52 protein-coding genes, 1 pseudogene and 2 riboswitches (1 of these 55 only partly in view) are annotated in these 56283 nt (G+C 61.4%); of the genes and pseudogenes, 24 read left to right on the forward strand and 29 right to left on the reverse strand.

Features of this window, described 5'->3' with window-relative positions; all coding sequences use genetic code 11:
• A pseudogene (locus HX803_RS32580) lies at positions 1-215 on the reverse strand (hypothetical protein); the annotation flags it as partial.
• Here HX803_RS32580 and nfuA point away from each other — a divergent pair.
• Positions 214-798: a Fe-S biogenesis protein NfuA gene (gene nfuA / locus HX803_RS05920; RefSeq protein WP_003190728.1), complete on the forward strand. Its 585-nt coding sequence runs from the start codon at positions 214-216 to the stop codon at positions 796-798. The pseudogene HX803_RS32580 and the gene nfuA sit on opposite strands and share 2 nt — an antisense overlap.
• Before the next feature lie 237 nt (positions 799-1035).
• Here the strand turns inward: nfuA and cobM are convergent, their stop codons facing one another.
• The 5 genes from cobM to HX803_RS05945 form a co-directional block, all read right to left on the reverse strand.
• The gene (gene cobM / locus HX803_RS05925) at positions 1036-1782 is read right to left on the reverse strand and encodes a precorrin-4 C(11)-methyltransferase (RefSeq protein ID WP_178919584.1); all 747 of its coding nucleotides are present in this window, start codon (positions 1780-1782) and stop codon (positions 1036-1038) included.
• Between the two features lie 70 nt (positions 1783-1852).
• The gene (locus tag HX803_RS05930) at positions 1853-2245 is read right to left on the reverse strand and encodes a cobalamin biosynthesis protein (RefSeq protein WP_178919585.1); all 393 of its coding nucleotides are present in this window, start codon (positions 2243-2245) and stop codon (positions 1853-1855) included.
• Positions 2242-2946, reverse strand: coding sequence for a CbtA family protein (locus HX803_RS05935; RefSeq protein WP_178919586.1), 705 nt, complete (start codon positions 2944-2946; stop codon positions 2242-2244). Before HX803_RS05935 ends, HX803_RS05930 begins: the two co-directional genes overlap by 4 nt.
• Before the next feature lie 11 nt (positions 2947-2957).
• Positions 2958-3146, reverse strand: a complete 189-nt coding sequence (locus tag HX803_RS05940) for a CbtB-domain containing protein (protein ID WP_176997787.1) — start codon at positions 3144-3146, stop codon at positions 2958-2960.
• Between the two features lie 95 nt (positions 3147-3241).
• Positions 3242-3450: riboswitch (cobalamin riboswitch) on the reverse strand.
• A gap of 133 nt (positions 3451-3583) precedes the next feature.
• Entirely contained in the window at positions 3584-4084 is a 501-nt protein-coding gene (locus HX803_RS05945) for a hypothetical protein (protein ID WP_178919587.1), read from the reverse strand.
• A 189-nt stretch (positions 4085-4273) separates the two neighbouring features.
• Positions 4274-4474: riboswitch (cobalamin riboswitch) on the forward strand.
• A 92-nt stretch (positions 4475-4566) separates the two neighbouring features.
• On the opposite strand from HX803_RS05945, the gene cobW reads away from it, so the two are divergent.
• Genes cobW through HX803_RS05965 form a run of 4 tightly spaced genes read left to right on the forward strand, consistent with a single transcriptional unit; the run spans position 4567 to position 11056 of the window.
• The gene (cobW, locus tag HX803_RS05950) at positions 4567-5631 is read left to right on the forward strand and encodes a cobalamin biosynthesis protein CobW (RefSeq protein ID WP_178919588.1); all 1065 of its coding nucleotides are present in this window, start codon (positions 4567-4569) and stop codon (positions 5629-5631) included.
• A gap of 3 nt (positions 5632-5634) precedes the next feature.
• On the forward strand, positions 5635-9396 hold the full coding sequence (gene cobN / locus HX803_RS05955) for a cobaltochelatase subunit CobN (protein WP_178919589.1): 3762 nt from the start codon (positions 5635-5637) through the stop codon (positions 9394-9396).
• The gene (locus tag HX803_RS05960) at positions 9396-10400 is read left to right on the forward strand and encodes an ATP-binding protein (protein WP_178919590.1); all 1005 of its coding nucleotides are present in this window, start codon (positions 9396-9398) and stop codon (positions 10398-10400) included. Before cobN ends, HX803_RS05960 begins: the two co-directional genes overlap by 1 nt.
• A 53-nt stretch (positions 10401-10453) precedes the next feature.
• Entirely contained in the window at positions 10454-11056 is a 603-nt protein-coding gene (locus HX803_RS05965) for a VWA domain-containing protein (protein ID WP_178919591.1), read from the forward strand.
• Between the two features lie 114 nt (positions 11057-11170).
• Here the strand turns inward: HX803_RS05965 and HX803_RS05970 are convergent, their stop codons facing one another.
• The gene (locus tag HX803_RS05970; protein WP_178919592.1) at positions 11171-12118 is read right to left on the reverse strand and encodes a DUF1853 family protein; all 948 of its coding nucleotides are present in this window, start codon (positions 12116-12118) and stop codon (positions 11171-11173) included.
• A gap of 145 nt (positions 12119-12263) precedes the next feature.
• On the opposite strand from HX803_RS05970, the gene HX803_RS05975 reads away from it, so the two are divergent.
• Genes HX803_RS05975 through pepN form a run of 6 tightly spaced genes read left to right on the forward strand, consistent with a single transcriptional unit; the run spans position 12264 to position 18770 of the window.
• Positions 12264-13154 carry an NAD(+) kinase gene (locus tag HX803_RS05975; RefSeq protein ID WP_003217892.1) on the forward strand — a complete coding sequence of 297 codons (891 nt, stop codon included), beginning with the start codon at positions 12264-12266 and terminating at the stop codon, positions 13152-13154.
• Positions 13151-14125, forward strand: a complete 975-nt coding sequence (locus HX803_RS05980; protein ID WP_371319376.1) for a metallophosphoesterase — start codon at positions 13151-13153, stop codon at positions 14123-14125. The genes HX803_RS05975 and HX803_RS05980 overlap by 4 nt, the downstream gene beginning before the upstream one ends.
• Entirely contained in the window at positions 14122-14997 is an 876-nt protein-coding gene (locus HX803_RS05985) for a rhomboid family intramembrane serine protease (RefSeq protein WP_178919593.1), read from the forward strand. Before HX803_RS05980 ends, HX803_RS05985 begins: the two co-directional genes overlap by 4 nt.
• Positions 14998-15011: 14 nt before the next feature.
• Positions 15012-15272, forward strand: coding sequence for a YeaC family protein (locus tag HX803_RS05990; RefSeq protein WP_016972751.1), 261 nt, complete (start codon positions 15012-15014; stop codon positions 15270-15272).
• Complete coding sequence (locus tag HX803_RS05995) at positions 15269-16099, forward strand: DUF2797 domain-containing protein (RefSeq protein WP_178919594.1); 831 nt, start codon at positions 15269-15271, stop codon at positions 16097-16099. Before HX803_RS05990 ends, HX803_RS05995 begins: the two co-directional genes overlap by 4 nt.
• 13 nt (positions 16100-16112) lie before the next feature.
• Positions 16113-18770: an aminopeptidase N gene (gene pepN / locus HX803_RS06000; RefSeq protein ID WP_178919595.1), complete on the forward strand. Its 2658-nt coding sequence runs from the start codon at positions 16113-16115 to the stop codon at positions 18768-18770.
• A gap of 46 nt (positions 18771-18816) precedes the next feature.
• Here the strand turns inward: pepN and HX803_RS06005 are convergent, their stop codons facing one another.
• The gene (locus HX803_RS06005) at positions 18817-19863 is read right to left on the reverse strand and encodes an aldo/keto reductase (protein ID WP_178919596.1); all 1047 of its coding nucleotides are present in this window, start codon (positions 19861-19863) and stop codon (positions 18817-18819) included.
• Between the two features lie 159 nt (positions 19864-20022).
• Between HX803_RS06005 and HX803_RS06010 the strand changes: the two genes are divergently transcribed.
• From HX803_RS06010 to HX803_RS06025, 4 genes are all read left to right on the forward strand, one after another.
• Entirely contained in the window at positions 20023-20739 is a 717-nt protein-coding gene (locus HX803_RS06010) for a YafY family protein (protein ID WP_178919597.1), read from the forward strand.
• Between the two features lie 51 nt (positions 20740-20790).
• Entirely contained in the window at positions 20791-21126 is a 336-nt protein-coding gene (locus tag HX803_RS06015; protein WP_178919598.1) for a nuclear transport factor 2 family protein, read from the forward strand.
• 15 nt (positions 21127-21141) lie between these two features.
• Positions 21142-22263 carry a cell division protein ZapE gene (gene zapE / locus HX803_RS06020; RefSeq protein WP_178919599.1) on the forward strand — a complete coding sequence of 374 codons (1122 nt, stop codon included), beginning with the start codon at positions 21142-21144 and terminating at the stop codon, positions 22261-22263.
• A 150-nt stretch (positions 22264-22413) separates the two neighbouring features.
• Complete coding sequence (locus HX803_RS06025; RefSeq protein ID WP_178919600.1) at positions 22414-22905, forward strand: GNAT family N-acetyltransferase; 492 nt, start codon at positions 22414-22416, stop codon at positions 22903-22905.
• Positions 22906-22994: 89 nt separating this feature from the next.
• On the opposite strand, the gene HX803_RS06030 is transcribed toward HX803_RS06025, so the two are convergent.
• The 4 genes from HX803_RS06030 to HX803_RS06045 form a co-directional block, all read right to left on the reverse strand.
• Entirely contained in the window at positions 22995-23216 is a 222-nt protein-coding gene (locus tag HX803_RS06030) for a hypothetical protein (protein ID WP_178919601.1), read from the reverse strand.
• A gap of 151 nt (positions 23217-23367) precedes the next feature.
• The gene (locus HX803_RS06035) at positions 23368-25605 is read right to left on the reverse strand and encodes a TonB-dependent siderophore receptor (protein ID WP_178919602.1); all 2238 of its coding nucleotides are present in this window, start codon (positions 25603-25605) and stop codon (positions 23368-23370) included.
• 128 nt (positions 25606-25733) lie between these two features.
• On the reverse strand, positions 25734-27476 hold the full coding sequence (locus tag HX803_RS06040) for a phosphoethanolamine transferase CptA (RefSeq protein ID WP_178919603.1): 1743 nt from the start codon (positions 27474-27476) through the stop codon (positions 25734-25736).
• 162 nt (positions 27477-27638) lie between these two features.
• The gene (locus HX803_RS06045; RefSeq protein ID WP_178919583.1) at positions 27639-27815 is read right to left on the reverse strand and encodes a DUF6026 family protein; all 177 of its coding nucleotides are present in this window, start codon (positions 27813-27815) and stop codon (positions 27639-27641) included.
• Between the two features lie 271 nt (positions 27816-28086).
• On the opposite strand from HX803_RS06045, the gene gnd reads away from it, so the two are divergent.
• From gnd to HX803_RS06060, 3 genes are read left to right on the forward strand one after another with little or no spacing between them, the layout of a single operon-like run.
• Positions 28087-29070, forward strand: a complete 984-nt coding sequence (gene gnd, locus HX803_RS06050; RefSeq protein WP_176997769.1) for a phosphogluconate dehydrogenase (NAD(+)-dependent, decarboxylating) — start codon at positions 28087-28089, stop codon at positions 29068-29070.
• A complete protein-coding gene (gene zwf, locus HX803_RS06055; protein WP_178919604.1) occupies positions 29067-30590 on the forward strand; it encodes a glucose-6-phosphate dehydrogenase in 1524 nt (507 codons plus the stop codon). The genes gnd and zwf overlap by 4 nt, the downstream gene beginning before the upstream one ends.
• Positions 30587-31411 carry an HAD family hydrolase gene (locus HX803_RS06060; protein WP_178919605.1) on the forward strand — a complete coding sequence of 275 codons (825 nt, stop codon included), beginning with the start codon at positions 30587-30589 and terminating at the stop codon, positions 31409-31411. The genes zwf and HX803_RS06060 overlap by 4 nt, the downstream gene beginning before the upstream one ends.
• A 65-nt stretch (positions 31412-31476) precedes the next feature.
• On the opposite strand, the gene HX803_RS06065 is transcribed toward HX803_RS06060, so the two are convergent.
• Positions 31477-31737 (reverse strand): hypothetical protein, encoded by a 261-nt coding sequence (locus HX803_RS06065; protein ID WP_178919606.1) that lies wholly within the window; start codon positions 31735-31737, stop codon positions 31477-31479.
• A 344-nt stretch (positions 31738-32081) separates the two neighbouring features.
• Here HX803_RS06065 and HX803_RS06070 point away from each other — a divergent pair, with 344 nt between their 5' ends.
• Positions 32082-33407, forward strand: coding sequence for a sigma-54 dependent transcriptional regulator (locus tag HX803_RS06070; protein ID WP_178919607.1), 1326 nt, complete (start codon positions 32082-32084; stop codon positions 33405-33407).
• 129 nt (positions 33408-33536) lie between these two features.
• On the opposite strand, the gene HX803_RS06075 is transcribed toward HX803_RS06070, so the two are convergent.
• The 7 genes from HX803_RS06075 to HX803_RS06105 all read right to left on the reverse strand — a co-directional run bounded on the left by HX803_RS06075 (position 33537) and on the right by HX803_RS06105 (position 39568).
• Positions 33537-34841 (reverse strand): hypothetical protein, encoded by a 1305-nt coding sequence (locus HX803_RS06075; RefSeq protein ID WP_178919608.1) that lies wholly within the window; start codon positions 34839-34841, stop codon positions 33537-33539.
• Between the two features lie 49 nt (positions 34842-34890).
• Positions 34891-35634: a hypothetical protein gene (locus tag HX803_RS06080; RefSeq protein WP_178919609.1), complete on the reverse strand. Its 744-nt coding sequence runs from the start codon at positions 35632-35634 to the stop codon at positions 34891-34893.
• Positions 35635-35675: 41 nt separating this feature from the next.
• Positions 35676-36356: a C39 family peptidase gene (locus HX803_RS06085; protein ID WP_178919610.1), complete on the reverse strand. Its 681-nt coding sequence runs from the start codon at positions 36354-36356 to the stop codon at positions 35676-35678.
• Between the two features lie 61 nt (positions 36357-36417).
• Positions 36418-37161 carry a hypothetical protein gene (locus HX803_RS06090; RefSeq protein ID WP_178919611.1) on the reverse strand — a complete coding sequence of 248 codons (744 nt, stop codon included), beginning with the start codon at positions 37159-37161 and terminating at the stop codon, positions 36418-36420.
• Positions 37162-37228: 67 nt separating this feature from the next.
• On the reverse strand, positions 37229-37789 hold the full coding sequence (locus HX803_RS06095; protein WP_178919612.1) for an adhesin: 561 nt from the start codon (positions 37787-37789) through the stop codon (positions 37229-37231).
• A complete protein-coding gene (locus HX803_RS06100; protein ID WP_178919613.1) occupies positions 37789-38244 on the reverse strand; it encodes a hypothetical protein in 456 nt (151 codons plus the stop codon). Before HX803_RS06100 ends, HX803_RS06095 begins: the two co-directional genes overlap by 1 nt.
• Before the next feature lie 328 nt (positions 38245-38572).
• Positions 38573-39568, reverse strand: coding sequence for a FecR family protein (locus tag HX803_RS06105; protein ID WP_178919614.1), 996 nt, complete (start codon positions 39566-39568; stop codon positions 38573-38575).
• Between the two features lie 142 nt (positions 39569-39710).
• Between HX803_RS06105 and HX803_RS06110 the strand changes: the two genes are divergently transcribed.
• A complete protein-coding gene (locus tag HX803_RS06110) occupies positions 39711-39980 on the forward strand; it encodes a PepSY domain-containing protein (protein ID WP_178919615.1) in 270 nt (89 codons plus the stop codon).
• 19 nt (positions 39981-39999) lie between these two features.
• Here the strand turns inward: HX803_RS06110 and HX803_RS06115 are convergent, their stop codons facing one another.
• Positions 40000-45135, reverse strand: a complete 5136-nt coding sequence (locus HX803_RS06115) for a dermonecrotic toxin domain-containing protein (protein ID WP_178919616.1) — start codon at positions 45133-45135, stop codon at positions 40000-40002.
• A 175-nt stretch (positions 45136-45310) separates the two neighbouring features.
• On the opposite strand from HX803_RS06115, the gene HX803_RS06120 reads away from it, so the two are divergent.
• Positions 45311-46348: an Ldh family oxidoreductase gene (locus HX803_RS06120; protein ID WP_178919617.1), complete on the forward strand. Its 1038-nt coding sequence runs from the start codon at positions 45311-45313 to the stop codon at positions 46346-46348.
• Positions 46349-46384: 36 nt separating this feature from the next.
• On the opposite strand, the gene HX803_RS06125 is transcribed toward HX803_RS06120, so the two are convergent.
• On the reverse strand, positions 46385-46705 hold the full coding sequence (locus HX803_RS06125; RefSeq protein WP_016979401.1) for a YqjD family protein: 321 nt from the start codon (positions 46703-46705) through the stop codon (positions 46385-46387).
• A 164-nt stretch (positions 46706-46869) separates the two neighbouring features.
• Here HX803_RS06125 and HX803_RS06130 point away from each other — a divergent pair, with 164 nt between their 5' ends.
• A complete protein-coding gene (locus tag HX803_RS06130) occupies positions 46870-47124 on the forward strand; it encodes a hypothetical protein (RefSeq protein ID WP_060757089.1) in 255 nt (84 codons plus the stop codon).
• Here HX803_RS06130 and HX803_RS06135 read toward each other — a convergent pair.
• Positions 47117-48010, reverse strand: coding sequence for a LysR family transcriptional regulator (locus tag HX803_RS06135; protein WP_178919618.1), 894 nt, complete (start codon positions 48008-48010; stop codon positions 47117-47119). The genes HX803_RS06130 and HX803_RS06135 overlap by 8 nt on opposite strands.
• Before the next feature lie 83 nt (positions 48011-48093).
• Between HX803_RS06135 and HX803_RS06140 the strand changes: the two genes are divergently transcribed.
• On the forward strand, positions 48094-49020 hold the full coding sequence (locus tag HX803_RS06140; RefSeq protein ID WP_178919619.1) for a carbon-nitrogen hydrolase family protein: 927 nt from the start codon (positions 48094-48096) through the stop codon (positions 49018-49020).
• A gap of 114 nt (positions 49021-49134) precedes the next feature.
• Here HX803_RS06140 and HX803_RS06145 read toward each other — a convergent pair whose 3' ends face one another.
• From HX803_RS06145 to HX803_RS06155, 3 genes are read right to left on the reverse strand one after another with little or no spacing between them, the layout of a single operon-like run.
• Positions 49135-49686, reverse strand: coding sequence for a GNAT family N-acetyltransferase (locus HX803_RS06145; RefSeq protein ID WP_178919620.1), 552 nt, complete (start codon positions 49684-49686; stop codon positions 49135-49137).
• 5 nt (positions 49687-49691) lie between these two features.
• Positions 49692-50153, reverse strand: a complete 462-nt coding sequence (locus HX803_RS06150; protein WP_178919621.1) for an LEA type 2 family protein — start codon at positions 50151-50153, stop codon at positions 49692-49694.
• A gap of 12 nt (positions 50154-50165) precedes the next feature.
• Positions 50166-51593, reverse strand: coding sequence for a nucleobase:cation symporter-2 family protein (locus HX803_RS06155; protein ID WP_178919622.1), 1428 nt, complete (start codon positions 51591-51593; stop codon positions 50166-50168).
• A 235-nt stretch (positions 51594-51828) separates the two neighbouring features.
• Between HX803_RS06155 and HX803_RS06160 the strand changes: the two genes are divergently transcribed.
• Positions 51829-53454, forward strand: coding sequence for a methyl-accepting chemotaxis protein (locus HX803_RS06160; protein ID WP_178919623.1), 1626 nt, complete (start codon positions 51829-51831; stop codon positions 53452-53454).
• A 124-nt stretch (positions 53455-53578) separates the two neighbouring features.
• Here the strand turns inward: HX803_RS06160 and HX803_RS06165 are convergent, their stop codons facing one another.
• The 3 genes in view from HX803_RS06165 to HX803_RS06175 are tightly spaced (at most 45 nt apart) and all read right to left on the reverse strand, a layout consistent with a single transcriptional unit that may run on beyond the window.
• Positions 53579-54556: a D-glycerate dehydrogenase gene (locus tag HX803_RS06165; RefSeq protein WP_178919624.1), complete on the reverse strand. Its 978-nt coding sequence runs from the start codon at positions 54554-54556 to the stop codon at positions 53579-53581.
• A complete protein-coding gene (locus HX803_RS06170) occupies positions 54553-55845 on the reverse strand; it encodes an MFS transporter (RefSeq protein ID WP_178919625.1) in 1293 nt (430 codons plus the stop codon). Before HX803_RS06170 ends, HX803_RS06165 begins: the two co-directional genes overlap by 4 nt.
• A 45-nt stretch (positions 55846-55890) precedes the next feature.
• A protein-coding gene (locus tag HX803_RS06175; protein ID WP_178919626.1) for a sugar kinase crosses the window boundary here: on the reverse strand, positions 55891-56283 show its final stretch. Its footprint extends 549 nt past the window's final position; the window shows 393 of its 942 coding nt (coding positions 550-942); the start codon falls outside the window, past its right edge — the gene reads right to left on this strand; it ends in the stop codon at positions 55891-55893.

Consider the following 56283-nt stretch of genomic DNA (forward strand, 5'->3'; position numbering starts at 1 on the left):
TGGGGCAAGAGCCCTTTGCTGACTTTGGGCTGGGCCGGCATTCCGGCTCTTTTCCAAAGTGAGCCGCCGTAAGGGCGGAACCCTAAGCAGCCGTTACCCCAAAAACGGATATGTACCCCGTCCGAGAAACCGCCTATCCCGACAAAAACACTAGGACTTTGTACCTGCGTAATATTTTGGCGTAAACTGCCGGCAAGCCTGTGAGGAGTTTCCATGACTGCCATAACCATTACCGACGCCGCCCACGATTACCTGGCTGACCTGCTGTCCAAGCAGAACACCCCGGGTATCGGCATCCGCGTCTTTATCACCCAGCCCGGCACCCAGTACGCCGAGACCTGCATTGCCTACTGCAAGCCGGGTGAAGAAAAGCCTGAAGACACCGCCCTGGGGCTGAAAAGCTTCACCGCGTACATCGATGCCTTCAGCGAAGCCTTCCTTGACGACGCTGTAGTCGATTACGCCACCGACCGCATGGGCGGCCAGTTGACCATCAAGGCGCCCAACGCCAAGGTGCCGAACGTCAATGCCGACAGCCCGGTCAACGAGCGCATCAACTACTACCTGCAAACCGAGATCAACCCGGGCCTGGCCAGCCACGGCGGCCAGGTCAGCCTGATCGACGTGGTTGACGACGGCATCGCCGTATTGAAGTTTGGCGGCGGCTGCCAAGGCTGCGGCCAGGCGGACGTGACCTTACGTGAAGGCATCGAGCGCACCTTGCTCGAACGTATTCCAGAGCTCAAGGGCGTACGCGACGTGACTGACCACACGCAGAAAGAAAACGCCTACTACTGAGTAAGGCGTTCACTGCGAACAAAAAAACGGCGCCCCGTGAGCGCCGTTTTTTTTATGTCTTAAATTCAATGGCTTGTACTATCTATTTAACAAAATAGATCAACTGTGGGAGCTGGCTTGTCGGGTCGCCGCATCGCTGCGATAGCGTTATATCAGCAGACAAATGTTTTATCTGGCACACCGTCATCGCGGGCAAGCCCGGCTCCCACAGGGTTTTGCGTAGCTCTCAGGGCTTGATCAAGGGCGGTAGAGGTGAGCATGACCTGCGCGGTACAGCGAGGACTCGCTGAAGCTGTCACTGGCCAGCACTCGGCCCACCACAATCAGCGCCGTACGCCGAAAGCCCTTGGCGGCCACCTTCTGGGCAATATCCGCCAGTGTGCCGACCGCCCAATCCTGGTCCGGCCATGTCGCCCGGTGCACCACCGCAATCGGGCAGTCGGCGCCATAGTGTGGCAGCAGCTCAGCGACGATTTTTTCCAGGTGGTTGACCCCCAGGTGGATCGCCATGGTCGTGCCATGCCGCGCTAGGCTGTCGAAGCTCTCGCCGGCCGGCATGCCTGTTTTATCGGCATAGCGGGTCAGAATCACGCTCTGGGCGATGTCCGGCAGGGTCAACTCGGTTTCCAGCAGCGCCGCACAGGCGGCCACTGCGGTAACGCCCGGGATGATCTGGAAAGGAATGCCCAACTCGCGCAAATGACGGATCTGCTCGCCAATCGCCCCGTAAAGGCTTGGGTCGCCGGAATGCACCCGCGCCACGTCCTGGCCTTTGGCGTGGGCTGTCTTGATCAGGTCGATGATCTGTTCCAGGTGCAGTTCGGCGCTGTTAACCACGATTTCTGCCTGATGGCCTTCCAGCACCGCAGCGGGCACCAGCGAGCCGGCATAGATGATCACCGGGCAGTTACGGATCAGCCGCTGACCCTTGACGGTGATCAATTCCGGGTCGCCGGGGCCTGCGCCGATGAAGTAGACGGTCATGGGAAATTCCTGTCGAAAAACGGGCGAGCATGAAAGTGGCTCATGATCGGAAGCGGCGATTATCGGGATTTTAGCCGGCGCACGCCAACGCAAAGGTAGCCTGGGCGGCTTTTTTGCGGGTGATCAGCAGTTCGGCAGGGGCGCCCGCGAGGTGTTCGGCCAGGGCCAGGGCAGCGCTTTCGGCGACGCCGTAGCAGCCGGTATGGGCAAAGGCGACCTCGGATTTGTGACTCAAACGCTCGGCATAAACCGCCAGTTGTCCTGCGTTGAAACAGTGCAACGGGAGATCCAGCGCCCGGGCCATGGCCCGTATTCCCGGTTCATCCTTTTTCAGATCGATACTGGCCAGCGCGGTAATGCTGTTGCGATCAACGCCCCCCTCCGCGAGGGCGCTGTCAAACAGATCCAGTAGGGCGTGAACGTCACAACCCCGCTGGCAGCCCAAGCCGACCGCCAGGATCATGCGGCGTAGTGATCGTCACGGTTGCGACGGAACAACCACGCGCTGATCAGGCCCAGCGCCAGCCAGAAGGCGACGTTGGTCAGGTGCGAGGCGATCTTGAACTGCGCTTCCAGCGCCTCGGGTGCCAGCATCGAGTGCACTTCCGGTTGTGGCGCGCCGATGACGTGAGGCACGGCCAGGATCGCGGCACCCAGCACTTTCAGCAGCCAGTTACGGCCAAACACCAGCAGCGCAATACCGGCGGCGGTGGAGGCGGCGGTGCCGATCCACCAGATCTGCCGTTGCGCCAGATCGGCTGCCGCAGTGCCTGGCAGCTCAGGTGGCAGGCCCATGGTCGGCGCCAGTACGAAGGTGGCGTAACCGGCCAAGCCCCACAGCAAGCCTTGCGCGGTACGGGTCGGTGCGCGCAGGGTGTAGAGACCGGCCAACATCAGGGCGAAACCGACTGCTACGACCAGGTTGCCGCCTGTGGTGGACAGCACACGCTGCCAGCCATCTTCCGGCTCCCAGGCCTCGGCGTCATGGCTGTGGGCGGCGGCGCCTTCGGCGTGTTCGTGGGCCACTTCGGTGGCGGCCGGGGCGTTTTCGAAGGTTTCCGCCTGCAGAATCAGCGGGGCGACCCAGAAGCTTTGCAGCAGGGTCAGCAGCAGGGCGGCCAGCAGGCCAGTGAACCCTGCGGTTTGCGCAATACGCTTGATCATGTCGGCAAGTCTCAGTGGCACGGGAACGCGGCGCTGTGGCGGGTATCGTGGGCTGCGTTGTGCACCGCCTCGATATGCGAGAAACCGGCGAAATACACCAGGCACGCGCCGAGGATCGACGCACCGATGGCGGCGGTCAGGCGTTGGCTGAGGGTGGTGGTGTTGCCGGTGGCGTGCGAGGTGCTGCTGATGATCGACATGGCGCGTCCCTTCAGGGTTTCAGGGTGACACGAGCGCATGAAAACCCCGCGAGCCGGGCACGCAGGGTTCGAACAGCGCCCGCCCACCGCGGGTTTGTTATCTGATTTTTTCGGGCCGGTCTCCGGGCTTGCGAGGGGGCTCTTGGGAGAGTCCTGAAAGCATCGCCTTCCCATGCAAGTGCACAGTGGTTATGACGCTTCGCTCGCTTACCGTTGCGGGGGCAGCACCGGACTGGTCATATCGCTATGACGCACCGGTTTCCCGTTTCACCCTTTGCAGGGCACCCGAAACAAGATGTGTAGGAGAACATGGGCGGTTGATGTGCGTCAAACACCTTGAACGGCTGTAAATGTTTAAGGTGTTTGACGGATAGGGTTGACCTCAAGGGTGACGAGCGATCGATGTTACTTTTTTGTGGATCAGACAAATTTTTATATCATCTCGAAATGAACCTGACTCTGCGATGATCGGAAGCGTAGGTGATCAAGTAGTCAAGGTTGTCATGATCAAACCTCTCGTCTTGTAATCCTCTTCCGCTGAGTGTCCAGCCCACTCCGATGTCCAGCTGGTTGAGAAGCTCGGTGCGTTTGAGGATCTCCTCGGCAATGGCTGAGGCTTTTGGAGAGAAGGTTCTCGTGGTTGGCACCTGACCGGCGGCCTCTTTTAATTCTTTGAAGTTGACGTATTCATCGCCCTGTCCGGCTGCATATTCATCGAAGTGTTTCTTCACCTCTTGTAGCAACTCTTTGTCACTGTAGGACCAGACCTGGGGCTTTTGCTCTGTTGTACTTCTCTTTGCCCGAGTTTCGAGGCTACTCGTGCTGGTGTATGCAGCGTGTTGGATCTGAATACTGTCCTGCGGGGCATCAGCTTCTTTCTCGCCTTTGTAGCTCGGCGAGTTGGGTGGCAGGTTAAAGTGGAGAGGGTAAAGTGTCATGTTTGATCCTTTATTGCGTTGGTATGTCTGGCGCGCATTGAGCGCTTATGAGCCAAATCTGTGTGGTGCAAAAGTCCAAGCTGTTCCTAGCTGGCTATCGGGCAATTAATGCGAGTTGTAAGTTTCATTCGACTGCCGCGGTATGGCGCGAACCTCATGTGTTGGCATTGACCCGCTCTGTGGCACTGCGTAGCCTTGCACCCTCGAGGTTCTCCAGCCCAGGCCGGAGCTAAGAAGGGAACGCGGTCCAAGCCGCGGCTGCCCCCGCAACTGTAAAGGGTTCAGCTGACTGCCACGCCACTGCCGACAAGGCGGGAAGGCGCAGCCAGCGCCGGTCGCAAGACCCGCACGCCCCAAGCCAGGAGACCTGCCTCGCAACCGATTTTCTACTTCAACCGGGCGGGGTGATCCGGTGACGAAATCCGCTGCTGCGCGCCGTCGCAGGGCCTATCGTCCCGTATGCCCGCCCCAAAGGGCATCCGATGAAAACACTGGCCAAACTCCCCGTCACCATCGTTACCGGCTTCCTCGGCTCGGGCAAAACCACCTTGCTGCGCCACATGCTCGACAACGCCCAGGGCCGTCGCATCGCGGTAATCGTCAACGAATTCGGCGAATTGGGCATCGACGGTGAAATCCTCAAGCAGTGCTCCATCGGTTGCACCGAAGAAGAAGCCAACGGCCGCGTCTACGAGTTGGCCAACGGCTGCCTGTGCTGCACCGTGCAGGAAGAGTTCTTCCCGGTGATGCGCGAACTGGTGGCCCGTCGTGGTGACCTCGACCACATTCTCATCGAAACCTCAGGCCTGGCCCTGCCAAAACCCTTGGTACAAGCCTTCCAGTGGCCGGAAATCCGCAGCGCCTGCACCGTCGACGCGGTAATCACCGTGGTCGACAGCCCGGCCGTCGCCGCGGGCACCTTCGCCGCCTTCCCGGACCAGGTCGACGCCCAGCGTAAACTGGACCCGAACCTGGATCACGAGTCGCCGTTGCACGAGCTGTTCGCCGACCAACTGGCCAGCGCCGACCTGGTGATCCTCAACAAAACCGACCTGATCAACCCGGAAGACCTGGCCCGCGTGCGCCTGGAAGTCGCCGAAGAGCTGCCGCCTGCGGTGAAGATCATCGAAGCCAGCAGCGGTCGCCTGCCGCTGGACGTGCTGATCGGCTTGGGTGCCGGCTCTGAAGAGCACATCGACGGTCGCCACAGCCATCACGATCATCACCACGAAGGTGAAGACGACGATCACGACCACGACGCCTTCGATTCCATCTCTATCGACCTGCCGCAAGCCGACGAAGCCCTGCTGCTCGACGCTCTGACCCAACTGGTGGTGCAACACGGCATCCTGCGCGTCAAAGGTTTCGCGGCCATCCCGAACAAGCCGATGCGCCTGCTGATCCAGGGCGTGGGTACGCGTTTCGACAAGCACTTCGACCGTGCCTGGGGCGCTGACGAAGCGCGCATCACGCGCCTGGTGCTGATCGGTCAGGACCTCGATGCCGCCGGCCTCGAAGCGCAGTTGCGCGCCGCACTCAGCGTCTGACCCATGCACCTGCTCAGGACCCAGCCCGGTGGTTTCGTCTCGGACGACAATATTGCCGACCTTGGCCAAACCCCCGCTGACCTGGTGATCCTGTGCAGCGGTGATTCCAGCCTGGCATTGCTGGCCGAAGCGGCCCAGCAATTGCCCGATGACTACCCCAGCTTCCGGCTGGCCAACCCGATGCAGGTGCAGAACCATGCGTCGGTCGACCTGTACGTCGATGAAGTGCTGCGCCACGCCAAGGTCATCCTGATTTCGCTGCACGGCGGCATCGGTTACTGGCGATACGGCATCGAGCGGCTGGTGGAGCTGGCCGAACGCGGCGTGCAGCTGATCCTGGTGCCGGGGGACGATCGCCCGGACCCGGAACTCAGCAGCCTGAGTACGGTAAACGCCGAAAGCCGCGACCGCCTGTGGCACTTCCTGCGCCAGGGCGGCCTGGGCAACGCGCTGGATTTCTATCGCTGCCTGGCCAGCGCTTACCTGGGCCGCGACTACACCTGGGCCGAGCCGCAAACCCTGCCGCGCACGGCGATTTATCACCCGCATATAGCCAACCCGCGCCTGAACGATTGGCAGGCGGACTGGAACGCCGAGTGGCCAGTGGCTGCGGTGCTGTTCTACCGCTCGCATTTGCAGGCGGCCAATACGGGTTTTATCGATGTGTTCTGCCAACGCTTACAGGCAGCGGGCCTTAACCCGCTGCCGATTGCGCTGGCCAGTTTGAAAGAGCCCGGCTGCCTGACGGTGGTCGAGGACCTGCTGGATGAAGTGGGTGCGGCGGTGATTTTGAACACCACCGGCTTTGCCCAATCCAGCCCCGAAGCGCCGCATTTGCGACCGTTTCGCCGCAATATCCCGGTGATCCAGGCGATTTGCGCCCAAGACAACGAGCCCGGCTGGCAGGCCAGCGAACAAGGCCTGGGCCCGCGCGACCTGGCGATGCACATTGCCTTGCCGGAGCTGGACGGGCGCATCATCAGCCGGCCGATCAGTTTCAAGGACCTGGCCTGGCGCAGCGAGCGCAGCCAGTCGGACGTGGTCTGTTACCGCGCCGCGCCTGAACGCATGGACTTTGTCGCTGAACTGGCGCGGCGTTGGGTCGAGCTGGCGCGGGTGCCGAATGCTGACAAGCGCATCGCGCTGATCCTCGCCAACTACCCGACCCGCGACGGCCGTATCGGCAACGGCGTGGGCCTGGATACGCCAGCTGCCGCGCTGAATATCCTGCGGGCGCTGCAAGCCGAAGGTTATACGCTGCCAAACGCGCTGCCCGAGAGTGGTACTGCGCTGATCCACGATTTGCTCGGTGGCGTCACTAACGACCTCGACAGCCTCGACCTGCGCCCCTGCCATCAAAGCCTGAGCTTGGATGACTACGAGGCGATGTTCAGTCGCCTGCCTGAATCCAACCGCCAAGCTGTTTTGGCACGCTGGGGTGCACCGCACAGCGATCCGATGTTCCGCGACGGCCGCATGATGATCGCCGGCCTGCGTCTGGGCCTGACGTTTGTCGGCATCCAGCCGGCGCGTGGCTATCAAGTGGACGCCAGCGCCGTCTATCACGACCCGGACCTGGTACCGCCTCACGCCTACCTGGCGTTTTACTTCTGGCTGCGCCACACCTACGGCGCCCACGGCGTGATCCACGTGGGCAAGCACGGCAACCTCGAATGGCTGCCCGGCAAGGGCGTGGGCCTGTCGGAAAACTGCTGGCCCGATGCATTGCTGGGGCCGTTGCCGAATATCTACCCGTTTATCGTCAACGACCCGGGCGAGGGCGCCCAGGCCAAGCGGCGTACCCAGGCGGTGATCATCGACCACTTGATGCCACCGCTGACCCGCGCCGAAACCTACGGGCCGCTGCGCAACCTTGAATTGCTAGCAGACGAATACTACGAAGCGCAGTTGCTCGACCCACGCCGCGCCCTGGAATTGCAGAAAGACATCCTCAAGCTGGTGCGCGAAACCCGCATCGACCAGGAGCTTGAGCTGGACAGCGAGGCGGACGCCGCCGTTTGGCTGCCGCGCCTGGACACTTACCTGTGTGACTTGAAGGAATCGCAGATCCGCGACGGGCTGCATATTTTCGGCGAGTCGCCCGAAGGTCGGCTGCGTATCGACACCTTGCTGGCCTTGTTGCGTATCCCGCGTGGCGATGGGCGCGGCCCGCAATCGAGCCTGTTGCGGGTGCTGGCCAAGGCATTCGACCTCGGCTTCGACCCTTTGGACTGCGCCCTTGCCGAACCCTGGACCGGGCGCCGTCCGCTTGTATTGCAGAAAATCGACCCACAGTTGTGGCGCACCGCAGGCGACACCCGCGAGCGTTTGGAACTGTACGCCGCGCGGTTGATCGAGCAGGCGCTGGAAGGGCCGCTGGAACAGCTGGAAGAACCCGGTTGGGAAGACGTGAAGGCGGTGATCGAGAGCCTGCGCATCGTCGTCGCGCCGCGCCTGGATGCCTGCGGCCCGGCCGAAATGCGCGGCTTGCTCGATGCGTTAGCCGGCCGCTTTGTACCCGCAGGGCCGAGCGGCGCCCCCAGCCGTGGACGCCTGGACGTGCTGCCCACCGGTCGCAACTTCTTCACCGTCGATGTGCGTAACTTGCCCACCACGACCGCCTGGCGCATCGGTTTCCAGTCCGCCAACCTGATTCTTGAGCGCCACTTGCAAGACCACGGTGACCACCTGCGTCAGCTGGGCCTGTCGGTGTGGGGCACGGCCACCATGCGCACCGGCGGTGATGACATTGCCCAAGCCATGGCGCTGATGGGCGTGCGCCCGGTGTGGGCCACGGGCAGCCAGCGGGTGGATGACTTCGAGATCCTGCCGATCAGCCTGCTGGACCGTCCGCGTGTCGATGTGACGTTGCGAGTGTCAGGCTTCTTTCGCGATGCGTTTGCCAATTTGATTCGCCTGTTTGACGCGGCGGTGCAGGCGGTAGCGGCGTTGGATGAGCCGGACGATATGAACCCGCTGGCGGCCAAGGTGCGCAGCGAGCGTGAGGCGTTGCGTGTGTCCGGCCTGGACGAAGAAACCGCCGCCAAGCAGGCCGGGTGGCGCATCTTTGGGGCCAAGCCCGGTGCCTATGGGGCCGGCGTGCAGGGCGCGGTCGACGGTCGCCTGTGGCAAACCCGTGAAGACCTGGCCGAGGTCTACCTCAATTGGGGCGGCTACGCCTATGGCGGTGCCGACGAAGGCACGGCCGCCCGTGAACAATTCGCTCAGCGCCTGAGCCAGGTGCAGGCGGTGTTGCAGAACCAGGACAACCGCGAGCATGACCTGCTCGACTCCAACGACTACTACCAATTCCAGGGCGGCATGCTCGCCGCCGTGGAAACCCTGAGCGGCGACAAGGCCGCCAGCTATCATGGCGACCACAGCCAACCTGATTTGCCGAAGATCCGCACCTTGAAGGAAGAGCTGAACCGGGTGATCCGTTCCCGCGCTGCCAACCCCAAGTGGATCGAAGGTGTGAAGCGCCATGGCTACAAAGGTGCGTTCGAAATGGCCGCGACCGTGGACAATCTGTTCGCGTTCGACGCCACCACCGCGCTGATCGACGATCATCAATACGCGTTGCTTGCCGACGCCTACCTGCTGGACCCTGACACCCGGGCCTTTGTGCAACAGCACAACCCCGATGCCCTGCGCAATATGGCCGAGCGCATGCTCGAAGCCCAGCAGCGCGGCCTGTGGCAAGAGCCCGGGGCTTACAAGGCGGCGTTGGAAAACCTGTTGCTGGATATAGAAGAAGACAGCTGATGACTGATACTCCGCATTTTCCGCTGTCCGCTGTGGTCGGCGCCGACGACTTGAAACTGGCCCTGTGCCTGACCGCCATCGACCCCAAGATTGGCGGCGTGCTGATCGAAGGCCCGCGCGGGATGGCCAAGTCCACCTTGGCGCGTGGGTTGGCAGACCTGCTGGCCAGCGGGCAGTTTGTGACCTTGCCGCTGGGCGCTACCGAAGAACGCTTGGTCGGCACGCTGGACCTGGACGCAGCCCTCGGCGAAGGCCGTGCGCAGTTTTCCCCTGGCGTGCTGGCCAAGGCCGACGGTGGCGTGTTGTACGTCGATGAAGTCAACCTGCTGCCCGACCACCTGGTGGACCTGCTGCTCGACGTGGCCGCCAGCGGCACCAACCTGATTGAACGCGACGGTATCTCGCACCGCCATTCGGCGCGGTTTGTGCTGATCGGAACCATGAACCCGGAGGAAGGCGAGTTGCGCCCGCAATTGCTCGACCGCTTCGGCTTCAATGTAGCGCTGAGCGGGCAGACCTTGCCGGCCGAGCGGGGGCAGATCATCCGCCGCCGCCTGGATTTCGACAGTGACCCCGTGGCGTTCCTTGCACACTGGGCCGCAGAACAGGCCGCACTGCGTGAGCGTTGCACCCTGGCGCGGGCGCGGCTCGACAGCATTGCGCTGGATGATGCGGCGCTGGCACAGATCACCGAGCGCTGTTTTGCGGCCGGTGTCGATGGCCTGCGTGCGGACCTGGTGTGGTTGCGCGGCGCCAGGGCCCATGCGGCATGGCGCGGTGCGGGTGTCATCGCTGAAGAGGATATTGAAGCGGTCGCCGAGTTTGCCCTGCGTCATCGCCGCCAGGTGCAGACCCCACCGGCGAGTCCGCCGAGCGAAGGGCCGTCGCCCAAGCCATCCGACACCTCGCCGAGCCAAGGCCAGGGCCAATGGGGTGACATGCCCGCGCCGGCCCTGCCCACAGGCGCACGCCGTGAAGTCCCCACCTGGCCAAAAAAGCCCTAGGCATTCGCCCTCGACCTGACGCGGGGGCGGATGCCCGGCCCAAGGCGGGGCGAGTGGAAAAAGGCAGGCACGGCAAGGCGCGCAGCGCCAGGCAGGGCGCGATCAACTGGCCCGGCACGTTGCTGGGCGGCCGCCCGCAATCGCGAGAGGATTTGCTGTTCCACCTGCGCAGTCGTGCTGCCCATGAGCTGTGGCTGGTGATTGTCGATGCGTCTGCGTCTACCCGGCGCCACCGAGCACTGACCGATGCCAAGGGCTTGTTGGCCCAACTGTTTGATGACGCTTACCGCCAGCGGGCGCGCATGGCGTTGCTGACGGCCAGCGGGCAGGCGCCGAAGTGGCAGGTTCAGGGGTTGAAGGCGGCGAAGGGCTTGGTGGGTTGGCTGGAGCAATTAGGCGCGGGCGGTGGTACACCGTTGCTGGCAGCGCTGACCGAGGCGGGGCATTGGTTGGCGGTGCGGCGCAAGCGGTATCCGACGGAGCAGCAACGGTTGCTAGTGATCACGGATGGGCGCCTCAAGGATGTTGCCGAGTTGCCTCACTTGGAGTGCCCAGGACTGCTGGTGGATATCGAGCGCGGCCCGATTCGCCTAGGCCGTGCCCAGGCGTTGGCAGCCGGGTTGCAGCTGGATTATCGGCATATCGACAAGTTGTAGTGCCTGAAGTACCGCCATCGCAGGCAAGCCAGCTCCCACATTTTGAACGCGCCGCCTATCACATGTGGGAGCTGGCTTGCCTGCGATGAGTCCCTTGAATGCACCGCAAAGCAATCAGCCAGCCCCCGGCACATTCGGCCAAAGATCTGCCACCAGGAACAGCCGTTCGGCCTCTTCCCAATCCTCACCCACCTGAACCATCCGCACCAGCAACTGCGCCGGTGCCATCGGGTCCAGTTCTGCCAACCAGCCGTGCATCCGTTCTTCACTCCAGACGTCGTCCGCCGGGTAATGCGCCGGCGCCAGCCACGCATGGCGGGGCAGGGGTTGCCAGCGGCCGGGCGCGCTGGCGCTGGCAAATGCGCGCCAATCGCGCTGATGCAGCCAGCGTCCGCGCAGGTGCTGTGGGTGCGCGCCATTCGGTGACTCCGCCAATCCAGGCCAGGGGTAAAGCAAATAGCCACCCAACCACAAATGCGCATCGAACTGCTGGATATCCAGCGCCGCCAACGCTTCACGGCTTTCAGGGCGTGCAGATATCGGCAGTTGGTGCTGGGCCAGGTGGGCCAGCTTGCGGTCCAGTCGATCATGGCAACCGGGGCCCAGCCACAGGGCCGCGTCCCTGCCATCACCGTCCTGTGGGCCCAGGTAGAGCTTGATCGCCAGTTCCAGGTGATGCACGCCATCGCGATCACGAATCAGCATGTCCAACTCGCCCAGGGTGTGCCCGGCGCGACGGATCGGCAGGTTGGCAGCGATCAGTTCCACCCCCGGCGCATGCTGCACCGCAAATTGCCACAGCCGCTCGTAATAAAGGCCCAGGCGCCGGGTGCGTGCCTGGCTCAGCCACTGCTGCAACGCGCTGCTGTCTTGATCAAGTGTGCGTAACCAGTGTTCGAGAAGATGGGGCGCCTGCACCCAGTCGCTGCCGGCCAGCGGGTGGCGTTGCGGCCACGGCGTGTGCGTGAGCATCGGCGGGGCGAGCATCACCCACGCCAAGTCGCGCACCTCCGGGTGGCGCAGTTGGCGGGGCAGGTTGTGCAGATCGGGGAACACAGTCATGGTCCGAGCATAGCCTTTTACGTGCGGTGCAGGTGGCTGAGAACCGTTGTCATCAAGGCCTGACGGCGACAAAGGGTTTTGCCTGACGCGGCCTTTCGCCCATAATCGTTCTTTTTTGCCACACCCCAAATCCCGCAGGAGCCCCATGGAGCAATTTCGCAATATCGGCATTATCGGTCGCCTGGGCAGTACCCAGGTGTTGGACACCGTCCGCCGGCTGAAAAAATTCCTGCTGGAACGCCACCTGCATGTGATCCTCGAAGACACCATCGCCGAGATTCTTCCCGGCCACGGCCTGCAGACCTCGTCGCGCAAGATGCTCGGCGAAGTGTGTGACATGGTGATTGTGGTCGGCGGCGACGGCAGCCTGCTCGGCGCCGCCCGCGCCCTGGCACGGCATAACGTGCCGGTGCTGGGGATCAACCGGGGCAGCCTGGGGTTTCTGACCGATATCCGCCCGGATGAGCTGGAAGTCGAAGTGGCCAAGGTGCTCGACGGCCATTACCTGGTGGAAAACCGCTTCCTGCTGCAAGCCGAAGTGCGTCGCCACGGCGAAGCCATCGGCCAGGGCGATGCGCTGAACGACGTGGTGCTGCACCCGGGCAAATCCACGCGCATGATCGAGTTCGAGCTGTATATCGACGGCCAGTTCGTGTGCAGCCAAAAGGCCGACGGCCTGATCGTCGCCACGCCTACTGGTTCCACGGCGTATGCGCTGTCGGCGGGTGGCCCGATCATGCATCCCAAGCTCGATGCCATTGTGATCGTGCCGATGTACCCCCATATGTTGTCCAGCCGGCCGATTGTGGTCGACGGCAACAGCGAGCTGAAAATCGTGGTGTCCAAAGACATGCAGATCTACCCGCAGGTGTCCTGCGACGGGCAGAACCATTTCACCTGCGCCCCCGGTGACACCATCACCGTGAGCAAGAAGGCGCAGAAGTTGCGGTTGATCCACCCGCTGGATCACAACTACTACGAAGTGTGCCGCACCAAGCTGGGCTGGGGCAGCCGCTTGGGGGGTGGAGGCGACTGATGCTCGATCCCGCGCGTAGCTACGACCTGATTGGTGACGTGCACGGTTGCGCTCATACCCTTGAGCACTTGCTCGACCAGTTGGGCTACCACAAGATCGGCGGTGTCTGGCGGCACCCGTCGCGGATGGCGGTGTTCCTCGGCGATATCATCGACCGTGGCCCGCGTATCCGCGAGGCGCTGCATATCGTCCATGACATGGTCGAGGCCGGCCAGGCGCTGTGCATCATGGGCAACCATGAATTCAATGCCCTGGGCTGGACCACGCCTGCGCCGCCGGGCAGTGGCAAGCAGTTCGTGCGCGAGCACAACCCACGGCACGCGCGGTTGATCCACGAAACCCTGACCCAGTTCGAGCAGCACCCGGGCGACTGGCATGACTTCCTCGGCTGGTTCTACGACATGCCGTTGTTTGTCGATGCCGGGCGTTTCCGTGTGGTGCACGCGTGCTGGGACGACGGTTTTATCCAGCCTTTGCGCGCCACCTTCCCGGACGGCTGCATCGACCAGCATTTCCTGCAAGCCGCCGCCGTGCCGGGCAGTTTTGCCTGCAATGCGTTCGACCGCCTGCTGCGCGGCACCGACATGCGCCTGCCGGATGGCCTGACGCTGACCGGTGGCGATGGCCTGACGCGCTCGTTCTTCCGCACCAAATTCTGGGAAGACGACCCGAAGACCTACGGCGACATTGTGTTCCAACCCGACGCGCTGCCCGAACCGGTGGCCCGTACGCCGTTGTCGTCCACACAAAAGAATTCCCTGCTGCGCTACGGCGTGGACGAACCGTTGTTGTTCGTCGGCCACTACTGGCGCAGCGGCAAGCCGGCACCGATCCGCGAGAACCTGGCCTGCCTGGACTACAGCGCCGTGTTGTACGGCAAGCTGGTGGCGTATCGCCTGGACCAGGAAACCCAATTGGATCCGCGTAAATTTGTATGGGTCGACGTCGAGCGTCCCGAGGTTATCTCATGAGTACCGTGGCTGTATTGCGCTTGCCGTTGAGCGTCGACCTGGGCGGTTTCGTCAAGCTGCTGCAACGCATGCAGGTGCCCCATCGCGTCAGCGAAGAAGCGGGGGAACAGGTGCTGTGGGTACCGGAAACCATCAGCGATGACGTGCGCGTGCTGTATCAGCGTTTTCCTGCCGGCGACCCGGACCAGCAACTGGATATTCCCGAACAGTTCCAGGCGCCGCAGACGCGCCCCAGTTTCGCCCAGCAACTGCGCATGAGCCCCGTGACCGCGCTGGTGCTGTTGGCGAGCATCATCGTGGGCGCGGTGACGTTGCTCGGTGAAAACCTGCAGACCATGGGCTGGCTGACTTTCCTGCCGTTCCGCGTGCTGGGCGAGTACATCCAGTTCACACCGCTGGCCGACAGCCTGGCGTCGGGGCAGTGGTGGCGACTGGTCACGCCGATGCTGATTCACTTCGGCATCCTGCACCTGGCCATGAACGGCATGTGGTACTGGGAGCTGGGCCGGCGCATCGAGGTGCGCCAGGGCAGCATCAACCTGCTCGGCCTGACCCTGCTGTTCAGCCTGGTCTCTAATTACGCGCAGTACGCCTATGGCGGCCCGAGCCTGTTTGGCGGGTTGTCCGGCGTGTTGTATGGCCTGCTCGGGCATTGCTGGATTTTCCAGTTGTTATCGCCTAACCCGGCTTATCGCCTGCCCCGTGGCGTGCTGGCGATGATGCTGATCTGGCTGGTGCTCTGTATGTCGGGGCTGATCTCGATGATCGGCTTCGGCGAAATCGCCAACGCGGCGCATGTGAGCGGTTTGCTCATCGGTTGCCTGACGGGTTTGCTGGGTGGGTTGTACAACCGCCGCAAAGCCTCACTTTGATAAGGAAGAGCCTTATGTCCTCTTTTGCTGAAATGATCGAAAACATCACCCCGGATATCTACGAGAGCCTCAAACTGGCCGTGGAAATCGGCAAATGGTCCGATGGCCGCAAGCTCACTGCCGAGCAGCGCGAATTGTCCCTGCAGGCGGTGATCGCCTGGGAAATCCAGAACCTGCCGGAAGACCAGCGCACCGGCTACATGGGCCCGCAGGAATGCGCGTCCAAGTCGGCGCCGGTGCCGAACATCCTGTTCAAGTCGGATGCGATCCATTGATTGAAATAGGTCGCGGTGCAGTCAGCAAGATGTCGGCGCAACTCGGTGAGCCGACCGTTCAATACGCCTTTCGCCTCGGCGAAACCGAGGTGCCGGTCAACCCCATGATCGGCACCCACGTGCGCCTGGAATACCTCGGCGCGATCCATTGCAGCCATTGCGGCCGCAAGACCAAGACCAGTTTCAGCCAGGGTTATTGCTACCCGTGCATGACCAAGCTGGCCCAGTGTGACCTGTGCATCATGAGCCCCGAGCGTTGCCATTACGACGCCGGCACGTGCCGTGAGCCAAGCTGGGGCGAGACGTTCTGCATGACCGACCATGTGGTGTACCTGGCGAATTCCTCGGGGATCAAGGTCGGCATCACCCGCGCCACCCAGTTGCCGACCCGTTGGCTGGACCAGGGCGCGAGCCAGGCATTGCCGATCATGCGCGTGGCCACCCGCCAACAGTCCGGCTTCGTCGAAGACCTGTTCCGCAGCCAGGTGGCCGACAAGACCAACTGGCGCGCGCTGCTCAAGGGCGATGCGCAGTCTGTCGACCTCAAGCAGGTGCGCGATGAGCTGTTCGCCTCGTGCGCCGAAGGCCTGCTGGGGTTGCAGGAGCGCTTTGGCCTGCAGGCGATCCAGCCGGTGACCGACCTGGAGCCGATCGAAATTCGCTACCCGGTGGAGCAGTACCCGGCCAAGATCGTCAGCTTCAACCTGGACAAGAACCCGATTGCCGAAGGCACGCTGCTGGGGATCAAGGGCCAGTACCTGATCTTCGACACTGGCGTTATCAATATTCGTAAGTACACGGCCTACCAGCTCGCCGTGCATCAGTAGAAGGATGCTATCCATGCGCACCGAACAACCGAAGATGATCTACCTGAAGGACTATCAGGCGCCGGACTACCTGATCGACGAGACGCACCTGACCTTCGAGTTGTTCGAGGACCACAGCCTGGTCCACGCGCAGCTGGTGATGCGCCGCAACCCGGCGCGTGGCGCGGGCCTGCCGCCGCTGGTGCTGGATGGCCAGCAGCTGGAGCTGTTGAGCGTGAACCTGGCCGACCAGGAACTGACGGCCGCTGACTACCAGTTGACCGACAGCCACCTGACAGTGCACCCGCAGAGTGAGACCTTTACCCTGGACACCACGGTAAAGATCCACCCGGAAACCAACACGGCGCTGGAAGGCTTGTACAAATCCAGCGGCATGTTCTGCACCCAGTGCGAAGCCGAAGGTTTCCGCAAGATCACCTATTACCTCGACCGCCCGGACGTGATGAGCACCTTCACCACCACGGTGATTGCTGAACAGCACAGCTACCCGGTGCTGCTGAGCAACGGCAACCCGATCGCCAGCGGCCCGGGCGAAGACGGCCGTCACTGGGCGACCTGGGAAGATCCGTTCAAGAAACCGGCGTACCTGTTTGCGCTGGTGGCCGGTGACCTGTGGTGCGTCGAAGACAGCTTCACCACCATGACCAACCGCACCGTGGCGCTGCGCATCTACGTCGAGCCGGAAAACATCGACAAGTGCCAGCACGCCATGACCAGCCTGAAGAAATCCATGCGCTGGGACGAAGAAACCTACGGCCGCGAGTACGACCTCGACATCTTCATGATCGTGGCGGTGAACGACTTCAACATGGGCGCGATGGAGAACAAGGGCCTCAACATCTTCAACTCCAGCGCCGTGCTGGCCCGCGCCGAAACCGCCACCGACGCTGCGCACCAGCGCGTCGAGGCGATCGTCGCCCACGAATACTTCCACAACTGGTCGGGCAACCGCGTGACCTGCCGCGACTGGTTCCAGCTGTCGCTCAAGGAAGGGTTCACCGTGTTCCGTGATTCGGGCTTCTCTGCCGACATGAACTCGGCCACGGTCAAGCGGATCCAGGACGTGGCGTACCTGCGTACCCACCAGTTCGCCGAAGACGCCGGCCCGATGGCCCACGCGGTGCGCCCGGACAGCTTTATCGAGATCTCCAACTTCTACACCCTCACCGTGTATGAAAAGGGTTCGGAAGTGGTCGGCATGATCCACACCTTGCTCGGCGCCGAAGGCTTCCGCAAAGGCAGCGACCTGTACTTCGAACGTCACGATGGCCAGGCGGTGACCTGCGACGATTTCATCAGGGCCATGGAAGACGCCAACGGCGCCGACTTGAGCCAGTTCAAGCGCTGGTACAGCCAGGCGGGTACGCCACGTTTGACAGTGAGCGAGTCCTATGACGCTGTGGCCAGGACCTACAGCCTGACCTTCCGCCAGAGCTGCCCGGAAACGCCGGACAAAGTTGAAAAGCTGCCGTTCGTGATCCCGGTCGAGCTGGGCTTGCTGGACGGGCAGGGCGCCGCTATCGCCTTGCGCCTGGCCGGTGAAGCGGCGGCAGGTGGTACGTCCCGCGTGATCTCCGTAACCGAGGCCGAGCAGACCTTCACTTTCCTCGACATCGCCGAACAGCCGTTGCCATCGCTGCTGCGCGGTTTTTCGGCGCCGGTGAAACTGAGCTTCCCGTACAACCGCGACCAACTGATGTTCCTGATGCAGCACGACAGCGATGGTTTCAACCGCTGGGATGCGGGCCAGCAACTGTCGGTGCAAGTGTTGCAGGAGCTGATTGGCCAGCATCAGGCCGGCCAGCCGCTGAAGCTGGATCAGCGCCTGATCGACGCGCTGCGCACGGTGCTCAGTGATGAGTCGCTGGACCAGGCGATGGTTGCCGAGATGCTCTCGCTGCCGAGCGAAGCCTACCTCACCGAAATCAGCGAAGTGGCGGATGTAGAGGCCATTCACACGGCCCGCGAGTTCGCCCGCAAGCAATTGGCCGATCAGTTGTTCGAAGGCTTGTGGCTGCGTTACCAGGCCAATCGCGAGCTGTCGAAGACGACCCCGTACGTGGCCGCTGCCGAGCACTTTGCCCGTCGCGCCTTGCAGAACATCGCGTTGTCTTACCTGATGCTCAGTGGCAAGCCTGAAGTGTTGGCGGCCACCTTGGATCAGTTCGACACCAGCGACAACATGACCGAGCGCCTGACGGCACTGGCGGTGCTGGTGAATTCGCCGTTCGAGGCGGAAAAAGCCCAGGCCCTGGCGGTGTTTGCCGAGAACTTCAAGGATAACCCTCTGGTCATGGACCAGTGGTTCAGCGTGCAGGCCGGCAGTGTGTTGCCGGGCGGGCTCGCGCGGGTCAAGGCGCTGATGGAGCACCCTGCGTTCAACATCAAGAACCCGAACAAGGTGCGGGCACTGGTGGGCGCATTCGCCGGTCAGAACCTGATCAACTTCCATGCGGCCGATGGCTCGGGGTATCGCTTCCTGGCAGACCTGGTGATCCAGCTGAACGGGTTCAACCCGCAGATCGCCTCGCGCCAACTGGCGCCGTTGACCCGCTGGCGCAAATACGACGGTGCGCGCCAGGCCTTGATGAAGGCCGAATTGGAGCGCATTCGTGGCTCGGGTGAGCTGTCCAGCGATGTGTTTGAGGTGGTCAGCAAAAGCCTTGCCTAATCATTCCGTGTAATGAAAAACGGCCCGTTCGGGCCGTTTTTTTGTCTCAAATAACCGGTGGCCGTGGGGTGTCCAGCAGATTATCGACCGGGAACCGTTCGGCGATGATGCCGTGGGGCACGCCCAATGGAATCGCGCTGGCGGTATCCAGGCGCGTCACCTGTTCAGCAGATAACACCACATTCAGGGCGCCGAGGGTGGCGTCCAGCTGGGCGCGGGTGCGTGAGCCGAGGATCGGGATCAGCGCGGTGGTGGAGCGTCGGGCTTTCTCGCGCAGCCAGGCGATGGCGACGTGGGTCGGCGTGGCGTCCAGTTCGGCGGCCACTGCCAGCAGGGTGTCGAGCACTGCCGTTTCGCGGGCACTTTTCTCGGCGTGGATCAGCATGCCCAGCTTGTTGGCGCGGTTATCGCCTTGGCTCTCACGGTACTTGCCGGTGAGAAAACCGCCACCCAACGGCGACCACAGCGTGGCGGCCAGGCCCAGGGCTTCGGCCATCGGCAGCAATTCGCGGTCGGCGGTGCGTTCGGCCAGGCTGTATTCCACCTGGATGCCGATGATGGGTGAAAAGTTGCGCACTTCCGCCAACAGGTCGGCACGGGCAATGCGCCAGGCGGGGAAGTTGGACAGGCCGGCGTAGTGGATCTTGCCTGCACGCACCAGGTCGTCGAAGCCGCGCAGGATCTCTTCCATGGGCGTGACGTTGTCGCTCATGTGCGCCCAGAGCAGGTCGATGTGGTCGGTGTTCAGACGCTTGAGGCTTTCTTCCACGGCCCGCACCATGTTCTTGCGGTTGTTGCCGACCTTGATCGTGTCGGCATCGGCTGGTTGGGTGCGCAGGGTGTATTTGGTGGCGACCACCAGGTTGTCACGCTCTGAGGCAATGAACTCGCCCAGCAATTCTTCCGCCTGGCCGAATTGGTAGCCGTTGGCGGTATCGAGGAAGTTGCCGCCGGCCTCAAGGTAGCCATCGAACATCTGCTTGGCTTCGTCTCGCTCGGCGCCATGCCCCCAGCCCGTACCAAAATTCCCCGTGCCCAATGCCAGTTCCGAGACCTGCAGACCGCTGCGGCGGCCAAAGACTTTATTGCGCATACACACTCCTTGACGCTCAGGTGTTGTTTAAATGTTTTGTGACATTTAAATAATATGATCGCGGTAATTTATTTGGTCAAGGGGCTTTTTTACTGCTGACATTTTCTGACAGGGCGCTCTGTTAAGCTGCGGCACGTTTTTCTTCTCGGCGGGATCACCGTGTCACGTACCACAAGATTGCTGACGTTGCTCCAGGCCCTGCGCGGCAAGAAACGCCCGGTGACGGCCGCCGTGTTGGCCGAACAACTGGAAGTGTCCGAACGCACGCTGTACCGCGACATTGCCGAGTTGACCGCCCTGGGCGCGCCGATCTTCGGTGAGGCCGGGGTAGGGTATGTGTTGCGCAGTGGGCTGTTCCTGCCGCCATTGATGCTGAATGCCGAGGAAACCGAAGCCATCGTGCTCGGCTTGCGCTACGTGGACCAGCGCGGCGACGACGTGCTGAGCCGTGCCGCCGCCAACGCCCTGGCAAAGATCGCCGACGTGCTCGACCCTTCCGCTCAGGAAGCCCTGCGCAACCCGACGTTGTTGCCCGGCCCGCCGGGTTTTGGCTACCCGGAAAACCGGGTGCCGCTCAACGTGTTCCGCGAGGCCATTCGCAACCAGTCCAAGCTGTATATCGACTACGCCGACGCCAGCCAATCCCAGAGCCAGCGCCTGGTGTGGCCGTTGGCCCTGGGTTTTCTCAATGAGGTGCGCGTGATTGTGGCCTGGTGTGAATTGCGCGGGGCCTATCGCACCTTTCGCACCGACCGCGTGGCCGCTGCCGAAACTACCGGTGAACGCTACCCGGGGCGGCGCAGCGACCTGTTGCGGGGCTGGCGCAAGCTGATGGAGCAGCAGCACGACGGCCCGTTTACTCCTGACAAAAACTGACACAACCCTGGCTTAGCATGGCGCCATAAATCATCAAAAAGGAGCTGTGTCATGTCTCTTCCTGAATTGGCCCCGGCCATCCTGGCCTACATTGCGGCGACCAATACGCGCGACACTTCAGCTGTTGCCCAGTGTTTTGCCGACGATGCCAACGTGTTCGACGAGGGCGAGCATCAGGTGGGTACGGCCGCCATTGCACGCTGGATGGAAGACACGGGGCGCCGTTACCAGCCACGGGTCGAAGTGCTCAATGTGCAGCACCGCACGGGCAAGGTGCTGGTCAGCAACGTGGTGTCCGGCAACTTCCCCGGCAGCCCGCTGGAGCTTCGCTATACGTTTCGCCTGAACGAGCAGGGCAAGATTTCGCGCCTGGACATCTCGCTGTAAGCCATACTGGCGCCCATGACTTTCGATTCCCCGCTCGCCGCTTACCAACACGCCATCGCCCAGCAGGGTTTTGTTGCCGACGACGCCCAGCGCCGGGCGGTGCAGGCCCTGCAAGCCTGTCACGAGGCTTTGCACCAAGGGCGCTCACCGATCACCGGGGTTTACCTGTGGGGGCCGGTGGGTCGGGGCAAGACCTGGCTGATGGACCAGTTCTACCAAAGCCTGCGGGTGCCCGCGCGGCGCCAGCACTTTCACCACTTCATGGGCTGGGTGCACCAGCGTTCGTTCCAGCTCACGGGCATATCGGACCCGCTGCAGGCGCTGGCCCGCGAACTGAGCCGGGAAGTGCGGGTGTTGTGTTTCGATGAGCTGTTCGTCAACGACATCGGCGACGCAATCATCCTCGGTCGCTTGTTCCAAGTGATGTTCGACGAGGGCGTGGTGATGGTCTGCACGTCCAACCAGCCACCCGACCAGTTGTACGCCGATGGCTTCAACCGCGAACGCTTCTTGCCGGGGATCGCGGCCATCAAGCAACACATGCAGGTGGTGGCGGTGGATGGGGGTGAGGATCACCGTCTGCATCCGGGGGAGGGTGTGCAGCGTTATTGGGTGAACGAGCCAGGCGCCCTCGCCAGGGTATTCCAGCAATTGACCCCAGGGCAGGCGGTGCGCAGCGGGCCGGTCACCGTCGGCTATCGCACGATTGTGGCCATGCAGGCCAGCGAGACGGTGCTGTGGTGCCGCTACGCCGACCTGTGCGAGCAGCCTTTTGCCGCCATGGATTTCATGCTGCTGTGTGACCGCTTCCAGGCGATCCTGTTGGGGGAGGTGCCCAACCTGAGCGCGCAGAAGCGTCCGGGGCGGATTGCCCGTGGCACCGAAGACGGTGCTCAGCGGGTGGTGGCGGGCGACCGTGAGTTGCCGGAGTTGTCGGTGCACGACGACAGTGTGCGGCGTTTCATTGCGCTGGTGGATGAATGCTACGACCGCAAGGTGCCGTTGTTCATCGAAGCCAGGGTTGCCCTTGAAGCGCTCTATACCGAAGGTTATCTGGAGTTTGCCTTCCGGCGCACCTTGAGCCGTCTGCAAGAGATGCAGCTGCAGCGCTTTGGGATGTCGGAAAAATCCGCTTGAAACACCGTGCGTGCTTTTTGGGTGCGCCCAGTTTTTGCACTTTCTGGCACGTATTTCTGGTTAATCGTCTTCATCTACTGCCGACGCCACGCTTACAATCGTGCCCCTTAAAGGGAATCGACTCCCAGGTTGTCGTTATCGAGGAAGGCCATGGACACCCCAGACGTTCTGGTGCTGCAAGCCAGCTACACCAACCCTGTGCACGCCGAGGCCATCGGTCGAGTGCTCGATCACTATGCGCAAGACCCGATGGGCGGTGGCCATGCCTTGCCGGCCGACCTCTTGCAGCAACTGCCCACCGAACTGGCCAAGCGTCCCCATGCATTCAGCGTGCTGGCGTTTGTCGGTGGTGAGCCGGCGGGGTTGGTCAATTGCTTCGAGGGGTTTTCCACGTTTGCCTGTCGCCCACTGGTCAACGTCCACGATGTGGTGGTGATGAATCAGTTCCGAGGCCTGGGGCTGAGCCAGAAGATGCTGCAGAAGGTCGAGGAAATCGCCCGCCAACGCGGTTGCTGCAAGATCACCCTGGAAGTGCTTGAGGGTAATGAAGTGGCGCAGGCAGCTTATCGAAAGTTTGGTTTTGATGACTCAAAGTTTGATCCTGCTTATGGCCGCATGTTGTTCTGGAATAAACCGCTTTAATAAATAAAGTTCAAAAAAAAGGCGCCACACAGTGGCGCCAAGTAGACCTTAGCCATAGGAGCGGAATGGCAGAGGGTATTACGGTTGAATCAGGAGTTCGGTTGTTGCTCGGCGCTGGATTGATCGGCGCTGTCTTTTTTCATGCTCTTGCCATCGGCGATGGCTGTTTGATCGGTGGTACCGTGAAGCTTCTGCTGAACGAAGGTGAAGTTGTTGTAGAACTCCTTAGAACGCTCTGAACCGCCTTCTGCAAAGGCAGCAACGGAGGTCAGGGTCATCAGTCCGGCAAGCATCAAAGTCGAAAGTTTCATCATCGGTATTCCCATATAGTGTGATCGGTGTCTGTTCACTCGGATCAGACTCGTGGGGCCGATTATGTGGAGGGAGGATTAAGTCAGGCTTAATAGAATGGCTTCCAACCTTAACGTTTTTGTTAAGTTTGGAAGCCTTGGTTGAATGCTTTTACAGCCTCCAGTCGAGCGCCAGCGTGACAGTACGCGGGTCTCCCCAATACACGCCGTTATAAAACCCGACGCGCTCGTAATATTTTTTATCAAATAGATTATTAATATTGAGCGAGGCCGATAAATGGTCGTCGAACCTGTAGCGTGACATCAGGTTGACCACGGTGTACGCCTGCTGAGTGATCCGGGTGGGTTCGGTGAGCAGGTTACCGTCGGCGTCGCGACCACCCGTCGGGCGCCCGGCAAGGTCATAGAAGTCGCTCTGCCAATTCACGGCGCCGCCCACGGTCAGGTCACGCCACTCTCCCGGCAGGCGGTAAGCGGTGGAGACCTTCAGCAGGTTCAATGGCTGGCTGGTGTTGGCGCGCTGGTTGTCGCCGTTGCGTGAGTGGGTGTAGGTATAGCCCGCCGTGAGGTTCCAGTCCTGCATGACTTCCCCTGACACCTCCACTTCAAACCCTTGCACCTTGTTGCCTTTGCCGCCGGATTTGTAGAACTGTTCCCCGGTGTCCGGGTCTGGTTGCACCGTGCTATCGAGTTCGGCAACGTTGTCCTGGGTGCTCCAGAAGAACGCAGTGGCCAGGTTCACGCGTTCGTTGAGCAGACTGCCCTTGAGACCGACCTCGTAGTTGCTGCCCACCACCGGCTCCAGGTATTTGCGGTTGGCATCGCGCTCGTCCTGCGGGTTGAAGATGTCGGTGTAGCTGGCGTACACCGTGTATTCGGGTGTGATGTCGTAAAGCAGGCCCGCGTAGGGCGTGAGCATGTCATTGTGGGTCTGGCGGGTCTTGGTCGAACCGGTCAACTGGTTGCTGCTGTTGTAGGCGGGTTCGACGCTTTCGATCTCCCAACTGCCATAACGACTGCCGAGCACGGCGTGCAGGCGCTCGGTCAGGCTCAGGCGGGTGGCAAGGTAGCCGGCTTTCTGGGTCTTGCTGCTGTGCGCACCCTTGAGGCCGGTGGTACGGTCGGCGAACTTGCCGATGCCGCCCATTTGCTTCCAGTCTTCGATGGTGAGGTAGCTGGCGGGCAGGCCGTTGCGCTGGTACGGGGCGCTGTCGCGTTGTTCGGACTCGCCGTAGCCCACCATCAGTTCATGCTCGCGCCCGAACAAGGCGTAGGTGCCGGTGAGGCTGAAGTCCGCCACGTCCATTTTCGAGGTGCCCACCATCTGGCTGGCCCAGGCGGTCATCCCGCTGCCGTCCGGGTTGGGGAACCCGGCACCGCCGTAGTAGACCTTGCCGTCTGAGTCGCTTTGCCGGTGGGTGTAGGCGGCTTTCAAGCGCCAGTCCGGCGACAACCTGTGGTCGATGGACGCGAAGGTCGTCTTGTCCTTGAGCGGCCAGGAACTCCAGTCAGCCGCCATGTTGGCCGAGCGCGACAGCCGCGCCTTGCTGCCGTCGCTGTTCCAGTAGGGCAGGGTGCCCCAAGAGGTGCCCTGCACATGTTTGTTCTGGTAGTCAAAGCCGGCAGCCACCACGGTGTCGTCTGTCAGGTCGCCTTCGAGAATGCCGTAGCCGACTTCCCGTTGCAGCGCATAGTGATCGCGAAATGACTGGCTGTCCCGGTATGCCAGCACCGTGCGCCCGCGCAGCCGCCCGTCGAAGGCCAGGGGGCCGCCCACATCCACATAGCTGTAATAGTTGTCATGGCTGGCGCCACTCACGCCGGTCTTGGCCTGCCACTGGGCGGTGGGGCGCTTGCGGATCATGTTGACCGTGGCCGAGGGGTCGCCCGCGCCGGTGGTCAAGCCCGTGGCGCCGCGTACCACCTCGATGCGGTCGTAGATGATGGTGTCGGCATCGGACTTCATGCGCCCGAAGGTGCTGAGCATGCCGTCGACCTGGTAGTTGCTGATCGAATAGCCCCGGGAAGAGTAGCCGGCGCGGTCCGAATCCAGATGCTGGACGGTCACCCCGGTGGTCTGGCGCAGGACGTCGGTGAGGGTATTGAGGTTGAAATCGTCCATCTGCTGACGGGTGATCACCGAGACCGATTGCGGGGTTTCCTTGAGGGACAGGTTCAGGCGCGTGGCGGTGTTCATGGAGCCTGTGGTGTAGGCCCCGGTGTGCTCGGTGATGGCACCCAGGCCTTCGGCGGTGATGCTCGTGCTGCCCAGCTCCAGCGCTTTGGTCGGGGTGTGCTCGGGGTCGGTTTCGGCCAGCAGGTCCGGGCTCAGCAGGGCGCCGGCCAGGCTCAGGGAGAACGTCATGGAACGGGTAAAAGGCGCGAACATCGCGGCAGACTCCTTGTCGTCTTTGCGGCCTTCCAGAAAGGAAGGCCTTGGCTCAAAGACGAAAGGAGGCGTGGAACTTTAGGTTTAAACGAGAATGATTGTTATCTTTCTGCTACCAAGCGCCGCGGTTACTTGAGGACGACTTCTGACGCATCGGCCTTCTTCGGCTTGATCAGACTGAAATCGATCAGGCCTTTCTGCTGGCGCTCGTAAGGGTTGCCGATCATCAGCGGTCGCGGCTTGAAGCTGTCGTTGACCAGGCTCTTGCTGCGGTCCCACTCATCGAAACTCAGCCCGGCCAGGTCGGCCCAGGTGTGGATCAATTGCGAGCTGCTGTAAGGGCGTTGCAGATCGCTGGCGAAACTCCAGTCGTGGGTTTCACGCCATTTCGGCGAGGCGTAGGCCATGAACGGAATGGTGTACATCGGCGCCGTGGGTTTGCCTTCGTTACGCCCCAGCGTGCTGTGGCCGGCCGAGTCGTAGACGTCTTCGCCGTGGTCGGACAGGTACAGCAGGAAGCCGTTGGGGTCGGTCTTGGCGTAATCCTTGATCAGGCTCGACACCACGAAATCGTTGTACAGCACCGCATTGTCGTAGCTGTTGTACACCGGCAACTGTTCGTCGCTGATGCCGGCCGGCACGCCCTGGCGGTCGGTGAACTTGTCGAACGTCGGCGGGTAACGGTACTGGTAGCTCATGTGCGTACCCAGCAGGTGCACCACGATGAACTTGCGCTCGGCCGTATCGGCCAGGGCCTTGGAGAAGGGTTCGAGTACATCGCCATCGTACTGGCGGGCGTTCTGGTTGCGGTTGTTGTTCAGGTACACCTGCTCGTCGGCCTGTTCGGAAAAGGTCGTGAGCATGGTATTGCGCTTGGTCATCGTCTGCTGGTTGGTGATCCAGAAGGTCTTGTAGCCGGCCTGTTTCATCACGCTGACGATCGACGGCGTCTTGAGGTACAGGTCCGGGTTTTCTTCGTCGGCGAAGGTCAGCACCTGTTGCAACGCTTCGATGGTGTAGGGGCGCGGGGTGATGACGTTGTCGAACACCGCCAGTTGGTCGCGCAACTTGTCCAGTTCTGGCGTGGTGTTGCGCGGGTAGCCGTAGAGGCTCATGCGCTGGCGGTTGGTGGATTCGCCGATCACCAGCACCAGGGTCGACGGTTGGCCTGCCATGGTGTCCTTGAGGTTCTTCAGGGGCGGGATCTGGCTGGCGCTGGTCAGCATGCCTTGCATGTTGTCCAACTGCTCGGTGTAGCGGCGATACGCGACGATCATCTGCCAAGGCACGGCAGGTTCGATGCGGGTTTCGAAACGGTCGATGGCCTGCTCCATGTTGTCACTGGTGGCGATCTGCTTGACCAGCGGGTAACCCACCACAGCCAGCACGATTGCTGTCGCCGCCAGCATCGATTGACCGCGGGGCAGGTACACCGGGCGCACGCGGCTCCACAGGAACACCGCCATGGCGGTATGGGCGATGAACGCCAGGACGATCCACCAGGCGAAGTATTGGGTTGCGTATTCGCCGGCTTCAGAGATGTTCGACTCGAACATGATGAAGATGACGCTTTGCGAAAATTCCTGCTGGTAGATGAAGAAGTAACCCAGGCTGGCCATGGAGCAGGCCCACAGCACCACGCCGATCAAGGCGGCAAGCAAACGGGTGCGGCGTGGGAACAACAACATCGGCGCCAACCACAGCGCGCTCATGAAAAACGCTTGGCGGAACCCACTGAAGCCGGAAGTGCCGGTCAGTTGGATAAGCAGTTGGGTAATGCCCGAGAAGTACCAGAAGAACAGGAACAGCCAGCCAAGGCCCGCCCAATCAAAACCTTTCGCAGACGTGGTGCTGCGTTTGAACATCGCCATCCAGCGCTCCAACCCAAAAATTCTCAGCTGACGCGCAAGGGTGCACGCAACAGAGGCCACCCTTGCATGGGGTGGCCCTTCGGGCGGGAGTATCGGGAGGGGGGTGTGAAAAGTTCGTGAGATTTATGTAGTCATTATCTTACGAGCCGCTCACGGCGCGGCTCAGCAGAGCGCGGGCTGGGTGCCGGAGGGCTGTGCGAGCTGGGCTTGCAAGTGTGAGCGCAGGCGCATGACTTCTTGCTGCAGTTGATCGCGTTCGTCTTTCAACTGGCGCAACTCATCGCGACGGATAGTGACGTAGAGGGTCTGTGGCGGACGGGTCATCTGTGCAGTGGTCATTGCTTACCTCGCAAATAGCCGGTGTGTCGCGGTGTGCCAGAACGCTTGAGTCGAGGTTCTCGGCAGCAGTCGGAAGCAATTCTGAATTCTTTTTTGTAGCAATGGAACTTTTTTATTTTTGGTGGTCGTGTGACTTTTCATGCCGTGATGGTGAAACGATGGCAACTTTTTGTCATGAAACTCCACGGATCCGCTCTGGACTAACCCTCATTAGCCTCATTGCGCTATAAACTATGTCACACATTTATTGAGTAGTTAGGAGCATCAGCACATGCAACTGGGGATTATCGGACTAGGCCGCATGGGCGGTAACATTGCGCGGCGCCTGATGCTCAATGGGCATACCACCGTTGTATACGACCGTAACGAAGCCTTTGTGAAAGGGCTGAGCGAAGAGGGCGCCACTGGCGTTTCCGACCTGAAAGCCCTGGTCGCCGGGCTGCAGAAGCCTCGCGCCGTCTGGGTCATGCTGCCTGCTGGCGCACCCACCGAAGACACCATCAATGAACTGAGCGAGCTGCTGGAAGACGGTGACGTGATCATCGACGGCGGCAACACCAACTATAAGGATGACGTGCGTCGTGGCAAGGCCCTGGCGCAAAAGGGCCTGCACTATGTCGACGTGGGCACCTCCGGTGGCGTCTGGGGCCTGGAACGCGGCTACTGCATGATGATCGGTGGTGACACCGAGACCGTGCAGCGCCTCGACCCGATCTTCAAGAGCCTGGCGCCAGGCCTGGGTAACATCCCGCGCACCAAGGACCGTTCCGCCAGCGCCGACCCGCGTGCCGAGCAAGGCTACATCCATGCAGGCCCCGCGGGTTCCGGGCACTTCGTCAAGATGATCCACAACGGCATCGAGTACGGGATGATGCAGGCGTTCGCCGAAGGCTTCGACATCCTCAAGACCAAAAACTCGGACAACCTGCCGGAAGACCAGCGCTTTGACCTCAATGTGGCCGACATCGCCGAAGTGTGGCGTCGTGGCAGCGTGGTCTCGTCCTGGCTGCTGGACCTGACGGCCGACGCCCTGGCCACCGATCCGAAACTCGACGGCTACTCCGGTTCCGTGGCTGACAGCGGTGAAGGCCGCTGGACCATCGAAGCCGCCATGGAGCAGGCGGTGCCGGTACCGGTGCTGTCCACCTCGCTGTTTGCGCGTTTCCGTTCGCGCCAGCAGAGCACCTACGGTGACAAAATGCTTTCTGCCATGCGCTTCGGCTTTGGCGGCCATGTGGAGACTTCCAAAAAATGACCGCCAACGGCAAGAAACCAGAGGCCGAACCCGCTCCACCCACCACCCTGTTTCTGTTTGGTGCCCATGGTGACCTGGTCAAGCGCCTGCTCATGCCGGCGCTGTACAACCTCAGCCGTGACGGGCTGCTGGGCGACGGCCTGCGCATTGTCGGCGTTGACCACAACGCCATTAGCGATGCGGACTTCGCCAAGAAGCTCGAGGATTTCATTCGCACCGAGGCCGCGAGCAAGGTGCGTGGCAATGCCGAGAACGCCCTGGACCCGGAACTGTGGGCGCAGTTGGCCAAAGGCATCAGCTACGTCGAGGGTGACTTTCTCGACGACAGCACCTATGCCGACATCGCTCGGAAAATCGCCGATAGTGGCACCGGCAACGCCGTGTTCTACCTGGCCACTGCACCGCGCTTCTTCAGTGAAGTGGTGCAGCGCCTGGGCAGCGCCGGCCTGCTGGCGGAAACCGAGGAAGGGTTTCGCCGTGTCGTCATCGAGAAACCTTTCGGTTCCGACCTGGCCACCGCAGAGGCGCTCAATGCATGCCTGCTCAAGGTGATGAGCGAGAAGCAGATCTATCGCATCGACCATTACCTGGGCAAGGAAACGGTGCAGAACATCCTGATCAGCCGTTTCTCCAACGTGTTGTTCGAGGCGTTCTGGAACAACCATTACATCGATCACGTGCAGATCACTGCCGCCGAAACCGTCGGCGTGGAAACCCGGGGCAACTTCTTCGAGAAGACCGGCACCCTGCGGGACATGGTGCCCAACCACCTGTTCCAGCTGCTCGCCATGGTGGCCATGGAGCCGCCTGCGGCCTTTGGTGCCGACGCGGTGCGCGGTGAAAAGGCCAAGGTGGTCGGTGCAATCCGGCCATGGTCGCTGGAGGACGCTCGCGCGAACTCGGTGCGCGGCCAGTACACCGCTGGTGAAATCGGTGGCAAGCAACTGCCGGGTTACCGCGAAGAAGCCAACGTGGCGCCGGACAGCAGCACTGAGACGTTTGTGGCGCTCAAGGTGATGATCGACAACTGGCGTTGGGTCGGCGTGCCGTTCTACCTGCGCACCGGCAAGCGCATGAGCGTGCGCGACACCGAAATCGTGATTTGCTTCAAGCCTGCGCCTTACGCACAGTTTCGCGATACCGATGTGGATGAGCTCAAGCCCACCTACTTGAAAATCAAGATCCAGCCCAATGAAGGCATGTGGTTCGACCTGCTGGCCAAAAGGCCTGGACCGACCCTGGAAATGGCCAATATCGAGCTGGGTTTTGACTACAAGGACTTCTTCGAGATGCAACCGTCGACCGGGTATGAAACCCTGATCTACGACTGCATGACCGGCGACCAGACCTTGTTCCAACGCGCCGACAACATTGAAAACGGTTGGCGTGCGGTGCAGCCGTTCCTCGATGCGTGGAAGGAAGACGATGGCATCCAGGCCTACAAGGCGGGTGAAGATGGCCCGGCCGCCGCCGATGCGTTGTTGGCTCGCGATGGCCGTACCTGGCACAGCCTCGGATGAGTGACGCAGCGATCCATCCCATCCGGTTTGTATTGAGTGACATGGACGGCACCTTGCTGCATCCCGATCACACGCCCAGCCAGCGCACCCTCGACACAGTGCGCGCCCTGCGCGATGCCGGGGTGTTCTTCAGCCTGGCCAGCGGGCGACCGCCGCGCGCCATGTTGCAGATGGTCGAGGCGTTCGGTATCGATGTGCCAGTGGCGGGTTTCAATGGCGGCACGCTGATCAATCCCGATGGCAGCGTGCTCGTTGCCCATTACCTGCCGGCAGAGGCGGCGCTGGTGACCCTGGCGTTGTTCACGCCGCAGGCTGATGTGGAGGTCTGGCTGTTTGCCGATGGCGAATGGCTGCGCCGTGACCCACCTGGCCCGATGGTCAAGCGGGAAGCGGATGGCCTGGGGTACGGACCGCGCGTGGTCGAGAGTTTCGAGCCATACCTGGATCGCGTCGACAAGATCGTCGCGGCCAGCAACAACACGCAATTGCTGGTCGAACTCGAAGCGCAACTGCAGCCCAAGGTGCACGGCCTGGCCCACGTATCGCGTTCACAGCCGGTGTACCTGGACGTGACCGCCATGCTGGCCAACAAAGGAGAGGCGCTGAAGACGCTGGCGGCGCACCTTGGCGTGCCGCTTGAGCAAACCATGGCCATAGGTGATGGCGGAAACGACCCGGCGATGTTTCATGTGGCCGGGTTGTCGATTGCCATGGGCCAGGCCGAAGAAACCGTCAAGCGCCAAGCCACTGTCGTGACCGGCAGCAATGTCGAGGATGGCGCGGCAGAGGCCATCGAGCGTTTTATTCTGTCAGCACACTAAAACGCTTTCGCACTAACACTGAATTTGCGCCCCTTTAAACCCTGGGCGCAAGTTACAGCATTGTCTTACTTTGGCATGGCCCAGGACTGCAACTGGTAGCCATCTTTGTCGAGCTCGGCGCGTGCCTGCAACAACAAGTCTTCCAGTTGGGCCGGGTCGGTATAGGTGCTCGAAGACAGTTGTTTGCTGCCGATACGGTTATTGGTGCGGTCGATGACGCTCAGGCTGAGGGCGCCATGGCCATCGTGCCAGGCCACGCACTGGAAGGGCTGGAAGGCACGGTCTGCGATCAAAAGAGCTTCGTTGATGCGGAGCGGGGCGTTCATGTGGGGTTCTCTCTCATTGCCCATTCAAGTGAGTGCCGGCGGTTGGGCTGACCGTGCGGCGGGTTACTTGTACTGATGCACGAAGGCGGGGTACGGGTCACATCTTAGTGCAAGAAATTTCAACTTTCCGTGATTGATGTCATGTAAGCGCCTGTTTTGAAAGCTGAATGAAAGTTTCGCCGGCGCGCAACTTTTTTGTGTGAACGTGTCGGCAAGTGGCTTTTTGCCAATACTTATAGCGAAACGGTACAAGGAACGCGTCAATACCTTGCTAGTGTTAGCGGCAGGCGTCACAAACCGTTGTTTCTAAATAACTTTAACAATTTTGGCGCCAAGGAATAGTCATGGTTGTTACACCTGTGCAGCGTCGCCTGCTTGTGGTCGACCCGTGTGACGACTGCCATGAGCTATTGCCAGGCCTGCGCACTGCCGGGTGGGAAGTGGACAGCTGCACGCTGGCCACCGTCGGTGACCGTTCCTGTGATGTCGGTTTGTTGCGCCTGCAGCCCTCGCACCTGGAGCGCCCGGAAGCCGTCAAGGAATTGATCGGGCGCAGTGGCACCGAGTGGATCGCGGTGCTCAGCCAGGACGTGCTGCGTCTGCAGAATGTCGGCGATTTTGTCTGCGAATGGTTTTTCGACTTCCACACCTTGCCGTTCGACGTGGCCCGGGTGCAGGTCACCCTGGGCCGCGCGTTTGGCATGGCGCGCCTGCGGGGCAAGGGGTTTGCTCCGGTGGACGAGCCTGAGCATGAACTGCTCGGCGACAGCCGGCCGATTCGCGACCTGCGCAAGTTGCTCGCCAAACTGGCACCCACGGAATCGCCCGTGTTGATTCGCGGCGACAGCGGCACCGGCAAGGAACTGGTGGCCAAGACCCTGCACCGCCAGTCCCAACGCCATGCCAAGCCGTTTGTCGCGATCAACTGTGGTGCCATCCCAGAACACCTGATCCAGTCCGAACTGTTCGGCCACGAAAAAGGGGCGTTTACCGGCGCCCACCAGCGCAAGGTCGGGCGTATCGAAGCGGCCCACGGCGGCACGCTGTTCCTTGATGAAATCGGTGATTTACCGATGGAATTGCAAGCCAATCTGCTGCGCTTCCTGCAGGAAAAACAGATCGAGCGCGTCGGCGGCAGCCAGCCCATCCCCGTGGACGTGCGAGTGCTGGCGGCCACCCACGTCGACCTGGAAGCCGCCGTGGCCAAGGGCACTTTCCGCGAAGACTTGTACTACCGACTCAATGTGCTGCAAGTGATCACCGCGCCGTTGCGCGAACGCCATGGCGATGTGGCCATGCTGGCCAACCACTTCTCACGTTTCTACAGCCAGGAAACCGGGCGCCGCCCCCGCAGTTTCAGTGAGGATGCCCTGGTGGCCATGGGGCAACACCCGTGGCCGGGCAATGTGCGCGAATTGGCCAACCGCGTACGCCGCGGCCTGGTGCTGGCTGAAGGGCGACAGATCGAAGCCGTTGATCTGGGATTGCAGGGTGAACAGGCAATTGCGCCACCGATGGCTACACTGGAGGATTACAAGCACCGTGCCGAGCGTCAGGCACTGTGCGATGTGCTCAACCGGCACAGCGACAACCTGAGTGTCGCGGCCCGTGTGCTGGGGGTTTCCCGGCCGACGTTCTACCGGTTGCTGCACAAACACCAGATCCGCTAGGGCGGGTAAACCGAAAAGCCCCGCAACGACCCTTATCGTTGCGGGGCTTTTCCTTTTTTGCTTGCTGGCCATTTCAATCTTGAGACCGCCATCGCCGGCTTGCCGGCGATGAGGCCCTAAAACACACCACTAGAAGTAATAGGGGAATTTCAGGCTGAACGTGAAGTCCGGTGCATCATCCGTCATACCGATGGCCAGGTTGGGCACGATCGTCAGGTTTTCCGATGCCGCAATTGTCATCCCCACGTTGAAGTAACCCGCGTTGGCATCGCTGGACACCACCGACTGCCAGTCCCCGCCGTTGGGCTTGAGCTTGCTCTTGCGTTGTACCAGGTCGGAGACCGAGAACGACATACTCATTTTCTCGTTCAACGCAAAGGCCACGCCGACGCCCAGTTGGAAACTGTCGCCCAGGCTGACTTTGCCCCCCACTTTCTGATTGACGTCACTGCTGATGTCATCAAACGACTCTTCGAAGTTGTGGGTGTAGGAGAACGAGCCAAACAGCACGGCCGGGTCGAAGGTCTTGACCAGCGAGATCCCCGGCGTGATCGACCAGACACCGTTGCCCGTTGGCAGGTTTTCCGGCACATACAGGTTGTCGTTGGCGGTAGACCGCACCAGCTTGATGCCAAACGGTTCTTTGCCCGTAGGCGCTTTCACGCGCAACGACACCACGGCGTCGGGCAGGGTGGGCGTCTCATCCAGGAACTTGTAAGCCACGCCGAAGTTGACGTCGCCGAGGGTGGGGTCGCGACTCACCGACTCTTCCGACGTGGCGTTTGCATTGTTGCCCGCGCCGCCGGACTGATAGGTCGATTCGCGGTACACCACCGGCACGTTCACGTCGAATTGCCAACGGTTATCGACGTTGTAGCGACCGGTCAGGTCGAGTGTCCAGTTATCCGCCTTGATCCGATCCAGGTTGATATTGCCCAGGAATATCGAGTCCAACGCCAGGAAGCCGTTGAGTGTCAGCTGGCGCGCGTCGTAGCGTGCGTAGGTGACGCCGGTTTCAAAGCTGAACTTGCCATTGCCGAAGAAACCGCTGGCTTCGTTATAAAGGTTGCTCACGCTTTGTGCTGGGGCTGAATCGTCCTTGAGGGACTGGCCATAGGAACTGCCACCGCCTCCCGCCCCACCGGATGCGGCCGCCGCGCCAGTACCGGCAACGGTGGCCCCGCTGGCCTTCTGGAAGTCGGCCGGGGATTTGGCCAGGCGCTTGGGCGCAGGTGTCGCCGGTTGATCCTCGACCTGGCGCACGCGTTGTTCCAATACCGCTAGGGCTTTCTGTTGCACTTCGTACCGCTGCTTGAGTTCCAGAAGTTCCTGCTTGAGGGTCTCGATGTCGGCGTCTGGCGCGGCATACAACATGGATGCTGGCAAGAGCGTACTTAAACAGACCACCGCACGTAGCGATAACGATCGATGCATGAAATAAGCCGTCCTTTTCTAATGCGTAAGTGACGAGGGTCAGCGTAGTTCAATAACCGAGAGTGCGTAGGCCTTTGAGTTGATCCAGATTGCAATTGAGTGCCGGGTTATTCAGGCCGTTGTTCATCACAACGTTGAGCTGGGTCATGTTGGTGACGAAGTTTCTATCCCCCGTCAACACGGTGCCTTGCAAGACTTGGCCGCCGCCAATCTGCTGGAGGCTGTTGCCTTGGTTATGGTTGCCCTGGATCGCCATCTGCAAGCCGCCATTGTTGGCCGATACACTCACGCGGCCTGCTGCGCTGTCACCGGTGACGGTGCCGCCGGCAACCAGCACCTGGCCGGACTGCACGATGTTGGAGGGCGCGAAGCCGTTTTCGGTGACGTTGATCCCGACATTGTTGTAGGCGGCGTTGCCGTCGCCGGCGGCACGTACGCTTTGGGTCACGCCCGAACCTGTGCCCAGTCCGGCGCCGCCGCTGACATTGCCAGTGCCGGTATTCGGGTTGGTGCCCGTACCGGTCGACCCCGTGGTCTGTACGTAGAATTGTGGGGTAATGGTGGAAGCGTCGACTTGCATGCTGGCCTTGCCCGTAATCGTGTCACCCACGGCGTTGGTCCAGGTGCTGCTCATGACAATACCGAAGCTGATGATTCGCCCCGGCATCACGTAGCGGCCGCGCAGTTCGGCCATTTCCGAATCCTTGAGTTCGATCGGCTTGAACGCCGATGAAGCATAAGCGGGCATTGAGGCTGCCAGACACAAGACCGTCAGCCAACGGGAAGTGTTCATCTTCTGCTCCTGGAGCGTCCTGCCCCTTATTGCGCTTCTTGTTAGAAGAAGTCGCTCTGGATGAAACCGAAATCCATCAGCTCGGCATCGCCGACAGGCCTGAACTCATTCAACTGGTTCTTGGCGGTCAGCGGCACGGGTGGGTCGAGCAAGGCGTTGGCCTTGTCGTAGCCTTCACCCAGCACAGCGAAGACGATGCCATTCCAACCCTTGAGGAAGTCGTCGTGTGAATAGCGTTTGTGGCCCAGCACCGGGTCGCCGATATAGACCCAGTCCTTGTCCGCGCGCTGTAACACCACGAAGTGCTTGTAGCCACGAATCTCCAGCAGCACCACAACAGGGATCTTCACGGTCACCAGTGTCTCTGGCCCGATCTTGTAGCCCCGCGCACGCATGCCGATGCTTTCGAGGTAGCGCTTCATGTCCAGCATGGAAAACCCCTGGGTGCGTACCAGGTTCTGGTCTGCGTTGACCAGCATGCCTTTGATGACGTGGTCTTCGTCTACGTCCAGCCAATAGCCCTGACGCAGGATGGTGGCGAGTGCCGCAGCACCGCAACTGAAGTCGGTTTTCTGTTCCACCAGGTTGGCGAATTTGCGTTCACGGATACTCTCGACTTTCTTGAAGATGACTGCACCGCCAGGCATGGCGGAGATCGCCATGGTCCCTGCCCAGGTCGGGCCGGTGAGCAGCATCAAGAGGGTGAGAGTCGCGAGGCGCATGATCGTCGGACCTGTTGGACACTGGAATAAAAAAGGGCCTTGTTGCCAAGGCCCCGTTGGATCAGAAGCGCACGCCGCTGGAGCAGACGCTGCAGCCTTGGCCTACAGACAGGCTGTTGCTGGCTTGGTTGCCCGAACCGGATTGCAGGTTCACACCGATGTTGCCGGCGTTGTTGTTGATCGAGTTGTCGGCGCTGGCGTTGTTCGACACATATTGAGGCTTGCTGCCATGGCCATAGCCGTGGCTGGTGGCCGCAGTGTTGAGGTAGTTGTTGGCGAGCGAGTTTTGCTCGGTGTTGGCGGCCGCTGCGATGTTTTTGCCATCTGCGGTGGTGATCGCCAGGTTGTTTTTGCCTTGGTTGCCTTGACCGGCCTGGCCGTTGTAGCCCAGGTTGCCGGAGTTGTGGTTAGCGGAGTTATCCAGCGAGGCATTGTTTTGGATGCCTTTGCTGACGAAGTTGTTCAGGCCGCTGTTCTGGTTCACGTCGACCACGGCGAATACGGTAGCGAAGTCGCCTTTGGCGCTGGAGATTGCGCCAGAGTTGTCAGCCTGGTTACCACTGCCAGCCTGAACGTTGACGCCGGTGTTACCGCTGTTGTAGGTGACCGAGCCATCGGCAGAGGCGTTGTTTTCGGTTTTGGTGTCGTCGTACTTGTTGCCGATGCTGTTTTGAACATCTGTAACCACTGAGGCAACCACGCCGGTTGGTTGAGGCGCAGGGTGCCAGCCACCTGCTTGGGCAGCAGCAGCCATGAGTGCGGCGAGAGCGAAAACCATTGGTTTCAGAGCCATTTGAGGTTTCATGGTGTTTCTCCTTGCTTCTAATTAGTTGGTTAAGTGTTGGTACGGTCTAACTCGTGCTACCAAGCGGTTACTTGATAGTGATGCCCAGGGTGTTAGCCATTCGGTTCCCCACCCCAGCACTCTGGTTCACCTGAATCACTCCTCGGCTGCCGGTGAAGGCCTGGTCGCTTGTCACGACCTGGCGGCTGCCAGTGGTGGGGGTGAGCCCTGAGTCGGTTGCCAGCGTCGTCGTGTTCTGTTGCAACAGGACGCTGTCGTCGATGCTTTGCGGGCCAGGATTGACGCTGATCCGCACCGCATTGACTAATTGGCTATTGGCACCGGCTGATTGGTTGATGCCCAACATGCCGTTGCCATTGGTAAAGGAGCTGCCTTCGATCGCCGCCTTTGCATTCAGCGAGGGGTCGACCGTGCCGTTCATGTTCTGGATATTGCTGGTAGTGGCTTGGCCACCCAGCGCGACGGCGCGGTTGTTGGCGGTTTGCTGCTGGTTGCCGGCCGCCTGGTTGACCATCAGGTTGCCGCGGTAATCCTGACCGCTGTTGTTGATCACGGCGGTGTTGTCGGCCATGGCCGAGGCGCTGCCCAGCAGGGCCAGGGGGAGCAGGATGCGCAGGGAACGGTTCATTACTTGCCCCCCATCATGCTGCCGATGTTGTTGAGGGGCGCCAGGCCACGCTGGATCGAATCGCTGATCTGCCCGCCCATGCTACCGCTGCCTCCCGAACGGCTGGCAGCTGCGCCAGCGCCCAAGGTGGACATGCCGTTTTGCGTGGCACTCAAGGTGGAGAAGTTGCCGGCGGGCTGGAGGGCGCGGGTGATGCTCAAGCCGCTGCTCACGGCGCCGAAATCGCGGTCACTGAGTTCGCCTGACAGGGCGCCCAGGACGTCCTTGCTCGGATTGACGTTGGCGGTCTGCGGGTAGGGGTCGGGACCAAAGGAAGCCCGACCGTACATGTGTCCCTGTACGTCGCGCCCGGTCACGATGACGCCGTCACCCGCCAAGGTCGGCAGACTGATGCTGGCACTGAGTACACAGCTGATCAGCAGCACGTTCATCGAACCTTGAGTGAGTGTGTTCACGGCGGCATTCCTTATTCTCGGCGCTGACCCTAAACAGCGCTGTAAGGGATAGAGCAGAAGGCGTGCCGCTTTTTATTTATTACGGATATTCAATGGGTTGCGATTATCGAAGGGCAAAGTGATAGCAGGGTTGTATCAACGCTGAGACAACCCACCGCAAATCCACATGCACGTGCCCACGGCGCAAACGGTTCACCTTGCTGTATCAGCAACGCAACACTGTGCATGACAAAACGATGAACGCGCTCAGGGCGGGCCGTTCAGGGGAGGAGGGTGTTTCAAAAATGGACACTGCCGGCACAAGCAAGCCCGTGCGTGCAGGCTGGGCTCAGCCTTTCGGGGCTTTACGCGGGATCGAATTGAGTACGGGGTTGCCGTCCAGGTTCTGGGTCAGGTAGACCGGCAAGACCTTGGGCAAGGAAGGGACGAGGTTGTTGACCTCATTGATGTTGTAGATGCCGCCGATACGGATCGCGCCGGTGCTGGCATCCGCAAGCATCACGGGCTTGTTCAAGTAGCGGTTGATCAACGGTAATGCGTCGGCCAGCGCCAAATTGTCGAGCACCAACTTGCCTTGGCGCCACGCCAGCGCGCTGTCATTGGGGTTGAACGCGTTTACGCGAGGGGTGGCATCGCCATGCTGGTAGCTGGCTTGCATGCCGGGGGTCAGCGGCACGCTGCCGTGCACGGTGTCGCTTGCGATCTGCACCGAGCCTTCGAGCAGCATCACCCGCACCTGGTCTTCATACTTCCAGACGTTGAACTGTGTGCCCGTCACCCGTACCTGGCCTTCGCCGGCCCGCACGATGAATGGGTGGGTGCTGTCATGGGCAACTTTGAAAAATGCCTCGCCCTTTTTCAGCGTGACTCGGCGTTGGTCCTTGTAATTGCTGTAGACCAACTCCGTGCCGAGGTTCAATTCCACCTGGCTGCCATCGCCCAAGGTGACCTTGCGCAGGCCATTAGCTGCTTCGAAATGCTCATATGAGCTGGGCAGCCAGCCAGCCTCCCAGCCGGTAAACGCAGCGAGGGGCAGTGCAGCAAGGCAGACTGCCGCCGCCACTGCATAGGTGCGCCAACGACGGCGAGGCTTGAACGGCACCACGGTGGGCGTGGGCTCAGTGCGGGGCAGGTGGTCGGCAACATCCCAGATTTCCAGCATGGCCGCGTATTCGAAGGCGTGCAACGGATGAGCATCGTGCCATTGCTCAAAAGCCTGACGTTCGATGGCGGTGCAATCACCGGCATGCAGGCGCATGCACCAATGCGCGGCGGCATCGGTGATAGCGTCGTATTCGGCTTCTGAGAGGGATTTTTCGCTCATTAACTCATCCTGATTTCGCACATTCTAACCTCCCCGGGTGTACGACGAGAACAGCCATCATGGCTATTGCACATCAATTGGAACTTATTCTCGTTTGGGGGCACCTAACGATTTCAGGACATTTCCACAATGGAGAACGAAAATGCTCAAGAAAACCTTAGTCGCCCTGTGTGCAACTACCGCGCTGCTTGGCGCCGGCTCTGCCATGGCTGACAAGCCGGGCGCAGGCTGGATCACCATCGAAAAGGCGATTGAAGTCGCCAAGACCAAGGGTGGTTATGTCGAGGTATACGCCGCCGAGGCTGACGACAACGGTTATTGGGAGGTCAAGGGACGCAAATCAGATGGCACCGTGTATGAAGCACGCATTGATGGCGCGTCGGGCAATATCCTGCGTGACCAGAAAGACTGATCCCCCCTCGGGGGCCTGTTCAGGCCCCCGGCTCCAATCTGCGGCCCAAGTGTGTGATCAGGTACGTCACCGAATCTGCGTTGGCCAAAATGATATCCATCCGCCGGTCCGGATCACTCATGAACGTTTGCCGGGCATCTTCCAGCGTTTTCGTACCGGTCAGGTGCAGCACTTTATTGCGCAGTTTGGTCGACCCGGCGCTGCCGAAGTCCTCCCAACGCTCTGCCAGGTCGTCCCAGCTCTTGAATAGCATGGTCGCGGGTGTCAAGACAGACAGCGCGGTGCTTTGCAGGTTGGACAAGGCTGTGTGCTGGCGCAAGCCGTCAGCGGTACCACGGTTGATGATGTCGAGAAAAGGGCGCATCGAATCCAGGTAGGCGATGTCTTCAGTCCCGGAGACCAGATGACTCATTTCGTGAATCAAGGTCGCCGCACGCGCATGGTCGTCAAGGTCGAACGGCACCGTGAGGTGCGGTAGATAGGTGCTCATTCGTGTATTGAAAAAGTGCTCCAGCAAATAGATCTTTCGATCCGCGCCTTCAGGAATGACAAAAGCGTAGGTTTGGGTGGGCGACCAGCGGGCGGAGCCGGTGACGAATCGTGAGGAGTTTGGGCTGATCACATCTTGCTGGGTCAGCCCATCGCAGATTTCTGCGACACGTCTTCGAATCTTGATCAACTGGTCCGGGGTAACGTTGAGTACGCCGAACATCTCGGTCAAGAAGCGACCGCATGGGGAGTTGGGATCACGTTGCCGTGCAAACAGCGCCAAGTTGCGCGCACATCTGAACGTATAGAAAACCGCGACATTGAGTGCCCCATCAATGCAGGCTGCCTTTACGGGAGACATCGCCCGGATGGCTGGCATGCCTACGGCTTCGATATTGATCGAGTCGCGCTCGGTTCTTCGGGTAATGACACGGCTTCTGATGCGGGACAGCGCAGGGCCGAAGCGTGGCTCCCGCTCGGACAGGTCAAGTACCCATTCGCCCTGCGAATTGCGTTCGACGTAGGGTCCCAGTTCATGGGCAAGGCTGACTCGCCAACGCTCACCCACCCTCCGGACCGGGTACACCCGGCCGGCTACCGGTGCGTAAGTACGGTTGCGCGTCGGGTCGGTAAACAGGTGGCTTACAGGGCTCTCCTGCAGAGCTGCCAGGGATACGCAGACGTCTTCAAAATGCCGCATTCGCGTGCGTGTCGAGTCGGTGATAGCCAGGCTGGCGAGGGTCATGGCGGGCGCCGGTGAGTCCTCCGGCAGATTGGCGGGCGATGACGACGGCAGGGCCGTCATCAACCCATCAAGCTGTTCGCGAAGGGATGCCAGTGTCGCCACGCCCTGGATAAATGTGCGCAGGCCCTCTGCGAAATGCTGTGATTGCAGCGCCTCGGCGGAGGTTTTGAACAGTGTGTAGCTGCGCCAGACCACCAGTGGGAAGGCAAGCTTGCCGGCAATGAACTGCAACGTCATGGGAATACCCTTGCGCAGCAGGCTGGTGATCCCGTCCCATTGATCCTTGCCGTCGCGGGCGAATTGGCAGGCGAGCATTTTGAGCAGTTGTATGACGTTGTCATTGAATAGCCGCAGCAAAATATTCTGCCTGATGGGGTTCGACGCCAGGCTGGCGTCCCTTTTGTCCTGGCTGGTGGGCTGTTTGAGCAGGTTGCGCCATATCGCTTGGTCGGGGTCGCCCAGTTGCAGGATGATCCAATCCTGAAGGGGACCGTCGCGATTGATGTCATTGAGTAGCTTGTCTTCGTTGGCGTATTCGGTGAGCACGCGCAGTGGCGCATACGGCGCATACAGCACAAGCGGGCCCGTCGCTGGCGTTTGTGGGCCGATGATGTAGACACAAGGCACTGTCACCGGTCCCGCCCCGGCCGTGGCGATCAGTTGCAGAGGGCGAATCATTGCTGTGGTGCCGCTGACCTTATCCCGCGCCACAGCATCCGGCATATCAAAGATTTGCTGGATAAAGCTCCAGGCCGAGGGGCTGAGGCGTTCTTCGAGTTTTTCCTCATGGGCATGGCGCAAGAGTTGCCATGGCAACTGCCGACAAAACAGGTCACGTCGCTGGCGGGCATCGTCGGTGTCAGCGCTGAGGTGAGTGGTGAGCAGTTCGCGATAGGTTTTGGCAATGTCGAGTTGGCGCACCAACTGCACCACCGCCGTGCCGTCCAGGGTCGTCGGCAGCGGTGTGAGGCCCAGCGCGCGGGGCGTCAGGGTGTCGGCCTGCAGGTCGGGGAGGTGGCGCAAGGCAAAATCGGTCAGGGTTTGAGTGCGTCCGTCGAGCGCGACGCGTGCGGGTATCAAGATCGCTTCAGGGTCCAGCGCGGCGTCCGGATAACGGGCTTTAAGCAGGTTCGTCAAGGCACTGGCGACGTGCTCGCGCAGGGGGGGCAAACCGTGCAGGTAATCCTGATTGTCCGGTGCACTGAGCCGGTACTGCTCAAGCAGTTCGGCGTGGAGCCATTGCTCTTCGGCAGATGCCATGCCCAGCCACACCGGCAGCGCCTGCTGGTGAACGATCGCTTCTGCGATTGCACGGGCGCGCGGCAGATTCGACGGCGCCAGCCGTTGCATTTCATCGTCCAGACGGTCTTGCAGTTGTGTGGGCCCAAGGGGCATGGCGAGCCAGTAGTCGAGAGCATCCAGGTGGAAGTCCAGGTAGCTCTGCTGGCGGTTGTTCAACAGGTGCTCATCAATGCGCTGCAGGGGGCCGAGGCGATAGACTTGATGGGGCGCACGAAGGCTGATGGGCAGGTTCTGCAGCAGGCGTCGGTCGGGCAGTGCCAGGCGCTGTTGAAGGGCTTGGCGCAGAGTTTTCAGTGAGGCAAAGGGCTCATGACCTTGCTGCGGGGTCCAGAGTACGACTTCACCTGACAGGTCAGGGTCGAGGCCGCCACGCTGCGTCAGCACGAAACAGTTGGCCAGGGCCCGTGGGGTTTCGTCATCGCCAAGGGTCAGTGTCAAGCCGTAGGCATCCGGCAGGAAGCCTTGAAGCCCATGGCGCTTCTCGCGGGTCATGCTGTCGGGCCGCAGGACCGTATCAAGCATGGCGTAATGATCAGGGCTCAACGTCTTGTTGAGCAGTCGTAATTGGGCCTCGCTGCGCAACCCCTGCATCAGGGCCGCGCCCATCTCGGCGCGATGACTTTCCAGGAACGCGCGGGGCAATGTGTGAATGTCGTGCTGAACAAAAGGGAGCATGGCCCGCTCGATCACCTGATTGAAACCTCGGCTGTCCAGGTTGTTCCAACGGGTGGCGGTCCCTGCGCGGCGAGCGCTGTACAGGCCGGTGCGTGGCGAGTCGTCGATAGGGGCCGCACTGTTTGCTAAACGTTCTACAAGGTGATCGACCATGTTCCGTGAGGATACCGGCTCACGATCCTCGCGTTGTCGAGCCTGGGTGGCGTAGGTATTGGCAAACACATCTGCGGGGTCCAGGTCCAGCAAACGCAGGTTCAATTCCGCCTTCAGGGCATGGGTGGCCAGGCTGCGCAACGTGGGGTGCCTCTGCCGCTGTGTCGCCAGGACCGCTTCCGTCGCACGCAGCGTGACCAGATGCTGTTTGGCGCGCTCTGCCTGTACCGTCGACGGGCGACCATTGCCGCTGCTGGCCGGGTGCAGGCTCCAGCGTCCTTCGGCTTCCAGGGCCAGCAGCCGACTGTCGAGCATGGGGCGCACGTCCAGGGCGCAATCGAGCAGGGCAGCCAGGTCTGCTTCGCCATCGCTTGCGCGAAACAGCCCGAGTGCATGTTCCATGTTGCTCAATTGCTTGCGGGCGATGTCCTTGACCATCCCGGTAAATACATTGTCACTCACGGGCAACCCACTGACTTGCACCCCCTCCATTGCCAGGTACAGGCTGCGTTCGTCCAGGGACAGGAAGTTCAGCAACTCGTCCTGATGGCCGGCGGCCTTGAGCATGCTCAGCAAGGTTTCCTTGAGATCCTCAACATCCTTCAAGGTTTGCAGCCCGCGGGATTGGGTGTAGAGGTAGGCATGCTGGTCACTGATCAACAACGTCGCGGCCAGTTCCACATAATGTTGATAAGGTGCGTGGATGCTGATTTTTTCGATATTCAACGTCGCATGCCAGTCGCTGCGTGACGCCTTGTCGGGGAGGAAAATCGCGCGCAGTCGGTGCGCCTCCTCGGAAGAAAGAATCCCGCTCTGATGCTTGAACAGCAGGTCGGCGCGAAATTTGTCACTCATCAGTTGGGCAAACAGATCCAGGCGCGATGGATTGCCGCCACGGGTTTCATTCCACCAGGTCTGCAACAGGCTGCTTAACAGCGAAGACAGCACGCCAGCCGTCAGTTCCACAACGCGCTCCCAGCGTTCGAAATCCTGTTTGAGTCGCCTCTCAGGCAGGGCGCTTTTATCGTGCCTGGGGTGGGTGAACGCGCGGGTACAGTTGGCCGGCCACTCCGGATTCAGGTAGTACTGCAGCAGGGTTTCACTGAGGGTCGCCGAGGCAATCCATCGATCAGCGCCGTTAGCCTCCGCTGAAACCAGAAACGTGTTTACCAACGTGTATTGTTGATCGAGGTGGGGAAAATAAGGGCGCGCCATGATGTTCAGCAGTGTGCTGAGCATTGAGGCCAGGGTGGGCGTGGTGCGTAATTCATCCAGGGCACGCTGTACGTTTTGCCTTTGGCTTGCCTCAATCGCCTGTTCCTGATCCACGAATACGATGCCTTCAATCGTTGTGGTGGTCACGGCGAACAAGCCGCTGAAAGAAAAGGCCTGGCGCTCCTCTATAGATAGAAAGCTAATTAAATCAATATGTTGTGTTTCGTTTCTGAGGCGCTCTCTGAGGGTTGCGAGCGCCACGGCACGGTTGTCGAATACTTCGATTCCCCCATAGGGGCTATACAGCAAGGCCTTCTTCCCATCAGGTGTCGGGCTCATCATGAAGGCGCCGGCCAGCGCTGTCGCAGGCTGTCCTGGCCTCTCGATCACCAGCGTTTCGACGGTCATGGGGGCCTCACGGGCCTGGCGCCCGGCATGGGTGGCGGTGTAGACCGCCATCAGCCAGTCGAGATCCTTCAAGGTCAACCCCAGCGCGCGCTCCCGTTCTGAAGGGTGTTTGCGATGGATAGGGCGCAGGAATTCATCGAAAAAATACGGGGGGGTGAGCTGTGCCATCGACCTTTCTCCGTGGGTAATGGGGACGGGCCAGCAGGCTAGGGCGGTCGTGTTGGCGAATGGGGCTACATATTTGCCGTAAACAGCATTGACAGCAGCGGCAGGCGGCGTTGTTTAATCACAGGTCTGGATTTCACGCTGTATGCCCCCTCCAATCATAAAATCGGAGCTTCAGATGTCTGCCCAGCCCACAGTTGTTGACAGTTCCAGCGCCACCATCGGTTTCGCCAAGCTGGTGGCCTTGCTCCACGCCATCTTTGTCCGCCACGGCACTTCGCCTGAAGTGGCCGCCATCCTCGCGCACAATTGCGCCAGCGCCGAACGTGATGGCGCCCACAGTCACGGTATTTTTCGTATCCCCGGTTACCTCAGCACCCTGGCCAGCGGCTGGGTGAATGGCAAGGCCGTGCCGGTGGTCACCGACGTGGCTTCAGGCTTTGTACGGGTGGATGCCGGTAACGGTTTTGCCCAGCCCGCCCTGGAGGCCGCGCGTGCGTTGCTGGTGGAAAAGGCCCGCAGTGCCGGAATCGCCTTGCTGGCTATCCATAACTCCCACCACTTCGCCGCGTTATGGCCAGATGTCGAGCCGTTCGCCGAGCAGGGCCTGGTGGCGCTGAGCGTGGTCAACAGCATGACCTGCGTGGTGCCCCACGGGGCTGACCGTCCGCTGTTTGGCACCAACCCCATTGCTTTTGCTGCACCGCGTGCCGATGGCCTGCCTATTGTGTTCGACCTGGCCACCAGCGCCATCGCCCACGGCGACGTGCAGATCGCTGCGCGTAAAGGCGAGCGTTTGCCACCGGGCATGGGCGTAGACAGCCTGGGCCAACCCACTCAGGACCCGAAGGCGGTGCTGGAAGGGGGGGCTTTGTTGCCGTTTGGCGGGCACAAGGGGTCGGCGCTGTCGATGATGGTCGAGTTATTGGCCGCAGCCCTGACAGGCGGCAATTTCTCTTTCGAATTCAATTGGGCCGACCACCCGGGCGCGCGCACGCCGTGGACCGGCCAACTGTTGATCCTGATCGACCCGAGCAAGACGGCCGGGCAAAGCTTCGCCGAGCGCAGCCAGGAACTGGTGCGGCAGATGCATGCGGCGGGGTTGCGGCGCTTGCCAGGGGACCGACGTCATCGCACACGGGCGCGGTCGGACCAGCAGGGTATCGAGGTTGACGCAGAGGAATTGGCGCGGTTGCGAGTGCTGGCCGAGCAATAAAACAGGCTGCGCCGCATCCGGCGCAGCCTTCATGTATCAGTTACGGCGGCCCAGCAGCAGGCCGACCACCAGGCCGAAACCTGCGGAAATCGCCACGGTCTGCCACGGGTGGCCACCGATGTAGGTTTCGGTGGCATCCACCACCGGCTTGCTGCGCTCGCGCACATTGGACACCGAGTCCAGGGCTTGCTTGAGCTTGATGGCGACCTGCTCGCGCAGGGTTTCACCTTCTTCGCCCACCAGGGATGCGCTGCTTTTGAGCAGCTTGTCCGATTCTTCGATCAGCGCGGTCAGTTCGCTGAAGGCTTGGTCCTTGATTTGGTCTTCGACGGCTTGGGCAGCGGTTTTGCGGGCCATTGTGTGACTCCTTGCGAGTGAATGTGACAGTGAACAATGGAGTGCCGGGCAGCGGCAAAAGTTGCAGTTTTTTTGCGCCCGCCGGGTCCCGGGCAAAAATCCGAATCAGGAAATTTCGACCTACAGTGTAAGATGTCGTCTATTTGTGCAGCAGGGAATTCAACATGAGCTTCAATCTGGCCAACAAGACTCTCGCCGAACGCGCCGAGCTGGAAGATGAAAAGTCCCGCCTCTACGAACTGTGGCAGACCAACCTGGGCAAGGCCAAGGGCGAAGCGGCACGGTTGTTCGGCGAGCGCGCCAAACGCAAGGGCAAGTGGGCCGAGTGGGTCCGTGCTGAACTGGACGGCATGTCGCCGCCGGAGTTCTCCAACATGGTGCGCAGTGAGGTCAACAAGTTGATGGCGGCGGCTAAATAAAGCTCGCCACAATCGCTTCACGCACCTTCAGCAGCATCGGGTCCAGCTGCGCCTGAGTCCGCCAGCCCAACTCCACCGGGTAGCGCGGCAACGCCAAGGGGCAGGGTAGTACGTGCAGACTGGTCATGTCCGCGATGGCCTGCGCCGCATGCCCGGGAATGGTCGCCACCGCCTGGCTGCCCTTGAGCAGAAACGGCAACGCCGCGAAGTGGCTGGTGGAGGCGCACACCTGGCGGCTCAACCCCTGTGCCGCCAAGCCTTCATCGGTAATCCCGATAAACCCACCGGATGACACCAGCACGTGTTCACGGGCGACGAACTCGTCCAGGCTGATGCTGGTTTGGGCTGAATCCACCAGGCAGCGGTAATCGCCTTCTCCCAACACTTGCCGACTGAGTCGACCGTGGGCAAAGCCGCCCGCCGTGATCGCCAGGTCCAGGGTGCGGTCGAGCAGGGCGCCGGCGACGATCTGGCTGTGGGTCTGACGGAAGATCACCCGCAGCTTCGGCGCGCGCCGGGCGATTTCCTCCATCAGGCGCCGGCCGTAGGCAATCTCGAAATCATCCGACAACCCCAGCACCACGGAGCGGCCCTGATACTGCTGGTTATCCGGGTTGACCATGGCCAGGCTTTGCCGGCAACGCTCCAGCGCCTCGCCTATTACCGGTTTCAACTGGTTGGCGCGCAAGGTCGGCGCCAGGCCGCGCCCGGTGCGCACGAACAACGGGTCGCCATACACCTCGCGCAAACGCCGCAATCCTGCACTGATGGCCGACTGCGTCACCCCCAGGCGCACGGCGGCGCGGCTGGCGCTGGACTCGTCATGCAGGGCTTCAAAGGTTTTCAGCAGGTTCAGGTCAACGTGGGCGATATTTGTTTGATTCATATCATTCAGCACTGAGGTTGGCTTTATTCATGATCATGGCTGGCCGGAGAATGGGCAACCCCCCTGACTCTGGAGTGAGCGTAATGCCTGTATCGACTGTGGCAGCCCTGCAAATCGGATCCTTGCCGGGCGGCAAGGGCGAGACCCTGGCGCAAATCCTCGGCTACGAGGACGCAATCATCCGCAGCGGCGCGCAACTGGTGGTGATGCCCGAAGCGCTGCTGGGCGGCTATCCCAAAGGTGAGGCCTTTGGCACCCAGCTGGGCTACCGCCTGCCGGAAGGCCGCGAAGCCTTTGCCCGCTACTTTGCCAATGCCATCGATGTGCCCGGCGCCGAGACCGACGCCCTGGCCGGTCTGTCGGCGCGCACAGGCGCGAGCCTGGTACTGGGCGTGATCGAACGCAGTGGCAACACCCTGTATTGCACGGTGCTGTATTTCGAACCCACGGGCGGGTTGGTGGCCAAGCACCGCAAATTGATGCCTACCGGCACCGAACGCTTGATCTGGGGCAAGGGCGACGGCTCGACCTTGCCAGTGATCGACGCGGCAGTGGGGCGAATCGGCGGCGCTGTGTGCTGGGAAAACATGATGCCGCTGCTGCGCACGGCCATGTACGCCAAGGGCGTGGACGTCTGGTGCGCACCCACCGTGGATGAACGTGAAATGTGGCAGGTGAGCATGCGCCATGTGGCCCATGAAGGCCGCTGCTTTGTGGTGAGCGCGTGCCAGGTGCAGGCCTCGCCGGCAGCGTTGGGGGTGGAGGTGGCCAACTGGCCGTCGGACCGCCCGTTGATCGCCGGAGGCAGCGTGATCGTCGGGCCCATGGGCGACATCCTGGCCGGGCCGTTGGTCGGGGAAGCGGGGCTGTTGACGGCACGGATCGACACTGATGATCTGGTGCGGGCGCGGTATGACTACGACGTGGTGGGGCACTATGCCCGGCCGGATGTGTTCGAGTTGAGCGTGGATGAGCGCGCCAAACCGGGCGTGCGTTTCATCACCGACTGACACTATGGTGGGAAAACTGTGGGAGCTGGCTTGCCCGCGATAGCGGTGTGTCAGCTTGCATATCCTTGGCTGATAGGTCGCTATCGCAGGCAAGCCAGCTCCCACAGTGGATATTCATTGACTGGAGGATTTGGATTCCAGCCATTCCTCGCGGGTTATTTCCCAGATTTCCCGTGGGAAGGTGCCTTCGACAAAGTGACCCTCTACCGTCTTGACCAGGCGCATGCCGCCACGCTCGGAGATCCGCCGCGATCCCTGGTTGGGCGCGGCCTTGGGCGCGCGCAATACCGGGCGCTCGAGCACGTTGAACCAGTAGTCAGTCACTACCGCACAGGCTTCGGTCATGTAGCCCTGGCCGTGCCATGGCTGGCCGAGCCAGAAGCCACGGTTGTCGTCTTCGGTATCGAACAGGCTGATGTTGCCGACCAACGTGTCAGGTGAGTCCCTCAGGTACATCGCCCAGTGCCATTGCTCGCCACGTGCCATGCCGGGCAAGGCCACGTTCTCCAGGAAGCTGCGTGCACCATCGGCCGGGTAAGGCCAGGGCACCTCGTTGTTGAGGTAACGCACCACTTCCCAGTGGGGAAATATCTGCTGGATGGCGTCGGCATCGTCCAGGGTCAGCGGGCGCAGGATCAGGCGTTCGGTATAGAGCGTCGGTTGCATGGCGATCACCACGTGGCCGTGTTGGGCAGGTCAAGCGTGCCACGGTCGACAAAACGCTGGGTGCCAAACAGCCCACCCGCCAGTTTGCCGCGCAGCACGTAGGGCAGGTTGTTCAGGCTTTGGGTCTGGCTCAGGCCAAGGGTCTGGCGCAGCACGGAGAATGCGGAAACGCTCACTGGCACCATCAGAACCGTCTCAGAGAAACGTGGGATGGAACCGCTTTGGTCACTCACTCCCGAGGCCAGCGGCCGGCCATTGACGTCCAGGTCCAGGGCCACGCCGTTGTAGTCGATCGCCGTTTCATTGGGGTTTTGCACCCGCAGCTTCACGGCGAAACGCACTTCCAGGTCCTGGCTTTGCAGAGGTTCAATGCCCACCACGGTGATATTCACCGGGTCGCGGTTGGGGAACAGGGCGCAGGCGCTCAAGGTCAGCAGCAACAACGATAGAACCATGAGCTTGCGCATTAACAGTGCTCCCTATTTCGTGACGTCCGGGTCTTGCATCACCTTGAGGGTAGAGGACTCCGGATCAAATTCATCTTCTTCCAGTTCTATGAACTCTTCCGGCAGGAAAATGTTCAGCAGGATTGCACAGAACGCACCCACGGTGATCGGCGATTCGAAGATGTTGTGCAACGCCTTGGGCAGGTCGCGCAACACTTCCGGCACGGCGGCGACACCCAGGCCCATGCCGAGGGAGATTGCCACGATCAGCACATTGCGTCGATGCAGCCCGGCCTCGGCGAGGATCTTGATACCGGCCACGGCCACGGTGCCGAACATGATCAAGGTAGCGCCGCCCAGCACCGGCTTGGGCATCAGTTGCAGCACCGCGCCGATCACCGGGAACAGGCCCAGCAGCACCAGCAGGCCGGCGATGAAGTACGCCACGTAGCGGCTGGCCACGCCGGTCAACTGGATCACCCCATTGTTCTGGGCGAAGGTCACCATCGGCAGGCTGTTGAAGGTGGCGGCCATCGCCGAGTTGAGGCCGTCGGCCAGCAGGCCCGACTTGATGCGCTTGATGTACAGCGGGCCTTTGACCGGCTGTTGGGAAATCATCGAGTTGGCGGTCAGGTCACCGGCTGCTTCCAGCGGGGAAATCAGGAAGATCACCGCCACCGGGATAAATGCTACCCAGTCGAACGAGAACCCGTATTTGAACGGCACCGGCACGCTGATCAGTGGCACATGGGGCAGGGCGGCCATGTCGACGCGGCCCATCCACCAGGCCACCACAAAACCCAGGGTCAGGCCGATCACGATCGAACCCAGGCGCAGGAACGGGTTGCTGAAGCGGTTGAGCACCACAATGGTCAGCAGCACCAGCGCGGCCAGGCCCATATTGCCAGCGGCGCCCAGGTCGCTGGCGCCGAAGCCACCGGCCATGTCGGTGACCGCGACCTTGATCAGCGACAGGCCCATCAAGGTGATGATGGTACCGGTCACCACCGGGGTGATCAGTTTGCGCAGCTTGCCGATGAACTGGCTGAGCACCACTTCGATAAAGGCGGCAAAAAAGCAGATGCCGAAGATGGTCGACAGGATCTCGTCGGTGCCGCCACCCCGGGCCTTGACCATGAACCCCGCGCTGAGGATCACGCTGATAAACGAAAAGCTGGTGCCTTGCAGGCACAACAGCCCCGAGCCCACCGGGCCGAACGTGCGCGCTTGCACAAAGGTGCCCAGCCCCGACACGAACAACGCCATGCTCACCAGGTACGGCACTTCGCTTTCCAGGCCCAGCACGCCGCCCACGATCAGGGTCGGGGTGATGATGCCGACGAAACTCGCCAGCACGTGCTGCAGCGCGGCAAAGATCGCCGCGGTGAAGTGCGGGCGGTCTTCCAGGCCGTAGATCAGGTCGGATTTATAGCGGGGGCGGGGGGCTTGAGCGTCAGACAAAATGCGGGCTCGGGTCAGAAAATGGAGGCGAAGAATGCCAGAAACTGCCGGTCGTCAGAAGTGTAAAAAAATATTTATGAAGGCCCTGCGGGAAACCGCGAGCCCTGCCGATACCTCGTATAGGCCCACATACCAACGATAACAGTGGTGACCAAAGGTCAGAGCGGCGCGTTGACACCGACTGATCGTTTCGCGGCAGGGACGCTCGCAAACACTACTTCTGAGAGCACCCCCTATGTCCCTCCGTCATCTGAATATCGCCCCTCGCGCGTTCCTCGGTTTTGCGTTCATTGCGTTGCTAGTGATTTTACTGGGGGTGTTTGCGGTCAACCGCATGACGCAGATCCGCCAGTCGTCGGTGGATATGAGCGCCACCCAACTGCCCAGCGTGACCTACCTTGGCAACATCACTGAAAACGTCTTGCGCCTGCGCATCCTGTCGTTCCGTGTGCTGGTCAACCGTGAGCCGGCCGGCCTGCAGGAAGCCGAAACCCGCATGGGCGTGTTGGCCGACAAGGTCAAAACAGCCCAGGCCGGCTATGCAGCATTGCCGGCCGGTACCGAGGAAGCGGCGCTGTACAAGACGTTCGTCACCACGCTGAACAACTACTTCACCGCCCAGGCCGAGATGCTGGCCTTGTCCAAGCAGGGCAAAGTCGACGAGATGCGCACGCTGATCAACACGCGTATCAAGGACGGCACCGACCTGATGGGCGAGCAGTTGAACAAGTTGATCGCCATCAACGCGGCCGATGCCAAGGAGGCCGACGCTGAAGCGGGGCAAAGCTACGAGGGTGCCATCGCCGGGGTGATTGCCGTGTCGGTGGCTGCTGCGCTGCTGACGGTGTTGCTGGCCTGGTTGCTGACCCGCAGCATCGTCACGCCGCTGCGCAAAGCAGTGGAAGTGGCCGAGACGATTGCCGGTGGCAACCTGAGCAAGGCCATTGAAGACGACGGCAAAGACGAACCGGCCCGTCTGCTCAGCGCCCTGGCGTCGATGCAAGCCAACCTGCGCCAGACCATCCAGCACATCGCCGGCTCCGCCACCCAGCTGGCCTCGGCAGCGGAAGAGTTGAGCGCCGTCACTGAAGAAGCCTCCAAAGGCCTGCAGCAACAGAACAATGAAATTGACCAGGCGGCGACGGCGGTCAACGAGATGACCGCCGCGGTGGAAGAGGTGGCGCGCAATGCCGTGTCCACCTCCGAAGCCTCCGGCCAGTCCAACCTCGCAGCGCGTGAAGGCCGTGACCGCGTGGTGGAAACCGTCGGCGCGATCCAGACCATGACCCAGGACGTGCAGAACACCGCCGTGCTGATCGAAGGCCTGGCCTCCCAAGGCCGTGACATTGGCAAGGTGCTGGACGTGATCCGCGCAATTGCCGAGCAGACCAACCTGCTGGCGCTCAACGCCGCCATCGAAGCGGCCCGTGCCGGTGAAGCGGGGCGTGGTTTTGCGGTGGTCGCCGATGAAGTGCGCGCCCTGGCCCATCGTACGGCGCAGTCGACCCAAGAGATCGAGAAGATGGTCGCCGGCATCCAGAACGGCACCGGTGAAGCCGTGCAATCGATGCAGCAGAGCAACCAGCGCACCCAGAACACCTTGGAAATGGCCCGCGCTGCCGGTGTGGCCCTGGAGCAGATCACCCAGTCCATCAGCCTGATCAACGAACGCAACCTGGTGATCGCCAGCGCCTCGGAAGAGCAGGCCCAGGTGTCGCGCGAAGTGGACCGCAACCTGGTCAACATCCGCGACCTGGCCACCCAGTCGGCAGCGGGCGCCAACCAGACCAGCGCGGCCAGCCACGAGCTGTCACGCCTGGCGGTGGACCTGAACGCGATGGTGGCACGCTTCGTGATCTAACATGACCTGATTTGAAATGGGATCAAAAAATGTGGGAGCGGGCTTGCTCGCGAAAGCGGTGTATCAGTCAAGGATGTATTGCCTGACACGCCGTATTCGCGAGCAAGCCCGCTCCCACATGGGTTCACTGTTTCCAGGCGGCTGCATTGACCAGGTCCTTTGGACGCTGACCGGCCAGCGCCTGCAACAGATTATCCACCGCACACTTGGCCATCGCCTCCCGTGTCTCATGCGTGGCCGAGCCGATGTGCGGCGTGGCCACCACGTTGTTCAAGCGCAACAACGGCGAGTCGTGACTCAACGGCTCACGCTCGAACACATCCAAGCCCGCCGCCCGAATCGTACGCTGTTGCAAGGCCTCCACCAGCGCCGCTTCATCCACCACCTTGCCCCGCGAGATGTTGATGAAGACCGTCTCCGGGCCCATCAGCGCAAACTCTTCGGCGCCGATCAGCTTCTCTGTTTCGGCGGTCAACGGCAGCGTCAGGCAGACAAAGTCGGCCTGTTGCAGCAACTCATTCAAGCTGCGGTACTGCGCGCCAAAACGCGCCTCCACTGCGGGCTTGGGCGAATGACTGTGGTAGATCACCGGCATGCCAAAGCCAAAATGCCCGCGTTGAGCCAGGGCTTCGCCGATACGGCCCATGCCGATGATGCCAAGGGTCTTGCCGTGTACATCGGTGCCGAAATGCGCCGGGCCGATGTTCTTGTTCCATTGGCCGGCGCGCACCATGTCGGCCAGCTCCACCACGCGGCGGGCGGTGGCCAGGATCAGTGCGAAGCCGGTGTCGGCAGTGGTTTCGGTGAGCACGTCCGGGGTATTGCTGAGCAGAATGCCGCGCGCGGTCAGGTAGTCGATGTCGTAGTTGTCGACGCCCACCGAGACGCTCGCCACGGCTTCCAGCTGCGGCGCCAGGTCCAGCAAGTTCGCATCCAGGCGCAGGCTGGCGCCGAGCAGGCCATGGGCGCCGGGCAGGGCGTCGCGCAGCTTGGCCAGGCCGGTGTCGTCGAGGGCTTCGATCAGGGTGACATCGGCCTGTTCATGCAGGCGGGCCATCAGCGGTGCGGAGAGTTTCTTGTACAACACGACGGACTTTTTCATGCGGTCTTTACCTTCAATTTCAGGTGGGGCGCCGGCGTGCGGTCACTGGCGCCGGGCTTGAGAAAAATCGTCAGTACCACCGACAGCAGCAACGCGCCGCTCATCAGTAGGTACGAGGCACCGGGCGAGCCGGTGCTGCTATTGAGGTAGCCCACCAGGTAGGAGCCGCCAAAGGAGCCCAGGGCGCCCATGCTGTTGATCAGCGCCATGGCGCCGCCGGCCACGTTGGCTGGCAGGATCTCCGGGACGATTGCGAAAAACGGCCCGTAGGGCGCATACATGCAGGCCCCGGCGATCACCAGCAGGGTGTAGGACCACCAGAAATGCTCGGCCCCCAGCACGTAGGAGGCGTAGAACGCGACCGAGGCGATCAGCAACGGCGGCCACACGAAGCGTTTGCGCTTTTGCAGTTTGTCCGAGCCCCACGACACCGCGAGCATGCCCATCACGGCCGCCAGGTAAGGCAACGCCGAGAGCCAGCCGGCCTCGACCATATCCATCTGCAAGCCGGCCTTGAGGATCGACGGCAGCCACAGCACAAAGCCGTACACGCCGATGCTCCAGCAAAAGAACTGCAACGCCAGGATGATCACCTTGGGCGAGCGGAACGCTTCGGCGTAATTCTTCACGGCCTTGATGCCGACCTGCTCGGCGGCCAGGGCACTGTCCAGGTCGCGCTTTTCAGTGTCGCTGAGCCACTTGGCATCCTTGGGACGCTCGTCGGCCAGCTTCCACCAGATGAACGCCCAGATCACCGCCGGCAGGCCTTCGATGATGAACATCCAGCGCCAGCTGAAATGCTGCACCAGATAGCCCGACACCACCGACATCCACAGCATGGTCACCGGGTTGCCGAGGATCAGGAAGGTGTTGGCCCGCGAGCGTTCGGCCCGCGTAAACCAATGGCACAGGTACACCAGCATGGCCGGCATCACCGCGGCTTCGACCACGCCGAGCATGAAGCGGATGGCGATCAGCATGTAGGCGTTGGACACCACGCCGGTCAGCGTGGCCAGGCCGCCCCAGAGGATCAGGCTGACGAAGATGAGTTTCTTCACGCTGCGCTTTTGCGCGTAGATCGCCCCCGGTACCTGGAAGAAAAAGTAGCCAAGGAAGAACAGCGCCCCCAGCAACGACGACATGCCGGGGGTGATCATCAGGTCTTCGGCCATCCCGGAGGCGGCGGCGAAGCCATAGTTGGCGCGGTCCAGGTAGGCCAGGCTGTAGGTGATAAAAACGATGGGCATGATGTACCACCAGCGGCGGGTGGCGAGTTTCAGCGTATCCATGGTGTGGCTCCTGAGCTTGTTGTAGTTGTGGCAACAGGGAGTGGTTTATGCAACGGATCGAACGGGCAGCTCTGAACGGGTGGGCAAGCCTTCCATGTCGCCACGGCTCTGCACGGCACGGCTGCCGATCCAGTTGCCGCGTTGGATGGCCTCGGGGAAGCTGAGGTTTTCCAGGAGTGCGCTGATCATGCCGACGGCAAAACCATCGCCCGCACCCACCGTGTCCACGACTTTTTCCACCGGCACGGCGGCGACAAAACCCTGGTCCATCTGCGTGCGGTAGTAGGCGCCATCCGGCCCCAGCTTGATGGCCACGGCCTCGGCGCCCTGGTCGAGGTAGAAGGCGGCGATGTCGGCCGGGTCGTCGAAGCCGGTGAGCAAACGGCCTTCACCCAGGCCCGGCAGTACCCAGTCGGCCAGGGCGGCGAGGGCGTTGAT

It is taken from the genome of Pseudomonas sp. P7548, from assembly GCF_013386585.1.
In the GTDB taxonomy this organism is placed as follows: Bacteria; Pseudomonadota; Gammaproteobacteria; order Pseudomonadales; family Pseudomonadaceae; genus Aquipseudomonas.

Excerpts from the sequence above, each read along its gene's own strand:
- nfuA (WP_003190728.1), top strand. The coding sequence starts at position 214 with ATGACTGCCATAACCATTACCGACGCCGCCCACGATTACCTGGCTGAC.
- cobM (WP_178919584.1), bottom strand. The coding sequence starts at position 1,782 with ATGACCGTCTACTTCATCGGCGCAGGCCCCGGCGACCCGGAATTGATC.
- HX803_RS05930 (WP_178919585.1), bottom strand. The coding sequence starts at position 2,245 with ATGATCCTGGCGGTCGGCTTGGGCTGCCAGCGGGGTTGTGACGTTCAC.
- HX803_RS05935 (WP_178919586.1), bottom strand. The coding sequence starts at position 2,946 with ATGATCAAGCGTATTGCGCAAACCGCAGGGTTCACTGGCCTGCTGGCC.
- HX803_RS05940 (WP_176997787.1), bottom strand. The coding sequence starts at position 3,146 with ATGTCGATCATCAGCAGCACCTCGCACGCCACCGGCAACACCACCACC.
- HX803_RS05945 (WP_178919587.1), bottom strand. The coding sequence starts at position 4,084 with ATGACACTTTACCCTCTCCACTTTAACCTGCCACCCAACTCGCCGAGC.
- cobW (WP_178919588.1), top strand. The coding sequence starts at position 4,567 with ATGAAAACACTGGCCAAACTCCCCGTCACCATCGTTACCGGCTTCCTC.
- cobN (WP_178919589.1), top strand. The coding sequence starts at position 5,635 with ATGCACCTGCTCAGGACCCAGCCCGGTGGTTTCGTCTCGGACGACAAT.
- HX803_RS05960 (WP_178919590.1), top strand. The coding sequence starts at position 9,396 with ATGACTGATACTCCGCATTTTCCGCTGTCCGCTGTGGTCGGCGCCGAC.
- HX803_RS05970 (WP_178919592.1), bottom strand. The coding sequence starts at position 12,118 with ATGACTGTGTTCCCCGATCTGCACAACCTGCCCCGCCAACTGCGCCAC.
- HX803_RS05975 (WP_003217892.1), top strand. The coding sequence starts at position 12,264 with ATGGAGCAATTTCGCAATATCGGCATTATCGGTCGCCTGGGCAGTACC.
- HX803_RS05985 (WP_178919593.1), top strand. The coding sequence starts at position 14,122 with ATGAGTACCGTGGCTGTATTGCGCTTGCCGTTGAGCGTCGACCTGGGC.
- HX803_RS05990 (WP_016972751.1), top strand. The coding sequence starts at position 15,012 with ATGTCCTCTTTTGCTGAAATGATCGAAAACATCACCCCGGATATCTAC.
- pepN (WP_178919595.1), top strand. The coding sequence starts at position 16,113 with ATGCGCACCGAACAACCGAAGATGATCTACCTGAAGGACTATCAGGCG.
- HX803_RS06005 (WP_178919596.1), bottom strand. The coding sequence starts at position 19,863 with ATGCGCAATAAAGTCTTTGGCCGCCGCAGCGGTCTGCAGGTCTCGGAA.
- HX803_RS06015 (WP_178919598.1), top strand. The coding sequence starts at position 20,791 with ATGTCTCTTCCTGAATTGGCCCCGGCCATCCTGGCCTACATTGCGGCG.
- zapE (WP_178919599.1), top strand. The coding sequence starts at position 21,142 with ATGACTTTCGATTCCCCGCTCGCCGCTTACCAACACGCCATCGCCCAG.
- HX803_RS06025 (WP_178919600.1), top strand. The coding sequence starts at position 22,414 with ATGGACACCCCAGACGTTCTGGTGCTGCAAGCCAGCTACACCAACCCT.
- HX803_RS06030 (WP_178919601.1), bottom strand. The coding sequence starts at position 23,216 with ATGAAACTTTCGACTTTGATGCTTGCCGGACTGATGACCCTGACCTCC.
- HX803_RS06035 (WP_178919602.1), bottom strand. The coding sequence starts at position 25,605 with ATGTTCGCGCCTTTTACCCGTTCCATGACGTTCTCCCTGAGCCTGGCC.
- HX803_RS06040 (WP_178919603.1), bottom strand. The coding sequence starts at position 27,476 with ATGGCGATGTTCAAACGCAGCACCACGTCTGCGAAAGGTTTTGATTGG.
- HX803_RS06045 (WP_178919583.1), bottom strand. The coding sequence starts at position 27,815 with ATGACCACTGCACAGATGACCCGTCCGCCACAGACCCTCTACGTCACT.
- gnd (WP_176997769.1), top strand. The coding sequence starts at position 28,087 with ATGCAACTGGGGATTATCGGACTAGGCCGCATGGGCGGTAACATTGCG.
- zwf (WP_178919604.1), top strand. The coding sequence starts at position 29,067 with ATGACCGCCAACGGCAAGAAACCAGAGGCCGAACCCGCTCCACCCACC.
- HX803_RS06060 (WP_178919605.1), top strand. The coding sequence starts at position 30,587 with ATGAGTGACGCAGCGATCCATCCCATCCGGTTTGTATTGAGTGACATG.
- HX803_RS06065 (WP_178919606.1), bottom strand. The coding sequence starts at position 31,737 with ATGAACGCCCCGCTCCGCATCAACGAAGCTCTTTTGATCGCAGACCGT.
- HX803_RS06070 (WP_178919607.1), top strand. The coding sequence starts at position 32,082 with ATGGTTGTTACACCTGTGCAGCGTCGCCTGCTTGTGGTCGACCCGTGT.
- HX803_RS06075 (WP_178919608.1), bottom strand. The coding sequence starts at position 34,841 with ATGCATCGATCGTTATCGCTACGTGCGGTGGTCTGTTTAAGTACGCTC.
- HX803_RS06080 (WP_178919609.1), bottom strand. The coding sequence starts at position 35,634 with ATGAACACTTCCCGTTGGCTGACGGTCTTGTGTCTGGCAGCCTCAATG.
- HX803_RS06085 (WP_178919610.1), bottom strand. The coding sequence starts at position 36,356 with ATGCGCCTCGCGACTCTCACCCTCTTGATGCTGCTCACCGGCCCGACC.
- HX803_RS06090 (WP_178919611.1), bottom strand. The coding sequence starts at position 37,161 with ATGAAACCTCAAATGGCTCTGAAACCAATGGTTTTCGCTCTCGCCGCA.
- HX803_RS06095 (WP_178919612.1), bottom strand. The coding sequence starts at position 37,789 with ATGAACCGTTCCCTGCGCATCCTGCTCCCCCTGGCCCTGCTGGGCAGC.
- HX803_RS06105 (WP_178919614.1), bottom strand. The coding sequence starts at position 39,568 with ATGAGCGAAAAATCCCTCTCAGAAGCCGAATACGACGCTATCACCGAT.
- HX803_RS06110 (WP_178919615.1), top strand. The coding sequence starts at position 39,711 with ATGCTCAAGAAAACCTTAGTCGCCCTGTGTGCAACTACCGCGCTGCTT.
- HX803_RS06115 (WP_178919616.1), bottom strand. The coding sequence starts at position 45,135 with ATGGCACAGCTCACCCCCCCGTATTTTTTCGATGAATTCCTGCGCCCT.
- HX803_RS06120 (WP_178919617.1), top strand. The coding sequence starts at position 45,311 with ATGTCTGCCCAGCCCACAGTTGTTGACAGTTCCAGCGCCACCATCGGT.
- HX803_RS06125 (WP_016979401.1), bottom strand. The coding sequence starts at position 46,705 with ATGGCCCGCAAAACCGCTGCCCAAGCCGTCGAAGACCAAATCAAGGAC.
- HX803_RS06130 (WP_060757089.1), top strand. The coding sequence starts at position 46,870 with ATGAGCTTCAATCTGGCCAACAAGACTCTCGCCGAACGCGCCGAGCTG.
- HX803_RS06135 (WP_178919618.1), bottom strand. The coding sequence starts at position 48,010 with ATGAATCAAACAAATATCGCCCACGTTGACCTGAACCTGCTGAAAACC.
- HX803_RS06140 (WP_178919619.1), top strand. The coding sequence starts at position 48,094 with ATGCCTGTATCGACTGTGGCAGCCCTGCAAATCGGATCCTTGCCGGGC.
- HX803_RS06145 (WP_178919620.1), bottom strand. The coding sequence starts at position 49,686 with ATGCAACCGACGCTCTATACCGAACGCCTGATCCTGCGCCCGCTGACC.
- HX803_RS06150 (WP_178919621.1), bottom strand. The coding sequence starts at position 50,153 with ATGCGCAAGCTCATGGTTCTATCGTTGTTGCTGCTGACCTTGAGCGCC.
- HX803_RS06160 (WP_178919623.1), top strand. The coding sequence starts at position 51,829 with ATGTCCCTCCGTCATCTGAATATCGCCCCTCGCGCGTTCCTCGGTTTT.
- HX803_RS06165 (WP_178919624.1), bottom strand. The coding sequence starts at position 54,556 with ATGAAAAAGTCCGTCGTGTTGTACAAGAAACTCTCCGCACCGCTGATG.
- HX803_RS06170 (WP_178919625.1), bottom strand. The coding sequence starts at position 55,845 with ATGGATACGCTGAAACTCGCCACCCGCCGCTGGTGGTACATCATGCCC.